Annotated in this window: 56 protein-coding genes (2 of these 56 only partly in view); 35 read left to right on the top strand and 21 right to left on the bottom strand. The window is 62.3% G+C overall.

The window, feature by feature from the left end; translation table 11 throughout:
• The 7 genes from ybeY to trmB form a co-directional block, all read left to right on the top strand.
• Positions 1–323, top strand: partial view of an rRNA maturation RNase YbeY gene (gene ybeY, locus NKH95_RS22990; RefSeq protein ID WP_023811413.1) — the 3' portion only. The gene continues 178 nt to the left of window position 1, outside the view; only the last 323 of its 501 coding nucleotides appear in the window; its start codon lies beyond the left edge, outside the window; it ends in the stop codon at positions 321–323.
• 28 nt (positions 324–351) lie between these two features.
• On the top strand, positions 352–1,464 hold the full coding sequence (locus NKH95_RS22995; RefSeq protein WP_023811412.1) for a hemolysin family protein: 1,113 nt from the start codon (positions 352–354) through the stop codon (positions 1,462–1,464).
• Positions 1,465–1,750: 286 nt separating this feature from the next.
• Positions 1,751–2,068, top strand: a complete 318-nt coding sequence (locus tag NKH95_RS23000; protein WP_245273216.1) for a VOC family protein — start codon at positions 1,751–1,753, stop codon at positions 2,066–2,068.
• A 101-nt stretch (positions 2,069–2,169) separates the two neighbouring features.
• The gene (gene lnt, locus NKH95_RS23005) at positions 2,170–3,762 is read left to right on the top strand and encodes an apolipoprotein N-acyltransferase (protein WP_128304329.1); all 1,593 of its coding nucleotides are present in this window, start codon (positions 2,170–2,172) and stop codon (positions 3,760–3,762) included.
• Between the two features lie 141 nt (positions 3,763–3,903).
• Positions 3,904–4,323 carry a helix-turn-helix domain-containing protein gene (locus NKH95_RS23010; protein WP_023811410.1) on the top strand — a complete coding sequence of 140 codons (420 nt, stop codon included), beginning with the start codon at positions 3,904–3,906 and terminating at the stop codon, positions 4,321–4,323.
• 168 nt (positions 4,324–4,491) lie between these two features.
• Complete coding sequence (metK, locus tag NKH95_RS23015; RefSeq protein ID WP_023811409.1) at positions 4,492–5,757, top strand: methionine adenosyltransferase; 1,266 nt, start codon at positions 4,492–4,494, stop codon at positions 5,755–5,757.
• A 23-nt stretch (positions 5,758–5,780) separates the two neighbouring features.
• Positions 5,781–6,482 carry a tRNA (guanine(46)-N(7))-methyltransferase TrmB gene (gene trmB / locus NKH95_RS23020; RefSeq protein ID WP_352893316.1) on the top strand — a complete coding sequence of 234 codons (702 nt, stop codon included), beginning with the start codon at positions 5,781–5,783 and terminating at the stop codon, positions 6,480–6,482.
• A 10-nt stretch (positions 6,483–6,492) separates the two neighbouring features.
• On the opposite strand, the gene NKH95_RS23025 is transcribed toward trmB, so the two are convergent.
• Positions 6,493–6,660, bottom strand: coding sequence for a hypothetical protein (locus tag NKH95_RS23025; protein WP_013527898.1), 168 nt, complete (start codon positions 6,658–6,660; stop codon positions 6,493–6,495).
• 297 nt (positions 6,661–6,957) lie between these two features.
• Here NKH95_RS23025 and rimP point away from each other — a divergent pair, with 297 nt between their 5' ends.
• From rimP to NKH95_RS23075, 10 genes are all read left to right on the top strand, one after another.
• A complete protein-coding gene (rimP, locus tag NKH95_RS23030; RefSeq protein ID WP_013527897.1) occupies positions 6,958–7,602 on the top strand; it encodes a ribosome maturation factor RimP in 645 nt (214 codons plus the stop codon).
• A 49-nt stretch (positions 7,603–7,651) separates the two neighbouring features.
• On the top strand, positions 7,652–9,247 hold the full coding sequence (gene nusA, locus NKH95_RS23035; protein WP_013527896.1) for a transcription termination factor NusA: 1,596 nt from the start codon (positions 7,652–7,654) through the stop codon (positions 9,245–9,247).
• 38 nt (positions 9,248–9,285) lie between these two features.
• A complete protein-coding gene (locus tag NKH95_RS23040; RefSeq protein ID WP_023811407.1) occupies positions 9,286–9,936 on the top strand; it encodes an RNA-binding protein in 651 nt (216 codons plus the stop codon).
• Positions 9,933–12,509, top strand: a complete 2,577-nt coding sequence (gene infB / locus NKH95_RS23045) for a translation initiation factor IF-2 (RefSeq protein ID WP_352439656.1) — start codon at positions 9,933–9,935, stop codon at positions 12,507–12,509. Before NKH95_RS23040 ends, infB begins: the two co-directional genes overlap by 4 nt.
• Positions 12,510–12,635: 126 nt before the next feature.
• Positions 12,636–13,076, top strand: a complete 441-nt coding sequence (rbfA, locus tag NKH95_RS23050) for a 30S ribosome-binding factor RbfA (RefSeq protein WP_352439655.1) — start codon at positions 12,636–12,638, stop codon at positions 13,074–13,076.
• A complete protein-coding gene (gene truB / locus NKH95_RS23055) occupies positions 13,076–14,083 on the top strand; it encodes a tRNA pseudouridine(55) synthase TruB (protein ID WP_352439654.1) in 1,008 nt (335 codons plus the stop codon). Before rbfA ends, truB begins: the two co-directional genes overlap by 1 nt.
• Before the next feature lie 44 nt (positions 14,084–14,127).
• Positions 14,128–15,222 (top strand): magnesium/cobalt transporter CorA, encoded by a 1,095-nt coding sequence (gene corA / locus NKH95_RS23060; RefSeq protein WP_023811403.1) that lies wholly within the window; start codon positions 14,128–14,130, stop codon positions 15,220–15,222.
• Between the two features lie 140 nt (positions 15,223–15,362).
• Positions 15,363–15,674 (top strand): 30S ribosomal protein S15, encoded by a 312-nt coding sequence (gene rpsO, locus NKH95_RS23065; RefSeq protein WP_269470859.1) that lies wholly within the window; start codon positions 15,363–15,365, stop codon positions 15,672–15,674.
• Between the two features lie 276 nt (positions 15,675–15,950).
• The gene (gene pnp / locus NKH95_RS23070) at positions 15,951–18,098 is read left to right on the top strand and encodes a polyribonucleotide nucleotidyltransferase (RefSeq protein ID WP_023811402.1); all 2,148 of its coding nucleotides are present in this window, start codon (positions 15,951–15,953) and stop codon (positions 18,096–18,098) included.
• A gap of 105 nt (positions 18,099–18,203) precedes the next feature.
• On the top strand, positions 18,204–19,217 hold the full coding sequence (locus NKH95_RS23075) for a class I SAM-dependent methyltransferase (RefSeq protein WP_352864056.1): 1,014 nt from the start codon (positions 18,204–18,206) through the stop codon (positions 19,215–19,217).
• A gap of 74 nt (positions 19,218–19,291) precedes the next feature.
• On the opposite strand, the gene NKH95_RS23080 is transcribed toward NKH95_RS23075, so the two are convergent.
• The 4 genes from NKH95_RS23080 to fabA form a co-directional block, all read right to left on the bottom strand.
• Positions 19,292–20,836 carry a putative bifunctional diguanylate cyclase/phosphodiesterase gene (locus NKH95_RS23080; protein WP_023811400.1) on the bottom strand — a complete coding sequence of 515 codons (1,545 nt, stop codon included), beginning with the start codon at positions 20,834–20,836 and terminating at the stop codon, positions 19,292–19,294.
• A gap of 206 nt (positions 20,837–21,042) precedes the next feature.
• The gene (gene fabI / locus NKH95_RS23085; RefSeq protein WP_023811399.1) at positions 21,043–21,855 is read right to left on the bottom strand and encodes an enoyl-ACP reductase FabI; all 813 of its coding nucleotides are present in this window, start codon (positions 21,853–21,855) and stop codon (positions 21,043–21,045) included.
• A 13-nt stretch (positions 21,856–21,868) separates the two neighbouring features.
• Positions 21,869–23,089 carry a beta-ketoacyl-ACP synthase I gene (fabB, locus tag NKH95_RS23090; protein WP_023811398.1) on the bottom strand — a complete coding sequence of 407 codons (1,221 nt, stop codon included), beginning with the start codon at positions 23,087–23,089 and terminating at the stop codon, positions 21,869–21,871.
• A gap of 50 nt (positions 23,090–23,139) precedes the next feature.
• Positions 23,140–23,655 (bottom strand): 3-hydroxyacyl-[acyl-carrier-protein] dehydratase FabA, encoded by a 516-nt coding sequence (fabA, locus tag NKH95_RS23095; RefSeq protein WP_013527885.1) that lies wholly within the window; start codon positions 23,653–23,655, stop codon positions 23,140–23,142.
• 242 nt (positions 23,656–23,897) lie between these two features.
• Here fabA and irrA point away from each other — a divergent pair, with 242 nt between their 5' ends.
• Positions 23,898–24,329 (top strand): iron response transcriptional regulator IrrA, encoded by a 432-nt coding sequence (gene irrA / locus NKH95_RS23100; protein ID WP_024503471.1) that lies wholly within the window; start codon positions 23,898–23,900, stop codon positions 24,327–24,329.
• Between the two features lie 59 nt (positions 24,330–24,388).
• Positions 24,389–24,517, top strand: a complete 129-nt coding sequence (locus tag NKH95_RS23105) for a DUF4260 family protein (RefSeq protein ID WP_245486205.1) — start codon at positions 24,389–24,391, stop codon at positions 24,515–24,517.
• A gap of 29 nt (positions 24,518–24,546) precedes the next feature.
• Here NKH95_RS23105 and NKH95_RS23110 read toward each other — a convergent pair whose 3' ends face one another.
• A complete protein-coding gene (locus NKH95_RS23110) occupies positions 24,547–24,984 on the bottom strand; it encodes a DUF302 domain-containing protein (protein ID WP_352439651.1) in 438 nt (145 codons plus the stop codon).
• A 4-nt stretch (positions 24,985–24,988) separates the two neighbouring features.
• Positions 24,989–25,528 carry a carboxymuconolactone decarboxylase family protein gene (locus tag NKH95_RS23115; protein ID WP_023811394.1) on the bottom strand — a complete coding sequence of 180 codons (540 nt, stop codon included), beginning with the start codon at positions 25,526–25,528 and terminating at the stop codon, positions 24,989–24,991.
• A gap of 116 nt (positions 25,529–25,644) precedes the next feature.
• Between NKH95_RS23115 and NKH95_RS23120 the strand changes: the two genes are divergently transcribed.
• On the top strand, positions 25,645–26,502 hold the full coding sequence (locus NKH95_RS23120) for a LysR family transcriptional regulator (protein WP_023811393.1): 858 nt from the start codon (positions 25,645–25,647) through the stop codon (positions 26,500–26,502).
• Between the two features lie 111 nt (positions 26,503–26,613).
• Here the strand turns inward: NKH95_RS23120 and NKH95_RS23125 are convergent, their stop codons facing one another.
• Complete coding sequence (locus tag NKH95_RS23125; protein ID WP_023811392.1) at positions 26,614–27,174, bottom strand: SH3 domain-containing protein; 561 nt, start codon at positions 27,172–27,174, stop codon at positions 26,614–26,616.
• 219 nt (positions 27,175–27,393) lie between these two features.
• Between NKH95_RS23125 and NKH95_RS23130 the strand changes: the two genes are divergently transcribed.
• Positions 27,394–28,395 carry a 2-hydroxyacid dehydrogenase gene (locus NKH95_RS23130; RefSeq protein WP_023811391.1) on the top strand — a complete coding sequence of 334 codons (1,002 nt, stop codon included), beginning with the start codon at positions 27,394–27,396 and terminating at the stop codon, positions 28,393–28,395.
• 33 nt (positions 28,396–28,428) lie between these two features.
• Here the strand turns inward: NKH95_RS23130 and NKH95_RS23135 are convergent, their stop codons facing one another.
• The 9 genes from NKH95_RS23135 to NKH95_RS23175 all read right to left on the bottom strand — a co-directional run bounded on the left by NKH95_RS23135 (position 28,429) and on the right by NKH95_RS23175 (position 38,343).
• Positions 28,429–28,917: a GNAT family N-acetyltransferase gene (locus NKH95_RS23135; protein WP_023811390.1), complete on the bottom strand. Its 489-nt coding sequence runs from the start codon at positions 28,915–28,917 to the stop codon at positions 28,429–28,431.
• Positions 28,918–28,921: 4 nt separating this feature from the next.
• Entirely contained in the window at positions 28,922–29,677 is a 756-nt protein-coding gene (locus NKH95_RS23140; RefSeq protein ID WP_023811389.1) for a molybdopterin-synthase adenylyltransferase MoeB, read from the bottom strand.
• A 31-nt stretch (positions 29,678–29,708) separates the two neighbouring features.
• Positions 29,709–30,854: a DNA replication/repair protein RecF gene (gene recF, locus NKH95_RS23145; RefSeq protein ID WP_023811388.1), complete on the bottom strand. Its 1,146-nt coding sequence runs from the start codon at positions 30,852–30,854 to the stop codon at positions 29,709–29,711.
• A 184-nt stretch (positions 30,855–31,038) separates the two neighbouring features.
• Complete coding sequence (dnaN, locus tag NKH95_RS23150) at positions 31,039–32,157, bottom strand: DNA polymerase III subunit beta (protein WP_023811387.1); 1,119 nt, start codon at positions 32,155–32,157, stop codon at positions 31,039–31,041.
• A gap of 304 nt (positions 32,158–32,461) precedes the next feature.
• Positions 32,462–33,937: a chromosomal replication initiator protein DnaA gene (dnaA, locus tag NKH95_RS23155; RefSeq protein ID WP_023811386.1), complete on the bottom strand. Its 1,476-nt coding sequence runs from the start codon at positions 33,935–33,937 to the stop codon at positions 32,462–32,464.
• Positions 33,938–34,861: 924 nt separating this feature from the next.
• Positions 34,862–35,128, bottom strand: coding sequence for a 30S ribosomal protein S20 (rpsT, locus tag NKH95_RS23160; protein WP_013533694.1), 267 nt, complete (start codon positions 35,126–35,128; stop codon positions 34,862–34,864).
• Between the two features lie 182 nt (positions 35,129–35,310).
• On the bottom strand, positions 35,311–36,084 hold the full coding sequence (locus tag NKH95_RS23165) for an enoyl-CoA hydratase (RefSeq protein WP_352439648.1): 774 nt from the start codon (positions 36,082–36,084) through the stop codon (positions 35,311–35,313).
• A gap of 134 nt (positions 36,085–36,218) precedes the next feature.
• The gene (mutM, locus tag NKH95_RS23170; protein ID WP_023811384.1) at positions 36,219–37,109 is read right to left on the bottom strand and encodes a bifunctional DNA-formamidopyrimidine glycosylase/DNA-(apurinic or apyrimidinic site) lyase; all 891 of its coding nucleotides are present in this window, start codon (positions 37,107–37,109) and stop codon (positions 36,219–36,221) included.
• A complete protein-coding gene (locus tag NKH95_RS23175; protein WP_023811383.1) occupies positions 37,102–38,343 on the bottom strand; it encodes a phosphopentomutase in 1,242 nt (413 codons plus the stop codon). Before NKH95_RS23175 ends, mutM begins: the two co-directional genes overlap by 8 nt.
• Positions 38,344–38,575: 232 nt before the next feature.
• Here NKH95_RS23175 and NKH95_RS23180 point away from each other — a divergent pair, with 232 nt between their 5' ends.
• Entirely contained in the window at positions 38,576–39,505 is a 930-nt protein-coding gene (locus tag NKH95_RS23180) for a phosphate/phosphite/phosphonate ABC transporter substrate-binding protein (protein WP_023811382.1), read from the top strand.
• A 30-nt stretch (positions 39,506–39,535) separates the two neighbouring features.
• On the opposite strand, the gene NKH95_RS23185 is transcribed toward NKH95_RS23180, so the two are convergent.
• From NKH95_RS23185 to NKH95_RS23195, 3 genes are all read right to left on the bottom strand, one after another.
• A complete protein-coding gene (locus NKH95_RS23185) occupies positions 39,536–40,153 on the bottom strand; it encodes a TadE/TadG family type IV pilus assembly protein (RefSeq protein WP_023811381.1) in 618 nt (205 codons plus the stop codon).
• Positions 40,154–40,190: 37 nt separating this feature from the next.
• On the bottom strand, positions 40,191–40,772 hold the full coding sequence (locus tag NKH95_RS23190; protein WP_023811380.1) for a TadE/TadG family type IV pilus assembly protein: 582 nt from the start codon (positions 40,770–40,772) through the stop codon (positions 40,191–40,193).
• Positions 40,773–40,909: 137 nt separating this feature from the next.
• Positions 40,910–41,332 (bottom strand): pilus assembly protein N-terminal domain-containing protein, encoded by a 423-nt coding sequence (locus NKH95_RS23195; protein ID WP_013533687.1) that lies wholly within the window; start codon positions 41,330–41,332, stop codon positions 40,910–40,912.
• A 323-nt stretch (positions 41,333–41,655) separates the two neighbouring features.
• Between NKH95_RS23195 and NKH95_RS23200 the strand changes: the two genes are divergently transcribed.
• The 9 genes from NKH95_RS23200 to NKH95_RS23240 all read left to right on the top strand — a co-directional run bounded on the left by NKH95_RS23200 (position 41,656) and on the right by NKH95_RS23240 (position 50,760).
• Complete coding sequence (locus NKH95_RS23200) at positions 41,656–41,838, top strand: Flp family type IVb pilin (protein WP_023811379.1); 183 nt, start codon at positions 41,656–41,658, stop codon at positions 41,836–41,838.
• 172 nt (positions 41,839–42,010) lie between these two features.
• Entirely contained in the window at positions 42,011–42,529 is a 519-nt protein-coding gene (locus NKH95_RS23205; RefSeq protein ID WP_023811378.1) for an A24 family peptidase, read from the top strand.
• 214 nt (positions 42,530–42,743) lie between these two features.
• Entirely contained in the window at positions 42,744–43,556 is an 813-nt protein-coding gene (cpaB, locus tag NKH95_RS23210; protein WP_023811377.1) for a Flp pilus assembly protein CpaB, read from the top strand.
• A complete protein-coding gene (locus tag NKH95_RS23215; protein WP_023811376.1) occupies positions 43,553–45,073 on the top strand; it encodes a type II and III secretion system protein family protein in 1,521 nt (506 codons plus the stop codon). Before cpaB ends, NKH95_RS23215 begins: the two co-directional genes overlap by 4 nt.
• 14 nt (positions 45,074–45,087) lie before the next feature.
• A complete protein-coding gene (locus NKH95_RS23220; protein ID WP_352439646.1) occupies positions 45,088–45,825 on the top strand; it encodes a CpaD family pilus assembly protein in 738 nt (245 codons plus the stop codon).
• A gap of 38 nt (positions 45,826–45,863) precedes the next feature.
• On the top strand, positions 45,864–47,153 hold the full coding sequence (locus NKH95_RS23225; RefSeq protein ID WP_032909185.1) for a CpaE/TadZ family protein: 1,290 nt from the start codon (positions 45,864–45,866) through the stop codon (positions 47,151–47,153).
• Positions 47,154–47,182: 29 nt separating this feature from the next.
• Complete coding sequence (locus tag NKH95_RS23230) at positions 47,183–48,685, top strand: TadA family conjugal transfer-associated ATPase (RefSeq protein WP_352439645.1); 1,503 nt, start codon at positions 47,183–47,185, stop codon at positions 48,683–48,685.
• A 29-nt stretch (positions 48,686–48,714) separates the two neighbouring features.
• Positions 48,715–49,728: a type II secretion system F family protein gene (locus NKH95_RS23235; RefSeq protein WP_352439644.1), complete on the top strand. Its 1,014-nt coding sequence runs from the start codon at positions 48,715–48,717 to the stop codon at positions 49,726–49,728.
• A 9-nt stretch (positions 49,729–49,737) separates the two neighbouring features.
• Entirely contained in the window at positions 49,738–50,760 is a 1,023-nt protein-coding gene (locus NKH95_RS23240) for a type II secretion system F family protein (protein ID WP_023811371.1), read from the top strand.
• Positions 50,761–50,844: 84 nt separating this feature from the next.
• Here the strand turns inward: NKH95_RS23240 and NKH95_RS23245 are convergent, their stop codons facing one another.
• The gene (locus NKH95_RS23245) at positions 50,845–51,666 is read right to left on the bottom strand and encodes a tetratricopeptide repeat protein (RefSeq protein ID WP_127295366.1); all 822 of its coding nucleotides are present in this window, start codon (positions 51,664–51,666) and stop codon (positions 50,845–50,847) included.
• A 116-nt stretch (positions 51,667–51,782) separates the two neighbouring features.
• Here NKH95_RS23245 and NKH95_RS23250 point away from each other — a divergent pair, with 116 nt between their 5' ends.
• The 4 genes from NKH95_RS23250 to NKH95_RS23265 form a co-directional block, all read left to right on the top strand.
• The gene (locus NKH95_RS23250) at positions 51,783–53,147 is read left to right on the top strand and encodes a leucyl aminopeptidase family protein (protein WP_352773384.1); all 1,365 of its coding nucleotides are present in this window, start codon (positions 51,783–51,785) and stop codon (positions 53,145–53,147) included.
• Positions 53,148–53,219: 72 nt separating this feature from the next.
• Positions 53,220–53,570, top strand: coding sequence for a MarR family winged helix-turn-helix transcriptional regulator (locus tag NKH95_RS23255; protein ID WP_013533675.1), 351 nt, complete (start codon positions 53,220–53,222; stop codon positions 53,568–53,570).
• Positions 53,571–53,600: 30 nt separating this feature from the next.
• Positions 53,601–54,461 carry a C40 family peptidase gene (locus tag NKH95_RS23260; protein WP_352554704.1) on the top strand — a complete coding sequence of 287 codons (861 nt, stop codon included), beginning with the start codon at positions 53,601–53,603 and terminating at the stop codon, positions 54,459–54,461.
• 67 nt (positions 54,462–54,528) lie between these two features.
• Positions 54,529–56,617 carry the 5' portion of a ligase-associated DNA damage response DEXH box helicase gene (locus tag NKH95_RS23265; RefSeq protein WP_352893321.1) on the top strand. Its footprint extends 461 nt past the window's final position, so 2,089 of the gene's 2,550 nt are visible here — the first part of the coding sequence; its start codon is at positions 54,529–54,531; its stop codon lies beyond the right edge, outside the window.

The raw sequence follows: 56,617 nt of genomic DNA on the forward strand, positions 1-56,617 counted from the left end.
ACGACGCCCATGTCCAGCTCCTCAATGCCGGCTGGCGCGGCAAGGACAAGCCGACCAACGTCTTGTCTTTCCCGGCTTTTCCGTTTGCGCAAGGCGGTCCGTTGCCGCCGATGCTGGGCGACATCGTGCTGGCCGCCGAAACGGTCGCCCATGAAGCGGCACTGGAAGACAAGCCGGTCGAGAACCATATCACCCATCTCGTCATCCACGGCCTGCTGCATTTGCTGGGCTACGATCACGAGACCGAGGCCGAGGCCGAGGCGATGGAAGCCGTCGAACGCGCGGCGCTTGCAAGGCTTGCCATTCCCGACCCCTACGCGTAACTACATCTGATCAATTGACCGGACGACGATGAACGACAAACCAGAGACTGCCGCCCGCCCCGACGCCGGCAGTGCGAACAAGGCTTCCGACACGTCGGAAGAGGGATCAAGTCCGAGTACCGTTACGTCTGGCGCTAGCAGTACCTCTGCTGCTGCCGGTGCTGGCAGCGCTGCCAGCGAGACGTTGCCTGCCGGTCCCTCACTGTTCGACCGCGTTCTGGGCCTGTTCAGGCAACGCAACGGAACCAGCCTGCGTGAGGAAATTGCCGGCGCGCTAGCCGAGACGACGAGCGATGCCGGCGCCTTCTCGCCCGGCGAACGCGCCATGCTCAACAACATCCTGCGGCTGCGCGAAGTGCGCGTCGAGGACGTCATGGTACCGCGCGCCGACATTCAGGGGGTCGAAATCACGACGACGCTCGGCGATCTCCTGGGCACTTTCGAACAATCCGGCCATTCGCGCATGCCGGTCTATTCCGAGACGCTCGATGATCCGCGCGGCATGGTCCATATCCGTGACGTGCTGGCCCACATCACCAAGATCGCGCGCGTCAAGAAGGGCCGCACGACCAGGAAAACCCCCGCTGCCACGGTTCTCGATCTTGCCCAGGTCGACCTCGCACGCACCATTGGCGACCTCAATCTGATCCGCCCGGTGCTGTTCGTGCCGCCGTCGATGCTTGCCTCCGACCTGATGGGCCGCATGCAGACGACGCGCACCCAGATGGCGCTGGTCATCGACGAATATGGCGGCACCGACGGCCTCGCCTCGCTGGAAGACATCGTCGAGATGGTGGTCGGCGACATCGAGGACGAGCATGACGACGACGAGCCGATGATCACCCAGAGCGGCGACGGCGTGTTCATCGTCGACGGCAAGGCCGAGATCGACGACGTCGCCAAGATGATCGGCGGGGATTTCGCCGCCGGTGAACATGGCGAATATGTCGACACGATCGGCGGCATGATTTTCAACACGCTTGGCCGTGTTCCGGCCCGCGGCGAGGTGGTGCAGGCCATACCCGGCTTCGAGTTCCACGTCCTCGACGCCGATCCGCGCCGCGTCAAGCGCGTGCGCATCGTGCAGAGCCAGAAGGGTGAGCGCCGCCGGCGCGCCACCGCGCGCACCGAACAGGCGTAAGCATGATGCCGAAAAGTTGCAGACTTTTTGGATGAACATCATGCGGCAAAACCAGGGCTTAAGCATGATGCCGAAAAGTTGCAGACTTTTCGAATGAACATCATGCGGCAAAACCAGAATCCAGGCGCTTAGGGATGGCGGTCGAGGACCCCTTCAAGCATCCAAGTCTGGGGTCCGGTGTTTTCTATAAGGACCCTCGTGCCGCGCTGGACTGGCTGGAAGCAGCCTTAGGCTTCGCGCGCAGCATGGTGGTCAGCGATGCCGAGGGAAACTCGTCCATGCAGAGATGCGATTCGGCGACAGCTACATCATCGTAGATTCCGAATGGAGCGATTATGTTGCCAGCCCGGCTTCGGTCTTGGGCAAGAACACGCAGTCGATCTATGTCAGGCTGAAGCGCGGCCTGGATGCGCATTGCGAGCAGGCGCGGGCGGTCGACGCTGATATAATCCAGGAGCCGGCGGATCAGTTCTACGGCGAGCGCCAGTATCGTGCACGCGACCCCGAAGGCCATGTCTGGACCTTCACGCAGACCATCCGTTCGGTTCCGCGCGAGGAGGCCGAGCGGCTGGGCGGCGTCCAAATCGAGGGTTGGCACCGGTAGGGCAGGCCGAAGCTGTGCATCTCAGCCAGCCCATCCGCCGTTTGGAGCGCGGAGCGCAGCCTGTTAAATCTTGTGTCCTGATTCGCGACTCGGAAGTATGCATGGAGCGCCTCACCGGCCGGATAATTCTGCTTTGGGGTTGGCGGCGTGCGCTCGTGGCGTTTCTCGCAGGCGCTTTTGCCGTGCTTGGGCAGGCGCCTTACGATTTCTTCGCCGCCTGTTTCGTCTCGTTTCCGCTGCTGGTCTGGCTGCTCGACGGCGCCACCGGCGAAGCTTCCGGCAGCCTGTTCCAGCGCCTGCGGCCGGCTTTCGCCGTCGGTTGGTGGTTCGGTTTCGGCTATTTCCTCGCCGGCCTCTGGTGGATCGGCTCGGCGCTGCTGGTCGAGGCCGACAGTTTTGCCTGGGCGCTTCCCTTCGCGGTGGTCGGCATTCCTTTCATGCTCGCCTTTTTCTACGGCTTTGCGGCAATCGTTGCCCGGCTGCTGTGGAGCAACGACATTGGCCGCATCGCCGCCCTTGCCTTCGGCTTCGGCCTGGCGGAATGGCTGCGCGATTTCCTGTTCACCGGTTTTCCCTGGAATGCCGTCGGCTACGCGGCCATGCCCGTGCCGCTGCTGATGCAGAGCGTCTCGGTGACGGGCATGATCGGCATGAACGCGCTCGCGGTGTTCGTCTTCGCATTGCCGGCACTGCTGGCGGCACGTCGGCATCTGCGCCTCGGCGCGGCACTGTTTGTCGTGCTCGCCGCCGCCCATGTCGGCTTCGGCTATGTCAGGCTTGCCGCTCCCGAACCGCCAGCTTCACGCAGCCTGGATGTCCGCATCGTCCAGCCGGCCGTTGACCTGTCGGAAAAATGGGATGCCTCGGTGCGCGACCGCATCTTCGCGGTCCTGATGGGGCTCTCGGCCAAGGCGCCGGACCCAGGCCATCAAAAGCCGCAACTGATCTTGTGGCCCGAAACCTCGGTGCCGTTCCTCTTCACCGAGCGTCCGGACGCATTGACGGCGCTGGGGGACATGCTCGGACCCGGCCAGATGCTGATTGCCGGCGTCGTTCGCGAGGAAGGCGGTTCGGCCGCGAATGCCGACAGCCGTTACTACAACTCCGTGGTGGCGATCGACGACAAGGGTGAAATCGCTGACGCCGTCGACAAGGTTCACCTGGTGCCGTTCGGCGAATACCTGCCTTTCGCCGATCTGCTCCAGCGTTTCGGCATCGAGCAACTGGTTGCCGGGCCGATGAGTTTCGCGGCCGGCAATGAGCGCCACGCCATCACGCTGCCCGATGGCATCCGTGCGCTGCCATTTATCTGTTATGAGGTGATCTTTCCCGATCTTGTGGCAGTTGACGCTGCGTCAGCGCAGCTTATTGTGAACGTTACCAACGATGCGTGGTTCGGCGACACGCCGGGTCCGTATCAGCATTTCAGGCAGGCCCAGATCCGTGCGGTGGAAAATGGATTGCCATTGGTGCGTGCTGCCAACAACGGCATCTCGGCCGTCGTCGATCCGCGTGGGCGCATCGTCGATGCGCTTGCGATCGACGCACGCGGCGCCATCGACGCCCACATACCGATTTCCGGACAGGCGCTCATATCTCCCGGCCAACGGCGCATTAACGGAATGCTGATCATGTTGCTGTTTGCCGTTGGGGCAGCGCTGTTGAACGTAAGGCAAAGGCTACGGGTGAATTGACAGCCCACACATTAGAAACTCATACTGTAAGTGCCTGAAAATTTCTCGAAGCCGGTGGATCGTTCTGTTGGGGCAGTTGCCTCCGGCTTTGTTTGGGCAGGAAAAAAATAGAGAAAGCCGAAAAAATTCGGCGAGGAAAAAATGACAGAAGACAACAAGAAGAAACCGAATCCGATCGACATCCATGTTGGCAGTCGCATCCGGCTTCGCCGCAACATGCTGGGAATGAGCCAGGAAAAGCTGGGAGAAAACCTCGGCATCACATTTCAACAGATTCAGAAATATGAAAAAGGCACCAACCGCGTCGGCGCCAGCCGATTGCAGGCGATAGCGTCCATACTCGGCGTGCCTGTCGCCTTCTTTTTCGAGGATGCGCCCGGCCAGGAGCCCGTGGCGGGCCGCGGATTTGCCGAGGACGCGTCGATGGCTTTCGCCGTCGAATTCTGCGGCAGTCCCGAAGGACTCCAGCTCAACCGGGCCTTTGTCAAGATCGCGGACGCCAAGGTGCGCCGCAGGATCATAGACCTGGTCAAGTCCCTCTCCACCGACGATCCCGACTGATCGGCAATCACGCCAGGACTGGCGGCGTCTTGCCGCCGGTGGCACAAGATAACTGCATCGACATCATGCCAGAACCGAAGCACCGCTTGACGAGCGGCGCTTCGCCCCGCTAACACGTGGCGCGCCAAAATCGGCAGCCTGCCGATCGTTTTTCAAGAGGGGACACCCGTGACGCGGCAGAACTACTTCTTTACCTCGGAATCCGTTGCCGAGGGCCATCCCGACAAAGTCTGTGACCGGATTTCCGACGAGATCGTCGATCTGGTGTATCGCGAAGCCAAGAAGACCGGCATGGACCCGTGGAAAGTCCGTGTCGCCTGCGAGACGCTGGCCACCACCAACCGTGTCGTGATCGCCGGCGAAGTGCGTGTTCCCGACACGTTGCTCAAGCGGGACAAGGCCGGCAATATTCTCAAGGATGCCGCCGGGCATTCGGTCGTCAATCCGGCCAAGTTCAAATCGGTCGCCCGCAAGGCGATCCGCGAAATCGGCTACGAGCAGGCCGGCTTTCATTGGAAAACGGCGAAGATCGAGGTTCTGCTGCACGGCCAGTCGCCTGACATCGGCCAGGGCGTCGACAATGCCTCCGACCGTCAGGGCGAAGAGGGTGCCGGCGACCAGGGCATCATGTTCGGTTACGCCTGTCGCGAGACGCCGGATCTGATGCCGGCGCCGATCTACTACAGCCACAAGATCCTCGAACTGCTGGCTGCCGCCCGTCACGAAGGCAGCGGTGAAGCCGGCAAGCTCGGGCCGGATGCCAAGAGCCAAGTCACCGTTCGCTATGTCGACGGCAAGGCCGCCGAGGCGACGCAGATCGTGCTGTCCACACAGCATCTCGATGCGAGCTGGGATTCGAAGAAGGTCCGCAAGGTCGTCGAACCCTATATCCGAGAGGCGCTGGGCGACCTCAAGATCGCCGACGATTGCATGTGGTACATCAATCCGACCGGCAAGTTCGTCATTGGCGGGCCGGACGGCGATGCCGGACTGACCGGCCGCAAGATCATCGTCGACACCTATGGTGGTGCCGCACCCCATGGCGGCGGCGCCTTCTCCGGCAAGGACACCACCAAGGTGGATCGTTCGGCGGCCTATGCGGCGCGCTACCTGGCCAAGAACGTCGTGGCGGCGAAACTCGCCGACCGCTGCACCATCCAGCTTTCCTACGCCATCGGCGTTGCTCAGCCGCTGTCGGTCTATGTCGACTTGCACGGTACCGGCAAGGTCGACGAGGCAAAGCTCGAGGACGCGTTGCGCACGGTGATGGATCTGTCGCCGTCGGGCATCCGCCGTCACCTCGATCTCAACAAACCGATCTACGCCAAGACGTCGTCCTACGGCCATTTCGGCCGCAAGGCCGGCCGTGATGGGTCTTTCTCCTGGGAAAAGACCGATCTCGCCAAGGCACTCAAGGACGCGGTCGCCGCCTGACAGCGGCACCGCAAAGTCCCGCCATGGATCCGAAGGACAGACCAAGCCGCGCGACCGAAGCCTTTTTCAATCGCCGGCGCGGCAAGACCATGCGCCCGCAGCAGGCGGCCGCGCTGGAAAGCGGCTTCGGCACATATCGGCTCGATCTGGCGGCCGAGCCGCCGGCTGATCTCAGCGCTTTGTTTGAGACGGATGTCCGCGCGGTTCGCCTCGAGATTGGCTTCGGCGGTGGCGAGCATCTCCTGCATCGTGCGACCGAGGCCCCAGCGATCGGCTTTATCGGCGTCGAGCCCTTCGTCAACGGCATGGCCAAGATGATGATGGCGGTGCGCGAGAAACCGCTCGGCAATTTGCGGGTTTATGACGACGACGCCACAAGGCTGCTCGACTGGCTGCCGCAAGCCTCGCTCGACGGCATCGATCTGCTCTATCCCGATCCCTGGCCGAAGAAGAAACACTGGAAGCGGCGCTTCGTCAGCCCGGTCAATCTCGAGCGGTTCGCGCGTGTGCTGAAGCCTGGTTCAAAATTCCGCTTTGCGTCCGACATCGACACCTATGTCAACTGGACCCTGCTGCATTGCCGCGCGCATGGCGCGTTCGCATGGCAGGCTTGCGAGGCGGCGGACTGGCACCGGCCCTATGAAGGCTGGCCGGGCACCCGTTACGAGGTCAAGGCCATTCGTGAGGGCCGGCGGCCGGCCTATCTTACCTTCATTCGGAAATAAGCTTGCAGTCTTAGAAGCGGCGGCCGATGCGATCGAAGGCGGCAGGCTCGACGCCGAGGTTGCGCAGGTCGTCGGCGCGCGGCCTGCGACCGGCTTCCACGGCCCGTGAAGCGGCCACGGCGCTGCCGAATACGGTGAAGAAGTCGCCTATTGCAGAAAATATCTTGCGATTGCTCATGATCATGTCCTTTCGCGCACGTGTGACCCACGGCCACATTTGTGCAGCGCAACATAGGTAGGTGCGTTTCGGCGCCAATCCCATGGGGGTCGCCGCATAGGCGCCATGCACCCCATGCAACGCTGGCGCGGGCCGCCTCGATGGCGGCGTTGCCCGACCAGCATAGCGGGCTTGAAACACAGGCCATGATCGTTTATATCAGCCTCAAATTCTTGGTCGGTATGACGAAGAGTGGGTCCACCCGGTCCCGCTCTTTTTTATTACCTGCCGATAACCTAGTAGAACGACAGGGCTTCAATGACTGCAACGGCAAGCGAGGGCGACGATCGCATCATTCGCGAAAGCGGCATCGATGCGCGCATCGCGCTGATCGTCCAGCCGGTCCTGCGTGGCATCGGCTTCCGCCTCGTGCGGGTGCATCTGTCGGGCCAGAACGGGCTGACGCTGCAGATCATGGCCGAACGCGAGGACGGCACCATGACCGTCGAGGATTGCGAAGAGGTCAGCCGCGCGGTGTCGCCGGCGCTCGACGTCGACGATCCGATCGAAAAGGCCTATCATCTTGAAGTCTCGTCGCCCGGCATCGACCGGCCGCTGGTCCGCAAATCGGATTTCACGACCTGGACGGGTCATCTGGTGAAGATGGAAACATCGATCGTCGTTGCCGACCGCAAGCGCTTCAAGGGCAAGATCGCCGAAGCCGGCGAAGACGATGTGCTGATCGAGCGCGACAAGGCCGCCTATGGCGAGGAGCCGACGGTGCGCGTCCCCTATGATGCGATTGCCGATGTGCGCTTGATCCTGACAGACGATCTTATCCGCGATGCCCTGTCGAAGGACAACAGGGCGCGCAAGGAAGCCAAGAAACGCCGCGGCGAACCGGACGACGACGAGTCGGGTGCGGAAGCGGACGCCACGGAAGAACACGAACAGGAACTATGATTGAGCTGCCGGGCGCAAAGGTCCGGCAAACAGGCTCGGGAGAAAAACGATGGTTGTAAGCGCCAACAGACTTGAATTGCTGCAGATCGCCGACGCGGTCGCGCGTGAAAAGTCGATCGACAAGTCGATCGTCATCGCCGCCATGGCCGATGCGATCCAGAAGGCGGCGCGCTCGCGTTACGGTCAGGAGACCAACATCCGCGCCGACATCAACCCGAACACCGGTGAGATGAAGCTGCAGCGGCTGATGGAAGTCGTCGAGAAGGTCGATGACTACGCCACGCAGATCGCCATTTCCTCGGCGCGCGAGCGCAATCCCGACGCTCAGCTCGGCGACTTCATCGCTGAACAGCTGCCGCCCATGGATTTCGGCCGCATCGCCGCCCAGTCGGCCAAGCAGGTCATCGTGCAGAAGGTCCGCGAGGCCGAACGCGACCGCCAGTATGACGAGTACAAGGACCGCATCGGCGAGATCGTCAACGGTACCGTCAAGCGCGTCGAATACGGCAACGTCATCGTCGATCTCGGCCGCGGCGAAGCGATCATCCGCCGCGATGAGCTGATCCCGCGCGAGAACTACAAATATGGCGACCGCGTCCGCGCCTATGTCTACGATGTGCGCCGCGAGCAGCGCGGCCCGCAGATCTTCCTGTCGCGTACTCATCCGCAGTTCATGGCCAAGCTGTTCACCATGGAAGTGCCGGAAATCTATGACGGCATCATCGAGATCAAGTCGGTCGCCCGCGACCCGGGTTCGCGCGCCAAGATCGCCGTCATCTCGCGCGACAGCTCGATCGATCCGGTCGGCGCCTGCGTCGGCATGCGCGGCAGCCGCGTCCAGGCCGTCGTCGGCGAATTGCAGGGCGAGAAGATCGACATCATTCCGTGGTCGCCTTCGGCGGCGTCCTTCATCGTCAACGCGCTGCAGCCGGCGGAAGTCGCCAAGGTCGTGCTCGACGAGGATGCCGAACGCATCGAAGTCGTGGTTCCCGACGACCAGCTGTCGCTGGCCATCGGCCGCCGCGGCCAGAACGTGCGCCTGGCTTCGCAGCTGACCGGTTGGGATATCGACATCCTGACCGAGGCCGAAGAATCCGAGCGCCGCCAGAAGGAATTCGTCGAGCGTTCGTCGCTGTTCATGGAAGCCCTCGACGTCGACGAGATGGTCGGCCAGGTGCTGGCCTCCGAAGGCTTCACCAGTGTCGAGGAAGTCGCTTATGTCGATTCCGGCGAGATCGCCTCTATCGACGGTTTCGACGAGGACACCGCTTCGGAAATCCAGACCCGCGCTCGCGAATATCTGGAGAAGATCGAGGCCGAGCACGACGACAAGCGCAAGGCGCTCGGCGTTTCGGACGAATTGCGCGAAATCCCCGGCGTCACCACCGCCATGATGGTGACGCTTGGCGAGGACGGCGTGAAGACGATCGAGGATTTCGCCGGCTATGCCGCCGACGACCTGACCGGCTGGAAGGAACGCAAGGACGGCGAGACAAAAGTCTATCCGGGCGTGCTCGCCAATCATGGCGTGACCCGCGCAGACGCCGAACAAATGGTTCTGGCCGCCCGCCTCAAGGCCGGCTGGATCACCGAAGACGAGCTTGCAGCCGAAGAAGTCTCGGCTGACGAAGCCGTTGGTGCGTGAGGTGAAACCGCATCGCACCGAACCCGCCCTTGGACGAGATGAACGATCGCACCTGCATCGTTACGCGCAAACAAGCCGAACCGGATGATCTGATCCGGTTTGTCGTCGGCCCGGATTCGGCCGTCGTTCCCGACATCAAGAGAAATCTGCCCGGCCGCGGTTGCTGGGTGAGCGCCGACCGCCTACATATCGACAAGGCTGCGGCGAAGAACCTCTTTGCCCGCGCCTTCAAGGCACAGGTGGTCGTGCCGCCCGATCTTGGCGGCATGATCGACGGGCTACTTTCCAGGCACGCTCTGGGCATGCTTGGTCTTGCCCGCAAGGCAGGCGCAATTTCGCTTGGTGCTACCAAGGTCGAAAGTGCTGTCCGCGGTGGATTGGCGCTTTTCGTGCTCCACGCGACCGAGGCGTCCGACGACGGCGTGCGCAAGATCAGCCAGGCGCGACGGGCGACAGTCCATCTCGGCGGGCCCGCCATCCTTGCCTACAAACTTTTCTCCGAGGCCGAGTTGAGCTTGGCATTGGGGGGTACAAATGTGATACATGCTGCCGTTCTCGCGGGAGACGCGGGCAGGGCGGTCCAGAAGCGCATGGTTGCGCTCGACCGGTATCGGGGCGGTTCCCCGGACGATCTGGCAATGCTTGCGGCTGTTGCTGACGAAGATGATGCCGCAGAGGATATGGAATGAGCGATACGAAATCGGGTGACGACAATACGCTGAGTGTGACGCCGAAGAAGACCTTGACGCTGAAGCGGCCCGGTATGGAACAGGGCACTGTGCGCCAGAACTTCTCGCACGGCCGCACCAAGCAGGTCGTCGTCGAAACCAAGAAGCGCAAATTCTCGATGCCCGGCGACAAGCCGGAGCCCGTTGCCGCCCCCGTCTTCACACCGAAGCCGGCGGTCGTGGCCGCGCCCGTCGTCGTGCCGGAAGCACCGAAGGCGCCGCCACCCCCGCCGCCACCGGCCCCCGTCGAGCGCAGCGGCATGGTGCTGAACGAACTTTCGCGCAGTGAAATGGAAGCACGCCGCAGGGCCCTCGAGGGCTCGAAAGTTCGCGAGGTCGAGGACCGCCAGCGCGCCGCCGAGGATGCCAAGCGTCGCGCCGAGGACGAAGAGCGCCGCAAGCGCGAACGCGATGAATCCGCACGCCGCCAGGCCGAGGAAGAGGCGCGGTTGCAGACCGAAGCCGAATCCCGCCGTCGGGCTGAGGAAGAGGCCCGTCGACGCGCGCCATTGGCTGCCGAACTGGCAACAGTCGATGATGAGGAAGTGGCCAAGCCGAAGCGTGTTGGTGCCGGCGCACCGGTGCGCCGTCCGGTCACGCCCGAAGTGGCGCGTCCGGCCAAGCCGACCAAGGCCGAGGAAGACCGCCGCCGCGGCAAGCTGACGCTGAATTCAGCATTGTCCGACGAAGACGCGCGAGCCCGGTCGCTGTCGTCGATGCGTCGCCGCCAGGAAAAATTCAAGCGCGCGATGCACAATGAGCCGCGCGAGAAAGTCATGCGCGAAGTGATCCTGCCAGAGACCATTACCATCCAGGAACTGGCGCAACGCATGTCCGAGCGCGCGGTCGACCTGGTCAAGTTCTTCATGAAGCAGGGCCAGATCCTGAAGCCGGGCGACGTCATCGACGCCGACACGGCCGAGCTGGTTGCTACCGAATTCGGCCACACGGTCCGCCGCGTCGCCGAGTCCGACATCGAGGAAGGCCTGTTCAACATCGCCGACAATGCCGAGGATCTGGTTTCGCGTCCGCCGGTCGTGACGATCATGGGTCACGTCGATCACGGCAAGACCTCGCTGCTCGACGCGATCCGCAACGCCAATGTCGTCTCCGGCGAAGCCGGCGGCATCACCCAGCACATCGGCGCCTACCAGGTCGAGAAGAACGGTCACAAGATCACCTTCATCGACACGCCCGGCCACGCCGCCTTCACGGCGATGCGTGCTCGTGGCGCCCAGGCGACCGACATCGCCATCCTGGTGGTTGCGGCCGATGACAGCGTCATGCCCCAGACGATCGAATCGATCAGCCATGCCAAGGCGGCCGGCGTTCCGATCATCGTGGCGATCAACAAGATCGACAAGCATGATGCCGATCCGCAGAAAGTGCGCTCCGAACTGCTGCGCCACGAGGTCTTCGTCGAATCCATGGGCGGTGAAGTTCTGGACGTCGAAGTGTCGGCGACCAAGGGCACCAATCTCGACAAATTGCTCGAGGCGATCCTGCTGCAGGCCGAAATTCTCGACCTGAAGGCCAATCCGGATCGTACCGCCGAGGGTGTCGTCATCGAAGCCCAGCTCGACAAGGGCCGTGGTCCCGTTGCCACCGTGCTGGTGCAGACCGGCACGCTGATGCCGGGCGACATCCTTGTTGCCGGCAACGAATGGGGCCGGGTGCGCGCGCTGGTCAACGACCGTGGCGTGCAGATCAAGGAAGCGCCGCCGGCGATGCCGGTGGAAGTGCTTGGCTTGCAGGGCACCCCGCAGGCCGGCGACCGCTTCGCCGTGGTCAACAACGAGGCCCGTGCCCGCGAGATCACCGAATACCGCCAGCGTCTGGCGCGCGAGAAGGCGGTTGCCAAGCATGCCGGCCAGCGCGGTTCGCTCGAGCAGATGATGTCGCAATTGCAGACAAGCGGGCTGAAGGAATTCCCGCTGGTCATCAAGGGCGACGTGCAGGGCTCGATCGAGGCGATCAACGCCGCGCTCGACAAGCTCGGCACCGACGAGGTGCGTGCGCGCATCGTCCATGCCGGCGCCGGCGCCATCACCGAAAGCGACGTGTCGCTGGCCGAGACTTCGGGTGCCGCGATCATCGGCTTCAACGTTCGCGCCAACGTCCAGGCACGTGCCGCTGCAGCGGCGGCTGGCATCGAGATTCGCTATTACTCGATCATCTACAACCTTGTGGATGACGTGAAGGCGGCTCTGTCGGGCCTGCTGTCGCCGGAGCGTCGCGAGACCTTCATCGGCAACGCGCAGATCCTCGAGATCTTCGACATCACCAAGGTCGGCAAGATCGCCGGCTGCCGTGTCACCGAAGGCAAGGTCGAGCGTGGTGCGGGCGTGCGCCTGATCCGCGACAACGTCGTCATCCACGAAGGCACGCTGAAGACGCTGAAGCGCTTCAAGGACGAAGTTTCGGAAGTCCCCGGCGGCCAGGAATGCGGCATGGCCTTCCAGAACTACGAGGACATGCGAGTCGGCGACGTCATCGAGTGCTTCCGCGTCGAGATGGTGACCCGGACACTCTGAGTTCGAGTGACTTGTCCATACCGGGCGGTGGCCGAGAGGCCGCCGCCCGAGGTCTATTGAGAACGACCCATATGAGACATGCGGCACGGTCCCATCGCGCGCCTCACGCTTTCAGGATAGAGAAAAATGCCCCGTCCAACCACATCCAGCCCATCCCAGCGCATGCTGCGCGTCGCCGAACAGGTGCGCCATGCGCTATCCGAAACCCTGCAGCGCGGCGAGATCATCGATCCGCTGATCGAGAACACCGTGGTGTCGGTCTCGGAAGTGCGCATGTCGCCCGATTTGAAGGTCGCTACCGCTTTCGTCTCGCCGCTCGGCGCCAAGGATACCGATGCGGTGGTCGAGGCGCTGAACAAGCATGCGAAATTCGTCCGTGGCCGTGTCTCCGGCGCGCTGCGGCAGATGAAGTTCATGCCGGAGTTCCGCTTCAAGCTCGACACCTCCTTCGACAATTTTGCCAGGATCAATGACCTGTTGAAGTCACCTGAAGTGGCGCGCGATCTGGGTCCTGAGGACCAGGAAAACGCGGATCAGGGCAAAGACGACAACAAGGACACCGAATAGTGGCGCGCCGCGGCAAGAAGAAGGGCCGGCCGATCTCGGGCTGGCTGATCCTGGACAAGCCGGTCGGCATGGGCTCGACCGAAGCCGTCTCCAAGATCAAATGGCTGTTCCAGGCCGAAAAGGCCGGCCATGCCGGCACGCTCGACCCGCTGGCGTCCGGTATGCTGCCGATCGCGCTTGGCGAGGCCACCAAGACCGTTCCCTACGTGCAGGACGGCGCAAAGATCTATCGCTTCACCGTTGCCTGGGGGCAGGAGCGCTCCACCGATGACCTCGAAGGTCCGGTGACGAAAGAGTCCGACCTGCGCCCGTCGCAAGCCCAAGTGCTCGCCCTGCTGCCGAAATACACTGGCGTCATCATGCAGACGCCGCCGCAATTCTCGGCCATCAAGATCGCGGGCGAGCGTGCCTATGATCTGGCCCGCGACGGCGCGACAGTCGACATACCCGCGCGCGAGATCGAGATCGGCCGTCTGGACGTTGTCGAGCATGGCGCCGACCATACCGTTTTCGAGGTCGAATGCGGCAAGGGCACCTATGTGCGCGCGCTGGCCCGCGACATGGGCCGCGACATCGGCTGTTTCGGCCACATTTCCGAATTGCGCCGGGTCGAGGTCGAGCCGTTCACGGCGGAGGATTTCGTCACCATTGCCGAACTGGAAGCCGCCCGTTTCGGTGTCCAGGACGAAGACAGCACGACGGACGTCACGGACGCAACGGAAGCCGCTGACACGACAGAGGCTGTCGACAAGGTGGAAGTACCAATCGACTTCGACGCCATCGATGCGCTTCTGGTCGATACATCGGCCGCCCTTGACTGCCTGCCGCAGATCGCCATCAGCGACGATGCGGCGACCAAGGTCCGCCTCGGCAATCCAGTCATCATCCGCGGCCGTGATGCACCGGTGGTAGCCGAGGAAGCCTGCGCCACGGCGCGCGGCAAGCTGGTCGCCATCGGTGCCATCGAGCAAGGCATGTTCAAGCCCAAGCGGGTCTTTGCCGGGTGACTCCTGTCGTCTAATGTCGAGGCGAGGACTCGCACGAGGGGCATATGGCAAAGGCTGAGACCGTGAAGACGCGGGCACCAGTGAAAACGCGGCGGCCGCCGGTCGGTGCGTCGCCCGGCACGCTGATCGCCGATCCCTCGGCGCGGCGCAGCGAACTCAGGCTGACGCTGATCTCGCCCGAAAAATTCAAGACTATCGAAAATGCCAGCATCGACGACCTCAACACCCATTGCGACAAGTGGCCGGTTATCTGGCTCGATTGTACCGGCCTCGCCAACATCCCGCTGATCGAGGAGATCGGCCGCATTTTCAGCCTGCATCCGCTGGCGCTGGAGGACGTCGTCAACACCGGCCAGCGGCCGAAGGTCGACTTTTTCGAGGATCATGCCTTCGTCGTCGTCAGGATGATCGACGACGTCGCCTCGCACCGCTATGAGCAGATCGCCGTCTTCTTCGGCAATAATTTCGTCGTCACCTTCCAGGAGCGTGAAGGCGATCCGTTCGATCCCGTGCGCAAGCGCATCGAAAGCTCAGCGCCCAACCGGTTGCGCGCCCGCGGTGCCGATTACCTCGCCTATGCGCTGATCGACGCCATCGTCGACAGCTACTTTCCGCCGATCGAGGCCGCCGGCGATACGGTCGACAGCATCGAGGACCAGATGCTGCATTCGCCGCACAAGCATCAGATGCGGCAGCTGCATGAATTGCGGCGCGACGCCAACGTGCTGAAAGGCGTGCTGTGGCCGATGCGCGATGCGCTGGCGACGCTGATCCGCAACGATGTGCCCTATGTGAAGGCCGAGACCAAGATCTTCCTCAACGACACGCTCGACCATGCGCTACGGTTGATCGAGCTGGTCGAAACCCAGCGCGACATGCTGACCGGCCTGATCGAGATGCACCTGTCGCTGAGCCAGGCGCGCACCAACGACGTCATCAGCTATCTCACCATCGTCTCGGTCATCTTCATGCCGCTCACCTTCCTGGTCGGCATCTGGGGCATGAATTTCGATCCGGAGTCTTCGCCCTGGAACATGCCGGAACTGAAGGCCTATTATGGCTATCCCTTGTCGCTGCTGTTCATGGCGCTTGTCGCGTTCGGGCTGATCGCCTTCTTCAAATGGAAGAAATGGCTTTGACAAGGCTAAAACCTGCCATTTTAGCCTGAAAAGCCGGCTTGTGAATTGGGCTGGTGTTTTCCGGGGAATTGCACTATATGCGCCGCAGCATAGCGCTATGACGTTTTGCTTGCACCGGCCCCTGCTGGACGACATCCCGGCTGAGGGCGACCCGTTTCCTCAAACAGATAAGGAAAAACACGATGTCGATTACTGCCGAGCGCAAACAGGAATTGATGGGTGAATTCGCAACCGCCAAGGGCGATACCGGGTCTCCGGAAGTCCAGGTGGCCATCCTTTCCGAGCGCATCAAGAACCTGACCGACCATTTCAAGGACCACAAGAAGGATAACCATTCCCGCCGTGGTCTGCTTGCTCTCGTCTCCCAGCGCCGCAGCCTGCTTGATTATCTCAAGCGCAAGGACGACGCGCGCTACCAGACGCTGATCGAGAAGCTCGGTCTGCGCCGTTGACGAATTGACCGGCGGGCTTTCGAAGGAGAGCCCGCCGGTCGCGCATTCTGCCAGTCGCATCGACTGGCCAGACCCGGTTTCGATCGTGCAGAGGGCACTCGAAACCGCCCATGGACGGTCATGGGGCAGGATTGCAGGACGCTCGCGCGCGCACCGCGCCGAAATCACCCGAGCTTCCCGTTGTCTTGCCCGTGGCTGCCCGAGAAAGGAAGCCAGGGAAAGGGCATCCGCGCACCGTGAAACGGCGCGGCCCTTTCCTCATATTAAGGACAAGACATGTTCAATCACCACAAAGTGGAAATCGAATGGGGCGGCCGTCCGCTCATCCTCGAAACCGGCAAGATCGCACGCCAGGCTGACGGCGCGGTGCTCGCCACCTACGGCGAGACCAAGGTTCTCGCCACCGTCGTTTCGATGAAGGAGCCGAAGCCCGGCCTCGATTTCTTCCCGCTGACCGTCAACTACCAGGAAAAGACCTACGCCGCCGGCAAGATCCCGGGTGGCTATTTCAAGCGTGAAGGCCGTCCGAGCGAGAAGGAAACGCTGGTTTCCCGCCTCATCGACCGCCCGATCCGCCCGCTCTTCGCCTCCGGCTACAAGAACGACACCCAGATCGTCGTCACCGTCGTCCAGCACGATCTCGAGAACGATCCGGACATCCTGTCGATCGTTGCCACTTCGGCCGCCCTGACGCTCTCCGGCGTTCCCTTCATGGGCCCGATCGGCGGCGCTCGCGTCGGCTATATCAACGGCGAATATGTGCTCAACCCGCATGTCGACGAGATGCAGGAATCGAAGCTCGATCTGATCGTCGCCGGCACCACAGATGCCGTGCTGATGGTCGAGTCCGAAGCCAAGGAACTCGGCGAAGAGCTGATGCTCGGCGCGGTCATGTTCGGCCACAAGGGCTTCCAGCCGGTTATCGACGCCATCATCAAGCTGGCCGAAGTTGCCGCCAAGGAGCCGCGCGACTTCACCGCGCCGGACTATTCCGCGCTTGAAGCCGAGATGCTGAAGATCGTCGGCGACGAACTCAGCAATGCCTACAAGAACGTCGACAAGCAGAAGCGTTACGCCGCCGTCGACGCCGTCAAGGCGAAGGTCAAGGCAGCGTTTGCCCCGGCCGAAGGTGAAGACGCCAAATACACTTCCGAGCAGATCGGCAGCGTGTTCAAGGAACTCCAGGCCAAGGTGGTTCGCTGGAACATCCTCGATACCGGTTCGCGCATCGATGGCCGCGACCTGAGCACGGTTCGCAAGATCGTCTCCGAAGTCGGCGTTCTGCCGCGCACCCACGGTTCGGCGCTGTTCACCCGCGGCGAGACCCAGGCGCTGGTCGTTGCCACGCTCGGCACCGGCGAGGACGAGCAGTATGTCGATTCGCTGACCGGCATGTACAAGGAGAAGTTCCTCCTTCACTACAACTTCCCTCCCTATTCCGTCGGTGAGACCGGCCGCATGGGTTCGCCGGGTCGTCGCGAAATCGGCCATGGCAAGCTCGCCTGGCGCGCCATTCGCCCGATGCTGCCGAGCGCTGACCAGTTCCCCTACACGCTGCGCGTCGTCTCGGAGATCACCGAGTCCAACGGTTCGTCGTCGATGGCCACTGTCTGCGGCACCTCGCTGGCGCTGATGGATGCCGGCGTGCCGCTGGCCAAGCCCGTCGCCGGTATCGCCATGGGCCTGATCAAGGAAGGCGAGCGTTTCGCCGTTCTCTCCGACATCCTCGGTGACGAAGATCACCTCGGCGATATGGACTTCAAGGTCGCCGGCACCGCCAGCGGCATCACCTCGCTGCAGATGGATATCAAGATCGAAGGCATCACCGAGGAGATCATGAAGATCGCGCTGGACCAGGCCAAGGATGGCCGCCAGCACATCCTCGGCGAGATGGCGCATGCTCTGACCGGCGCGCGTTCGGAACTGGGTGAGTTCGCACCGCGCATCGAAGTGATGCACATCCCGACCGACAAGATCCGTGACGTGATCGGCTCGGGCGGCAAGGTCATCCGCGAGATCGTCGAAAAGACCGGCGCCAAGATCAACATCGAGGACGACGGCACGGTCAAGATCGCTTCGTCCAACGCCAAGGAGATCGAGGCGGCGAAGAAGTGGATCCACACCATCGTCGCCGAGCCGGAAGTCGGCGAGATTTACGAAGGTACGGTCGTCAAGACCGCGGACTTCGGCGCTTTCGTCAACTTCTTCGGTCCGCGTGATGGCCTCGTCCACATCTCGCAGCTTGCCAACGACCGGGTCGCCAAGACCTCGGACGTGGTCAAGGAAGGCGATAAGGTCTGGGTCAAGCTGATGGGCTTCGACGAGCGCGGCAAGGTCCGCCTGTCGATGAAGGTCGTCGACCAGGCCACCGGCAAGGAACTCGCCCGCGACAAGAAGACCGAAGGCGAAGAAAACGCCGCCTGATTGGTCTGAGACCATGAATCGAAACGGGCGCGGCTTATGTCGCGCCCGTTTTCATTTTAGCTCCGTTTTCACTTTCAGATCGTCTAGACAGGTCGAGATCGAACAATGTCCGCCGAGCCGTTGAAGACGCTTTTCCATCCCTTTGAGGCCGAGGCTGTTGCTTTGCCGGTAAAGGGCGAGCGCGTGCTGTTTCTCGGCGCTGAGCCAGGATTTCGCCTGCCTGAAGGCTTCGAGGCGACGCTTCACCTCGTGCAAGGCTTCCGGCCGGATTTTCGTGCGTTGCAGGCCTCCGGCGTCACCGCGCAACCGGAAGGCGGCGGCTTCGATATGGCACTTGTGCTGGCCGGCCGGCATCGCGGCCTGAACGAGGTGCGCATCGCCGATGCGCTTGAGCGCGTGGCGCCTGGCGCCTTGGTCGTCATTGCCGGCGGCAAGGATGACGGCATTGCCAGCCTGCGCAAGCGCGTTGACGAACTTGTCCCCCTTGAGGGCCATCTGCCGAAATATCACGGCATCGCCTTCTGGTTACGCCGTCCCGCGGATCTCGCCGTCGCGGAAGAACTGCGCGCCGCCAATCCCGCTCTGCTGGTTGAAAACCGGTTCCGCACCGCGCCCGGCATGTTTTCCTTCGACCGGATCGATACCGGCTCCAAATTGCTGGTCGAGAACCTGCCCAATGATCTGCGGGGCAGCGTTGCCGATTTCTGCGCCGGCTGGGGGTATCTGGCTGCCGAGATCGCCGCCTGCTCCCCCGGCGTTCAGGCGCTCGACCTCTATGAGGCCGATTTCGCCTCGCTCGAAGCCGCAAAGCTCAATCTGGCAGGAGTCGGCCAGTCGATCGCCAGGAATTTCTTCTGGATCGATCTGTTGAAGGAACCAGTCGAGAAGCGCTACGACGCGATTGCGATGAACCCGCCCTTTCATCGCAGCCGGGCGGCCGAGCCGGAGATCGGCGCCGGCATGATCCGCGCGGCGGCCAAGGCCTTGAAGCCGGGTGGGCGGCTGCTCATGGTCGCCAACCGTCAGCTTCCCTATGAGCCGATCCTGGCGGCTGCCTTTTCGAGCCATGCCGAACTCGCCCGCGACGGCATGTTCAAGGTGCTTTCCGCTCGTCGTTGAAGCATGATCCCGAAAAGTGGATACCGGTTTTCGGAAAAGATGATGCTCAGACAGAAGCAGGCATCGCGTCGCACTCAATGCAGATTGGCGACGCGCCGGACCTCATCGGTGACATGCACGTCGCCGACCCTGATCTTGAGGGGGGCGGGCCTGCCGTAAAGATAGCCTTGCACCACCTCGCAGCCGGCCGCCCTGAGCAGCGTCGCCTGGCTTTCGGTCTCGACGCCTTCGGCAATGATGCTGACGCCGAGCGCGCGCGAAAGCCCGACGATGGTCGAGACGACAGCGCCGGAGCTGGAATCGGTGTCGAGGCGGCTGACGAAGGACCGGTCGATCTTCAGCTTGCCGAATGAGAAATCGATCAGGTAGCTCAAATTGGAATAGCCGGTACCGAAATCGTCGACGGCGACCGAGATGCCCATATCCGCAAGCTCCTTCAGGATGGCGGCGGCGCGGTCGCGGTCCTGCATCATCGCCGTCTCGGTCACTTCCAGCTCCAGCCGCGACGGCTTGATGCCGGTGCTCGTCATAGTGTCGCGCACGATGCCGACGAAGTCCTTGGTCATGAACTGGACGGGCGAGATGTTGACGGCGACGAAGCAATCATCGGGCAGATGCTGTGCGTCGCTGCAGGCTTTGCGCAGCACCCATTCGCCGATCGGGCCGATCATGCCGGTTTCCTCGGCGATCGGAATGAACTCCATCGGCGGGATCATGCCGCGTTCCGGATGCCGCCAGCGGATAAGCGCTTCATACCCGACGATGCGGCCGGTCGGGAGATCGAGCTGCGGCTGGTAATGAAGGTCGAAGTCACCACGCTCGAAGGCTATATGCAGTTCGGATTCGATCCATTGGCGATGGTCGGCGACCCTGCCCATTTCGGCATGGAAGACCGACCAGTTGCCGACGCCGCTGGCGCGCGCGTTCTGCAGCGCCAGATTGGAGCGGCGCAGGATGAGGACCGGATCGACGCCGTCCTTTGGCATCGCCACGATGCCGACCGACAGGCTGACCGATTGCAGGTGCGTACCGAGATCATAGGGCTCCATCATCTCGTCGATGAGCCTCTCGACGGTGCTTTCCAGCGATCCGGACACCTGATTGTCGGGCAGCAGGATCGCGAATTCACCGGCGCCGATGCGTCCGATCAGAGCGCGCGGCGGCACGCACGTCTTTAAGCGCTTGGTGAAGGCGCGGATCAACTCGTCGCCCTGGCTGTAGCCGATGGCGTCATTGATCTGCTTGAAGCGGTCAATGTCGATATCGATGAGGAACATCGGCTCGCCGGTCCGGCTGGTCGCGCATGCCGCCTCGGCAATCTTGCCGACCATCGCCGGGCGTGCCACCAGGCCGGTCAGCTTGTCGAAATGGGTTTCCGTGAAGACGAAATCCGCCGATTCATCGACGCCGGCGAAAAAGGACATCGCGGCGACCGAGGCCGCCAGTGCGCAAAGAGCGGCCATCACCGAGACCATCATATCCGCGGAGATGCCGGCAAAACCATCGCCGAGACCGAGCTTCAAGCCCCAGAGCCCGAGGACGAAACTGCCGAGACCCGAACTCGCTATGGTGAGCAGTCGGAACACCGGTGTTCGCTTCGGGTTGCTGACGGCGAGCATTGAAAGTTCCCCTGAGTACGGGGCTTTCTAGCGGATATCTCCTTAAAATGAGTTTCCGCGAATGAATCCAATTTTATTGGACCGAAAGTATTTCTTGAGCGGATCAATACGCCTGGCGCTGAAACGGATTCAGTTGGCGCGCTTTAAGCTTCGTGTCTTCAAATGTCGCCATTCCAAAACCGCCGCGCACCTTTGGGCGACAGGCGTTAGTCTCGTCCGCCGTCGGTCTGCTTCAATTCGTCGAGTGTCGGCATGGAAACGATGTGATAGCCGGAATCGACATAGTGGATCTCGCCGGTAACCCCGGAAGACAGATCCGACAACAGATAAAGTGCCGAGCCGCCGACCTCGTCGATGGTCACCGTGCGGCGCAGCGGCGAGTTTCGCTGCTGGTAGGAGAACATATGGCGCGCATCGGAAATACCGGCGCCGGCGAGCGTGCGCACGGGTCCAGCCGATATGCCGTTCACCCTGATGCCACGCGGACCGTAATCGTTGGCGAGGTAGCGGACACTCGCCTCCAGCCCTGCCTTGGCGACGCCCATGACATTGTAGTTCGGCATGACGCGGACGGAGCCCGCATAGGTCAGCGTGATCATCGATCCGCCGTCCTGCATCAAGGTGGCTGCATGGCGGGCGACCTCGGTGAAGGAGTAGCAAGAGATCACCATGGTACGGACGAAATTGTCCCGGCTGGTGTCGGCGTAGAGGCCTTTCAACTCGTTTTTGTCGGAAAAGCCGATGGCGTGGACGATGAAATCCAGCCCGCCCCATTCCTTGCCCAGGGTCTCGAATGTGGCGGCGACCGAAGCGCTGTCCTCGACGTCGCACGGCACCACCAGCGAGGCGCCGAGCTTGTCGGCCAGCGGCTTGACCCGGCGTCCGAAGGCATCGCCCTGATAGGTGAAGGCGAGTTCCGCCCCATGTTCGGACAATTTCCGGGCAATTCCCCAAGCGATCGAATGATCGTTGGCGACACCCATGACAAGCCCGCGCTTGCCCTTCATCAATCCGTCCATGGCCGGCAAATCCTTATGCGGAATAGCGCTGGAAAACGAGCGTGGCGTTGGTGCCGCCGAAGCCGAACGAATTGGACAAGACAGTATCGATCCTGGCGTCGTCGATGCGCTTTCGCACGATCGGCATGCCCTCGAATTCGGGGTCGAGGGTCTCGATATGGGCGCTTTCGCCGATGAAGCCGCCCTGCATCATCAGGATCGAATAGATGGATTCCTGCACGCCGGCCGCGCCCAGCGAATGGCCGGTCAGCGACTTCGTCGAGGTGATATACGGCATCTCTGGGCCGAACACCTCGCGGATCGCTCCCATTTCCTTGGAATCTCCCACCGGCGTCGAGGTGCCATGGGTGTTGATGTAGTCGACCGGTGTGGAAACCGTGGCCAGCGCCTGGCGCATGCAGCGGACCGCGCCCTCGCCTGAAGGAGCAACCATGTCGTAGCCATCCGACGTCGCGCCATAGCCGACGATCTCGGCATAGATCTTGGCGCCGCGCGCCTTGGCATGCTCAAGCTCTTCCAGCACCAGCACCCCGGCGCCGCCAGCGATGACGAAGCCGTCGCGATTGGCGTCATAGGCGCGGGAAGCGGTCGATGCCTTGTCGTTGAATTTCGACGACATCGCGCCCATGGCGTCGAACAGGTCCGACATCGTCCAGTCGAGATCCTCGTGGCCGCCGGCAAAGATGATGTCCTGCTTGCCCCACTGGATCAATTCGTAGCCATTGCCGATGCAGTGCGCCGAGGTCGAACAGGCCGACGAGATCGAGTAGTTGACGCCGTGGATCTTGAACCAGGTGGCAAGCGTTGCCGATGCGGTTGATGACATTGCCTTCGGCACCGCGAACGGACCGATGCGCTTGGGACTGCCATTCTTCAGCGTCGTTTCGGCAGCTTCGACGATGGTGCGGGTGGATGGTCCGCCCGATCCCATGACGATGCCGGTGCGCTCATTGGTGATGTCGCTCTCGCCGAGGCCCGCATCCGCGATCGCCTGATCCATGGCGACATGGTTCCAGGCAGCCCCCTGGCTCAGGAAGCGCATCGCACGGCGGTCGATCATGGCCGATGGATCGAGCGTCGGCGCTCCCCAGACCTGGCAACGGAAGCCGTGTTCGGCGAAGGAATCGGAGAAGCTGATGCCGGATTTGGCGTCATGCAGAGAGGTCTGCACCTCGTTGGCATTGTTGCCGATCGACGACACAACGCCGATGCCTGTGACTACGACACGTCTCATTCGCAACTCCTTCCAGGGATGCTGGCCAGAGAGCTGGCCAGGGATGCCGGTCAGCCAACCGCCGACTGCTTGGACAGACCGACTTTCAAATCCGTTGCCGCGTATATGGGTTCGCCATCCGCCTTCAGCCAGCCATCGGCGATGCCGAGCACCAGCCGGCCCCGCATCACGCGCTTGAAGTCGATGCCATATTCGACCTTCTTCACCGAGGGCGTGACCATGCCCTTGAATTTCACTTCACCGGTCGACAGCGCCATCCCCTTGCCGGGTTCGCCCAGCCAGCCAAGATAGAAGCCCGTCAATTGCCACATGGCGTCGAGGCCGAGGCACCCCGGCATGATCGGATTGCCGATGAAATGGCAGGCAAAGAACCACAGGTCCGGCTTGATGTCGAACTCCGCGCGGATGAAACCCTTCTCGAAGGCGCCGCCCGTCTCGCTGATCTCGGTGATGCGGTCGAACATCAGCATCGGCGGATAAGGAAGCTGGGCGTTGCCCGGTCCGAACAGTTCGCCGCGGGCGCAGGCCAGCAATTCGTCGTACTCGTAGCTGGATTTACCCGCCATCAATCTCATCCCATATCGTTCCGGGCTATCGGGTGCCCTTGTCGTTGGTTTCCTAACACAATCTGTTTCAGGCCGGAAACCGGCGTTTGCGCTTAGCCTGCTCGTCTGCCTGGGTCAATGCGCGCTATTGATCGCATTCGGACGACAGAATATATGTCCTGAGAGGTCCGGTTTCGGCAGACGTTCATTTTTTTGCCATTCTGGGCGTGTCTTGGGGCGGAACTGTGGGGTTCGACGAGAAGATGGACCTGGACGGCCGGAAGGAAAATGTCGCTGTGGACAAGCGGGTCCGTGAAGCCGGCCTGAGGCCGACGCGTCAGCGCATTGCGCTGGCCGATCTGCTTTTCGCCAAGGGCGACCGGCATCTGTCGGCCGAGGAACTGCACGAGGAGGCGGTAGCCGCCGGCGTGCCGGTGTCGCTGGCCACCGTCTACAATGCCCTTCACCAGTTTACCCAGGCGGGACTTTTGCGCATCCTCGCCGTCGAGGGCGCGAAAACCTATTTCGACACCAATACCTCCGACCACCACCATTTCTACATCGAAGGCGAAAACCGCATATTCGACATCGACAGCGGTCCGGTGACGGTTGCCAACCTGCCGGAGCCTCCGGAAGGGATGGAGATCGCCAATGTCGACATCGTGGTGAGGCTGCGCCCCAAACGCCGCGAATGACCGGCGAGGCCCCCTGACCGTGCCCGCGCTGTTGCTGCTCGCCGGGCACATGTGGGGCAATGCGATGGCGGTTGCTGATCTGGATCGCCCACATCGCCATCGACCGTGCGCTGGGCTATGGCCTGAAGCTGTCGACCGGCTTTCCGGACACCATCTCGGCCGCATCGGGACTAGATGACCACGCCTGATGCAGGCGGCCGGACCGCTCATGGCTCCGCTAGATATCGCCTCCCGACACCGGCATCGTGGAAACCGTCTCGAGCATTCGCTCCGTCGCGTCGAACAGTTCATGGGCGAGACCAAAAAGCCGGGGATATGGCGAGAACACCAAAATCGGGTTCAAGGCGCAGACCGTCACGCCGGCTGCTTGTTCGCTGACCACGAACTTGAACGGCGCTTCGGGCACGGCGCCAGGATCGGTCAGCAACAGGCGCGCCATGTATCGCGGGTGGAACCAAAGCAGTTGACGGAGCCGAATGGTGGAGATCCCGCCTTTCCTGAGCAGGGCCTGCGGATCGATCTCATGGATGATCCATAGCTCGGCAGCAGCGATGGCGTCGCGAAGCCGTTGCAGTGTCTCATCGAAACCATAGCTGGAGGAAACGACGATCTGGTGACGCGGAATGGTCGCCATCGAACTCGGATCGAGGGTCACGAGGTCAGTCATTGAGAAGCACTGTCCGTGGAAAGTCGAGTTCTGGCTGGGCGAAGTGATTGAGGATGTTGGAATAGAAGTTGAGTGCGACATGCGCGATCACCTCTGCCAGTTCCTCGTCGTCGAGCCCCGCGGCCCTGGCGGCGCCGAATGCCTGGTCGGTGACGGCTCCGCGGCTACGCGCCACATCCGCAGCCAACGCCAGCGTGGCCGCCACTCTGGCATCGCTTGAATCGCCCCTGCGATTTAGCTCCAATTCCGTATCGGAGATGCCGATCTTGGATCCGCGAAATGCGTGGGCCGAAACGCAGTATTCGCAGCGGTTCACCTCAGCAGTTATCAGGGCGATCTGCTCGCGCAATTTCGAACTGAGACGGCCGCTCTGCAGCGACTCGCGAAATTGCAGATAACCTTTGAGAGCGACCGGAGAGTTGGCCAGGACGCGATAGAGGTTCGGGACGCGTCCGAGCTGGCGTCGCGTTTCCGCCAGAAGCTTGCCGGCTTCCGTGTCGGAATCTTCGTTTATTGGCGATAGGCGAGACATCTAATCATTCTCCTTCCGGGTCAGCCGGCAACCGCCGTGCTTCGTCGGAATCCATATGACTCGACGAGGAGCATTTGGAAATGTCATAGTAGCTGTCTCTATGATATGAGTACGAAATGAAGCATCTTGCCATCGAACAGCTTCGCAGCTTCGTGCTTGTTGCCGACTGCGAGAGCTTCACCACCGCGGCCGATCTTCTCGGGACCACCCAGTCGGCGATCAGCCTGCGGGTCCGCAAGCTCGAGCAAGCGATGGAGCGGCGTCTCCTGGCGCGGACGCCGCGCGCGGTTTCGCTGACGCCCGAAGGCGCGCGGTTCCTTGCTTCGGCGCGGCAGGTCCTCGAGGCTCATGACCGGGCCGTGGCCACATTCGATGCTGGCACGCAAACCACCACGCTCCGGGCGGCCATCGGCGATCACGCCGCCGGTGCGCTTCTGGAGTCGGCGTTTGGGCGTCTGAGCCAGGTCTTTCCGGAATTGCTGCTGGAAGTGTCGGTGGGTCTCTCAGCTGAGATGCAGGCCCGCTACGACGCAGGCAAGGCCGATTTTGCCGTCGTGCGCATGGATATCAGCCGGCGCCAGGGCATCCCGCTCTACCGAGACCAGCTTGTCTGGTGTGCAAGGTCGCCTGACGTCTGGCGGTCGTCTGCCGCGTTGCCGCTGTTGGCATTGCCCGGATCCTGCACCGTCCGACTGGCAGCGGAACGCGCGCTCGATGGCAGCAATACCGCCTGGCGCCTCGCCTTCACCGGCGGTTCGGTGACTGCGTTGCAATCGGCCGCCAGCGCGGGCTTGGGAGTGGCGGCGATCGGGCAGAGCCAGGTACCGGCCGATTGCGTGATACTGAACCGGTCGCATGGATTGCCGGATTTGCCAGCCAGCCGGATTACGCTCCTGACACGGTTGAGCAACCCGCTGAGAGGCGCAATCGCTGCCGCATTCGCAACGGACGCGAGCGATCGGCGGCGTGAATGACAATGCTGCAATTGAGTTTGATGAAGCGGAGGCGCAAGCACCTTGTTGCCGTATCCGTGATTGCCGGCCTATTTCTGATCCCGAGTTCTTCCGAGCCTCGCGATGAAGTTGTCAGTCCTTGACCCGTTCGCCGGGATAGGCGCCCCAGACAACCGACTGGGCAAGCCAGCCGGTGTGGCCGTCGAACGTCATTTCGCACCACTGGCCGTCGCAGGATTTGATCGTACCCATGACGCCAGGTTCAATCATCGCGACCACTCTTGCGTCCTTGTCGGGACTGTTGAGAAGGTCGATCTGGGCGCCCTTGCCGCGCTGCCATGGTGCGACGATTGCCGTGCGTCGGCCGGAAAGCAGCGACTGGTTGATCCAGCCTTCCGAACCATCGGCATCGCGCACGCGGCGCCATGTGTCGAATTCCTGGATGATCTCCATCGGCAGGCCGGCCTTCATATACATCCAGTCGACCGAGTAGTTGGCCCCGGGACCGACGCGCGAGTTGACGCGGCCGGATTTCAGGCTGACGAAGCGCGGCAGCGGCAGGCCGCTCGGACCAAGCGTGACGACGCCCTGGGCAGGTGCTGCGGCACTCTGCGCGCCCGCAAGCGGAGAATAAAGCAGAGCGCCGAGAAATGCTGCGCTGAGGGTCAGGCGAAGCGACGCGAAACCAGACACTTTCATTCCTTTCGGCGCTTGCCCATCGGCCTCGGCGCCCCTTTTTCTTTGTCTTCGGCGGCACCGCTTGTTACAGGGAGTAATCGGCACCGCGACCGGCTTTCAGTTTCGCCGGTCTTGGTTAAAGAGGTCTCAACGAGATCGGGTTAGAAGCAATTCCAGCAAAAGTGTGAAGCGGTTTTGCGTTCGGAATTGCGGCAAGTACTCGAGAGGGAAACAATGGCAGGCAAAAAGAAGCCTCTCGTCGTCATCACGCGAAAGCTGCCCGACCCCGTCGAGACCCGCATGCGCGAGTTGTTCGACGCAAGGCTGAATGTCGAGGACCGGCCGATGACGCAGCCGGAACTGGTCGCGGCGGTCAAGGAGGCCGACGTGCTGGTGCCGACGGTAACCGACCAGATCGACGCCGCACTGATCGCCCAGGCCGGCGACAACCTCAAACTGATCGCGAATTTTGGCAATGGCGTCGACAAGATCGATGTCGCGGCCGCGGCCAAGAGGGGCATCACCGTCACCAACACGCCGAATGTCCTGACCGAGGACACCGCCGACATGACCATGGCGCTGATGCTGGCGGTGCCGCGGCGGCTGGCGGAAGGCGCCAATGTGCTCACCGGTGACAAGAAATGGGCCGGCTGGTCGCCGACCTGGATGCTGGGCCGGCGCATCTGGGGCAAGCGGCTCGGCATTGTCGGCATGGGCCGCATCGGCACCGCCGTCGCCAGGCGGGCCAAGGCCTTCGGACTGTCGATCCATTATCACAATCGCCACCGCGTGCTGCCGGCCGTGGAAGACGGGTTGGAGGCGACCTATTGGGAAAGCCTCGACCAGATGCTGGCCCGCATGGATATCATCTCGGTCAACTGTCCCTCGACGCCGGCAACCTTCCATCTGCTTTCGGCGCGGCGGCTGGCGCTGCTGCAGCCGACTGCCTATGTCGTCAACACCGCACGTGGCGACATCATCGACGAGGAAGCGCTGGTCAAGCTGATCCAGGACGGCAAGATCGCCGGCGCCGGGCTCGATGTCTACGAGCATGAGCCGGCCTTGAACAGCAAGCTGCTGAAGCTCGCCGCCAAGAACAAGGTCGTGCTTTTGCCGCATATGGGCTCGGCGACGCTCGAGGGCCGCATCGACATGGGTGAAAAGGTCATCATCAATATCCGCGCCTTCGTTGACGGCCACCGCCCACCAGACCGCGTGCTGCCGCTCAGGACCTGACGCTGTCGCGGCCCACAAACCGTAAGATAAACCTTACGGGATAGCTTTGCGCATGGTGATCGAGGTCGGCCTGGCATAGCCCTCGTGCGCCGTCCGTTCAGTTTCGCGAAAGCCGAGGCGAGCAAAGGCCGCATGATTCCCGGTCAGCTCGATCCGCGTCTGAAGCTCGATTGCCGCCTTGCCGCGGCTGCGGGCAAGGTCTTCGACCGCCTGCATCAGCCGCCGGCCAATGCCTTGTCCCTGGCAGTCCGGCGCGACCGCGAGCTTGCCGACATAGAACTCTGTCACCTTTTCAAGGGCAAAGACGCAGCCGACGATCCGATCGCCCTTGAGCGCCACGAAGCCGGTCTCCCACCGCGCCTTGTCCCGCAGAGTGTCGGTGGTCAAAAGGTGGGCCGAGGAGGGCGGGTCGATGACGCCGTCCATCGAGGCGAAAGCGCGCATGATCAATGCGAGCACATCGTCCCAGCGGTCGAAATCGGTCGGGATCCGCGTGATGGAGGCAGCTTCGATCCGGTCCAAGAATTCAGCTTCTCTTGTAGCGGATGGTGTCGAAGCGCGCCGCCAGCCCGTCATAGAGCAGCAGCCGGCCGACCAGCGGTTCGCCGACGCCGGTGATCAGCTTGATCGCCTCCATGGCCTGCAGCGTGCCGACGACGCCGGTCAGCGCGCCAAGCACGCCGGCTTCGGCGCAGGACGGCACCAGGCCCGGCGGCGGCGCCTCGGGAAACAGATCGCGATAGCCTGGATTGGGTTTGCCGTCCTTGCCGTCTTCGAATGGCTTCAGCACCGTTACCGAACCATCGAAGCGTCCGACGGCGGCATGCACCAGCGGCTTGCCTTCGCTCGCGCAGGCATCGGCCACGGCATAGCGCGTTTCGAAATTGTCGGAACCGTCGACGACGATGTCATAGCGGGCGACGAGGGCGGGCGCATTGTCCGTGGTCAGCCGGATTGCGTGCGCTTCAACAATTGTGTTGGGATTGATGCGAACGATTGCCGCCTTGGCGCTATCGGTTTTCAGCAGGCCGACAGTGTCGGTACCGTGAATGACCTGGCGCTGCAGATTGGACAGCGAAACGGTGTCGTCATCGACCACGCCTAGTGTGCCGACGCCGGCGGCGGCGAGATATTCAAGCACCGGCGCGCCCAGCCCGCCAGCGCCGATGACCAGCACCCGGGCCTGTTTCAGCCTTTGCTGGCCGGCTCCGCCGATCTCCGGCAGCACGATGTGGCGGGCATAGCGTTCGATCTCGTCTGCGGTCAGGGCGGCAGTGGTCATTGCCTGATCATACAGGGACTGAAAAACCTTGTCAGTGGTCTTCGGTTGGCCCAACCGTCCCATGGTCGACAGTCAGGAATTGCGCGCGTCCCTGGAGACTGGAAAACAGCGCAGCATCGGTTCCTGTCATGAACGCCTGGCAGTTCAGTTCCTCCAGGATGGAAAACAGCGCCGTGCGGCGCCGGCTGTCGAGATGCGCGGCGATCTCGTCGAGCAGCAGGATCGGCGTCATGCCCGACATTTCGCCGGTCAGCCTTGCATGCGACAGCACGATGCCGACCAGCAGCGCCTTTTGCTCGCCTGTCGAGCAAAGCTCGGCCGGCATCGCCTTGGGGCGGTGCCGAACCATCAGGTCCGAACGATGCGGGCCCTCGAGCGTGCGCCCGGCAGCGCGATCGCGGTCACGACCCTCGACAAGGGTTCGGCGGAAGCGCTCCTCGACATCGACTGCCGGCGCGGTCGCAATTTCGGCTTCCAGGTCTCCCGAAAGGCCAATATCGGCCTGCGGAAATGGCCCCGTGTCGGGCAGCCTGTCGATCATGGCGGTCAGAAGGCGCACCATCTCGGCTCGCGCGGCGGCGATCGCCACACCGGTTTCGGCCATCTGCGTCTCGATTGCGTCGAACCAGCGGTCGTCTCGAGAGCCTTCAGTAAGCAAGCGGTTACGGCCACGCATCGCCTTCTCGTAATCGATCGCACGTTGCCCGTGGCCGGGATCGATCGCCAGCACCAGCCGGTCGAGAAAGCGCCGGCGATCCGCGGCCGGCCCGGTGAACAACGCGTCCATGGCCGGCGTCAGCCACACCACGCGCAGCCATTCCAGCATGTCCTCGGCCGAACGCGCCGGAGCTCCGTTGATGCGCACCCGCCTGCCGCCTTCGCCGGCGGTGTCGCCGCCGGAAATGCCTGTTCCGATCTCGACTTGGCCGTCAGGTCCGTCGAGCCGGGCATGCAATGCAAAGCCGCCGTCGCCGCCCTCGCGTGCGACATCCGCGTAAGGGGCGCGGCGCAAGCCACGCCCCGGTGTCAAAAAGGAGATCGCTTCGAGGAGATTGGTCTTGCCGGCGCCGTTGTCGCCGGAAAAAACCACGGCACCTGGCGCCAGATCGATCGTCAGCGCCGCATAGTTGCGGAAATTAGTAAGTGTTAGCTTACTTATATGGTTCTGTCCCGGCAACCGCTATCCGCCTATAGAGCGCTCCATCGTTTCACGGAAACGCAGGACCGCTCTATCTCTTTGTTTTGACGCAACTCCGTACGGAAAACCGCTTCACACTTTTCCTGGAATTGCTCTAGGAGTTGCCGTAAATATCGCGCTTGCCGCCGGTCCACAACAGGACCGAAGTGCTGACACCGTGCCGCTACACCCGCATCGGCATCAGCACATAGAGTGCGGTCTCGTCGGCCATGTCGTGGATCAGCGTCGGCGAACCGGCGTCGGCCAGCATGAACTTGGCTTCCGTGCCGGTCAGTTGCGCGGCAACGTCGAGCAGGTACTTGGCGTTGAAGCCGATCTCGATCGGATCGGATGAATAGTCGGCGGACAGCTCTTCGGTGGCGCTGCCTGAATCGGGATTGTTGACCGCAAGCGTCACCTGACCCTCGCTGATCGACAGCTTCACCGCGCGGCCGCGTTCGGAAGAGATGGTCGAGACGCGATCGACGGCGGCGGCAAAACTCTGGCGGTCGATGATGAGCTTCTTGTCGTTGCCGGTCGGAATGACCCGCTGATAGTCGGGGAAGGTGCCGTCGATCAGCTTCGAGGTCAAAACCACGCTGCCGATGGTGAAGCGGATTTTGGTGTCCGACAGTTCGGTGGTGACCGCGACATCCGGATCGTCGACGAGCTTCTGCAGCTCGCTCACCGTCTTGCGCGGAATGATGATGCCCGGCATGCCTTCGGAACCCGCTGGCGCATCGATCTCGGCGCGCGCCAGGCGGTGGCCGTCGGTCGCCACCGAGCGCAGCTTCAGCTTGCCGCCGACCTCATGCGTGTGCAGGTAGATGCCGTTCAGGTAATAGCGCGTCTCCTCGGTGGAGATGGCGAATTGGGTCTTCTCGATCAGGCCTTTCAGGGCAACCGAGTCGAGACGGAAGATATGCGAGAAGGATCCGGCCGAGAGCTCCGGGAAGTCGGATTGCGGCAGACACTGAAGGCGGAAGCTCGAGCGGCCAGACGTCACCGTCATGGCGTTGCCGTCCTCGTCCGTCTTCAGCATCACCTCGGCGCCATCGGCAAGCTTGCGCACGATGTCGTAGAGCAGATGTGCCGGGACTGTCGTCGCCCCGCCGCGCTCCACCTTGGCGGGCGTCGCTTCGGTCACCTCGAGGTCGAGATCGGTCGCCTTCATTTCAAGGCTGGCGCCTTCGGCGCTGAGCAGCACGTTGGACAGGATCGGTATGGTGTTTCGCCGCTCGACCACACGATGGACGTGGTTGAGCGACTTCAGGAGATTTGACCGTTCCAGGATAACACGCATGACGAAACAGGCTCGCTTGAATGAATGACGGGTCACCAGTGGGCGGCGTCCCGCGAAAGGTCTGAACAGGCTCAGAATCTGCGTAAACTGACAGGAAAAAACCAGCAAACGCAAGCCCGCGCCACCGGTTCAGGCCGGCTAGGCGGGCTTTCTGGGGATAACGCGCCCGAAGTCCGCTAGCCAGTGTCGTAAAACCGAAATCCAGATCGCTCCCAGGCGGCGCCACGAGCCCGATCCAGGCCCAGCGCCGCACTGGCAAGCCATTGAATTCCGGTATTGTTCCGGCTCTGCCATCCCCGGAGGATCAGGCCTGGTCGTTGATCAACCGCCTCAGAAGCTCAAGTTCCTGCGCCAGCGTGTTGTCGTTGCCGGAAAGGTCCTCGATCTTGCGCACGGCATGCAGCACCGTGGTGTGATCGCGGCCGCCGAAACGCCGTCCGATCTCAGGCAGCGAGCGCGGCGTCATCACCTTCGACAGGTACATGGCGACCTGCCGCGGCTTGACGATGGTGCGCGTGCGCCGGTTGGACAGCAATTCGGTCTTCGACACATTGTAGTGACGCGCCACGATGCGCTGGATGTCCTCAATACGGACACGCTTCGGCTCGCCGGTGCGATAGATGTGGCCGAGGATTTCGTCGATCCGGTCGATGGTGATCTGCGGCTCGAAGGATTGACGGAACAAAAGCTGATTGAAGGCGCCTTCCAGCTCGCGTCCGCTGCCGGTCACGGTGCGGGCGACGTGATTGAGGATCTCCTCCGAAATGTCGAGCGACGCGTCGTCGCTCCTGGCCGTGGCAAGGCGCAATTTGAGCATGCCGAGGCGCATGGCGAAATCGGGCGCCGACATTTCAAGCGCGACACCGCCATTGAGGCGCGAACGGACCCGCGGTTCGAGCGATTCCAGTTCCGATGGCGGCCGGTCGGCGGCGACGACGACCTGCTTGGCGCTGTCGAGCAGCATGTTGATGAGGTGGCAGAATTCGTGCTGGATCGACTTGCCCTGCAGAAACTGCATGTCGTCGATGATGAGCAGGTCGATGTCGCGCAGCTGTTCCTTGAGCGTCAGCGCGTTGTTGTCGCGGATCGCGGTGGCAAAGCGCCACATGAAATACTCGGCCGTGAGATAGACGACGCGCGACTTGGGGTTCTGCTTCAGCGATTCCGCGGCGATGGCCTGCAGCAAATGTGTCTTGCCGAGCCCGACGGTTGCGTGAAGGAAAAGCGGATTGAAGCGCACCGCGCTCGATTGCGATTCCGCCACTGCCTTGGCGGCGGCGAAGGCCACCCGGTTCGACGGTCCCTCGATGAAGGAGCCGAACGTGTAGCGCGGATCGAGCGGTGATCCCAAAACGTTGTGGCGGAATTCGCTCTCGATCGGTGTGCCCGGACGCGGAGCCGGTGCGCGCTCCACCCGGCTGGGGCTGACTGTGCCGGCGGCAAGCGCCGTCTGCGTCTGCCGTGTCACCTTGCTGCGTGCTGGCGTTACCTCTGGCTCGGCCTGGCTGCGTCCCTGACGGGTTGCCGTGCGCACGACGATGTCGATCTTGAGGAGATCGGGATCCTCCTGCTTCCACAACTCGGAGATGAGGTCGAGATAGTGGCCGTTGATCCATGAGCGCAGGAAGGCAGTAGGCACCGAGATGCGGACGATGCCCTTGGAAGCCTCGGCGACCTTCATGCGGCCAAACCAGCTCGAATAGACTTCGGTTCCCAGGCGCGCCTTCAACTGGGCTTTGACCCGGTCGAATTTCTGTTCCGCGTCGCTGGACACCGCCATGTCGTTTGCTCCGATCAAAGTTCCAGGAAATGGGAGGTCGCCCGTAAGCTCCCTTTCGATGCCGCTCTGCATGATCTTTTCCTTGTTCTTCCGTACCTGTTTCCACCGGGGATGCGCCTCCTGCATCCGGTTCCGGCGACCTAAGTCTTTGCTACGATGTCCGCTGCCGCCGCCGGCAGATGAACGTCGCCCATTATCTGCGGGAACCGGTGCCGGCCCATGGAAGCCAGTCCGCGTTGGGTATGTCAGGGCAATACAACACCGTCCGGCGAAAGGAGCGCCGGCGCGCCGTCTACCTGCCATGTCTAGTTACGCCAGTCCCCTACCGTATCGAAAAAGACAAACCAAACCCGTCCGCGGACTTGATCCGCGTTGCAAATCCCGCCAATTTAAGCTGGCCGATTCAGGCTTGGGTTAAGAGCCAGAGCCCGTCCCTTTCGATAGATCGACACTACCGAAATCGCTGTGGATAGGGCAAGGCCACGTCTAACGGATTTTTAAGGAATCTGGTTACTGGAGGCGGGTTCGAGTGGCGTGCCGTGACGGCACATTTTAACAAAGCCATTGTGATTCAAACCCTTTTCCGGCGAATATGAAAAACCGGACGCTGAGAGAAATATTCTGAAATAATTCGCTTGACAGCGACTTGTCCCCGATCGGGTCGGCCCGGTGTGGACAAGCTGTGGATCACCATCAGTAAGTGTCTGAAAATTATAAGCTATTTCTGACAGTTAAGAATCATTAAGCTGGCCCTTTTCAAGCATGCCGATCAACAGCAGGCATGCATATGCCGGCAAACTATTCCCAATTGTGAAATCCGCCTAAGACGCCGTTTCCGGACATTCTTTTTAAGTGCTTGCCGGCAAACGAAAAAACCCGGCACAAACGGCCGGGTTCGAAGAACGTCAGTCTAGGCAAGTAATGTCAGGCCGACAGTACCTTGACCCGCTGAGCCAGTCGCGACACCTTGCGGGACGCCGTGTTCTTGTGAATCACGCCCTTGGTCGCGGCGCGCATCAATTCCGGCTCCGCGATCTTGAAGGCAGCCTGTGCGGCAGCCTTGTCGCCGGAGGCAAGCGCCTCTTCGACCTGGCGGATATAGGTGCGGACGCGCGAGCGGCGGTTCTTGTTGATCGCTGCGCGGCGGACGATCTTGCGCGTTGCCTTTTTGGCCGAGGATGTATTGGCCATGATGCCTCTCTTCTGATCTGGTCGGCGCATGCGGAATGCCGCAGGGCGCAAAAAACAAACGGGCAGCCACGGGGCCGCCTCGGTTGGTGCGGCTTATAGTTCAGCTTTTCCGGCGCGTCAACGCTGCCCGGTCTTCTTTTTGGCGGCCAACAGCCATCTTCTTCGCGGCCAAGGGATTGGCGTCAGCGGTTGGTGAAATTCGGCTTCCGCTTCTCGGCAAAGGCCGCCATGCCTTCCTTCTGATCGTCCAGTGCAAACAGCGAGTGAAACAGCCGGCGCTCGAACCGCAATCCCTCGGCAAGCGTCGTCTCGAAGGCGCGGTTGACAGCCTCCTTCGCCATCATCACCGATGGTAGTGAGAAAGCGGCGATCTTGGCTGCGGCCTTCAGCGCCTCCTCGACAAGCTCGCCGGCAGGCACGACCCGCGACACCAGACCAGAACGCTCGGCCTCGGCGGCATCCATCATCCGCCCGGTCAGGCACATGTCCATCGCTTTCGACTTGCCGACGAAGCGGGTCAGCCTTTGTGACCCGCCCATGCCTGGAATGACGCCGAGGCTGATCTCGGGCTGGCCGAATTTGGCCGTGTCGGCGGCGATAATGAAATCGCACATCATCGCCAGCTCGCAGCCGCCGCCGAGTGCATAGCCCGCCACCGCCGCGATAATAGGCTTTCGCGCCCGCGTCAGTTCCTCCCAGCCGACGAAGAAGTCTTGAGCGTAGGCGTCCGCGTAGGAGATGGACTGCATCTCCTTGATATCGGCGCCGGCGGCGAAAGCCTTTTCGGAACCCGTGATGACCATGGCGCCGATATCTGGATCGGCGCTGAACCCGTTCACGGCTGCCACCACTTCGGTCAGAATCTGCGAATTCAGCGCGTTGAGCGCCTGCGGCCTGTTCAGCGTGATCAGCCCAACCTTGCCGTGCGTCTCGGTGATGATCGTCTCATAGGCCATGGCTGCTTCTCCTTGCTCACGCTCGTCTAGAGCGGTTCATCGTTTCACGGAAACGCAGAACCGCTCCCATCTCCTTGTCTCGACGCAATTCTCGACGGAAAACCGTTTCACACTTTTCCTGGAATTGCTCAAACTCACCGCTGACATGTCCGGCAATAAAAGGTCGATCGGCCGCTCTGCACGATCCGTTCGATGTGGCCGCCGCAGCCGGGCTTGGAGCAGGCCTCGCCTTCGCGGTCGTAGACGGCGAAGGCGTGCTGGAAATAGCCCAGCGACCCATCGGTCTGCATATAGTCCCGCAGTGAGGAGCCGCCGGCTGCGATCGCATCCGATATCACCGAACGAATGGCTTGCGCGAGGTGTTCGCTTTGGGCTTGGGCTTTCTTTCCGGGCCTGGCGATCGTGCCCGCCTCGCGCAGCGGCGACAGGCCGGCACGCCACAACGCCTCCGACACATAGATGTTGCCGAGCCCGGCGATCAGCCTCTGGTCGAGAAGCGCTGCCTTCAGTGGTGATCGCCGCCCCTTCATCAATGAGGCGAGCAGCGCACCGTCCAATGTGTTGCCCGTAGGCTCGACGCCAAGTCCAGCCAGCATCGGGTGAACGTCCGGCAGTCCCTCCGCAAACAACATGAAGCCGAAGCGGCGCGGATCATTGAAGATCACGCGGGACCGGGCACCGGTTGGAGACTCGACATGGAAGACGACGTGGTCGTGATTGGAGCTTTTCGAGCGGTCGTGCCGGAAGATGCCGGGCATGTCGCTGCCATCGGCCGTCTCGACGCGGAATGAGCCCGACATGCCGAGATGGCAGATCAGCACGGGCCCGCCTTCCAGGTCCATCGTCAGATACTTGGCCCGGCGGCCGAGTGCCGTGATCGTCTTGCCGGTCAGCCGCTGCGCGAATTTCTCGGGAAATGGAAAGCGCAGATCCGGTCGGCGCGCCTCGACGCGGGCGATGGTGGCGCCTTCCAGAACCGGCTGAAGTCCGCGCCGGACGGTTTCGACTTCCGGCAATTCAGGCATGACCGCCGATCGCCGTATAGAAAGAAGTGCCGTAGCGTCCGGGCGCCAGCCCGAGATGCTCGGCCAGGGTCTCGCCAATGTCGGCGAATGTCGTTCTCAGTCCGATGTCGCCGCCCTTGAGACCCGGTCCAGTGCCGATCACCGGAATGCGCTCGCGCGTGTGATCGGTCCCGCCCCAGGTCGGGTCGTTGCCGTGGTCGGCCGTCAGGATGAGAAGATCGCCCTGCCGCAGCCTCGCAAATGCTTCCGGCAGCCGCAGGTCGAAGGCCTCGAGCGCGGCAGCATAGCCTGCGACATCGCGGCGGTGACCGAATTCGGTGTCGAAGTCGACGAAATTGGCGAAGACGAGGTCACCGTCGCCGGCATCATCGATCGCACCCAGCGCCTCGTCGAACATCGCCATGTTGCCTGCCGCCTTGCGCACTTGCGAAATTCCGCGATGGGCGAAGATGTCGCCGATCTTGCCGACGGCGATGACACGGCTGCCACGCGCCGTCAGCCGGTCGAGCAGGGTCGGTTCCGGCGGAGGCACGGCGTAGTCATGACGGTTGTATGTCCGCTCGAAAGTGGCGGTGGTTTCGCCGACGAACGGCCGCGCGATCACCCGTCCAATCCTCAGCGGGTCAACCAGCCTGCGCACCACCTGGCAGAATTCATAAAGCCGGTCGAGGCCGAAATGGACTTCATGCGCGGCGATTTGCAGGACCGAGTCGACCGACGTGTAGCAGATCGGCTTGCCGGTCCGGATGTGCTCCTCACCGAAGCGCTCGATGATCTCGGTGCCCGGCGCATGGCAATTGCCGAGAATGCCCGGCACCTTGCCTTCACGGATGATCGCCTCGGTCAGTTCGGCCGGAAAGGCCGGAACCGTATCCGGGAAATAGCCCCAGTCGAGGCGCACCGGCAGGCCGGCGATTTCCCAATGGCCGGATGGCGTATCCTTGCCGCTCGAAACCTCCTGTGCGGCGCCGTGAAAGGCAGTTGGGAGCATATCCGCCCCGCTGTTGGCAAATCCCAGTCCCGTCGCGGTTTCGGCAGCCTTGCCAAGCCCGAGTGAGGCCATATGAGGGACAAACAGCGGTCCACTACGAGACCCTTCGCGATCCGCACGGCCCTCCGCACAGGCCTCTGCGATGTGCGCGAATGTGTTGGCGCCGGCGTCACCGTAGCGGTCGGCGTCGGCCGCGCCGCCGATGCCGAAGGAATCCAGGACGAAGAGGAAAGCGCGCGCCATCAAGTTGTTGCCAGTTTGACCGACCAGACATAGGGTTCCGCGACTTCATTGGCAATTCGGAAACCAAACGGCAACGGGCAGGCGTGACAATCAGTGCATATCGCCCAAAAGTGCGCAGCGGTTTTGGGGGCAACGACTTGCCCAAAGCAAGCAGTGCGTCGCCCAAAAGTGCGCAGCGGTTTGGGAATGACGATCTGAGCATCGATCCGGGAAAACAGACGGCGGTTCTGTCATGAGGGTTGCGTTAAAGACATATGCCGCTCTGTTGCTGGGGCCGGGCGCGCTCGTCGGGCTCTGGTCCAACCCGGCGCATGCCGACTGGCGCGATGATATCGGCACGTTTCGCATAGGCATCGTTGCCGAGCCAGGTGCCGGCAACGCCGTTCCGGGGCTGGCTGTGTTGACCGACGCCTACACCAAAGCATTGGGCATGAAGGTCGAGTTTGTCGTTGCCCGCAATTATGCCGCGCTGATCGAGGCGCAGGCCGATTCCCGCATCGAATATGCGATCTATTCGGCCACCGCCTATGCAACGGCCTCGCAGCGCTGCTTATGTATCGAACCGCTTGTCGCTCCGGTCGATTCAGACGGCGCGATCGGCATCCGCTCCGTTCTGCTGACGCGGGACGGCAAGCTGCCCGACCTTGCGGCGATGGACCGCCATCGTATCGCCATGGCGCCTTCGGACAGCGTCGGCGGTTCTCTCCTGCCATTGGCGGCGTTGGCCGCGGAAGGCCGCAAGATCGCGGAAGATGCACCGTTTCTGGCCCGTGCCGATTCGGCCGCGGCGGCCGAGACGATGCTGGTCGACGGCAAGGCTGATGGCCTGTTTGGCTGGGTGACGGCCGCTGCCGACGGCCCGCGAGAACCGTCGGGCACGCAGGCCAGGTTGGAGGCGGCAGGGCTCTCGGTGACGGCGCTTCGTGTCGTGTGGACGTCGGGTCTGCTGAGATACGGCCCGCACGCGGTCCGCAGCGATCTCGACCCGGAAGCCAAGCGTCGACTTGCCGTGTTCCTCACCAACCTCAAGTCGACGACGCCCGATATCTACGCCCTCCTGGAATCGGGACATTCCGGCGGCTTCGCTCGCGTGGCGCCAAAAGACTACGAGATGGCCGCTGCTATCGTGCGCTTCGTTTCGGACCGTGAGCCGCAGCAGTAGCGGCCCTGCGCAGGGCCTAGCTGGTTCTGTTCAACAGTCGCTGCAAGGGATCGTCACGCTTCTGCGGGGGCGCAGATAATAGGTTTCGCCCATGGTTATGTTGCTGAAAGCCGAGGTCAGTCCAAGCTTCTGTTGACTGCTCGCGCTCCACGCGATGGCTGGCGTATAGCCGAGGTTGCTTTCGACGCGAATGAGAAACGTGTTGGCGACTCTGAGCGACGTCGGGATCGTTGTCTCGGTGGTGGCGCCGGCGCCACGGCTGGCGACGCCGGCGACCAATTTGCGTGACCAAACCACCAGTGCCCTCGTCGCATCGGGCGTAACCTGTATCGCCGTGATGGTGATGCTAGGGGGCGAGCGGTTGTAGGGCTGAAGGGTGACGCTGCCGATCTGCATGATGGCGTCGACATCCGCCTTGAGGACGCTTGTCTGCTGGGTGACGAGATCGGCCACCATGCTGCCGATACGGCTGACCTTCTTGCTGGTCTCGATGGCTTGCGACGCTTCCATTGTGAGGAAATACATGATCAGCAGAATTGGCATGATCAACGCGAATTCAACCGCCGCGATGCCACGGCGATCGGACCAGAATCGACTTGCTTTCCGCCAAACTCCCGTAATCATAAGATGTGCCCCCGCACGCATCATGCCCTTGCCCTTTTCTTATACTGCTCGTGCATTCCGCTCAGTTGTCGAACGGCTCGTTCTGCCAGGTCACCGATGCGAAATGCAGGGTCTTGTTGCCGCCCATCGACTGCGCCAGCAGATCGGTCATAACAGGCCACTTGTAGAAGACCCGAAGCATGTTCCTCGACTCCGCCGCACCCGCTGTCACTGAGAACGATTGGGTTGCGGTGCCTTTCGTCAGTACGACATCGCCGTTCTGGATCTTGAAGCCAGCCGTGGCCGCATCGGCGAACGACGTATATTGGCGAAGATCCACCAGCAGTTGATTGGGACAATCCTGGGAAACGATGATCTGCAGTTTCGTGCAGATCATGTCCCTCAAATTGGTTCCGGCAACGTCAGCCGCCCTCAACTGGCCGGTGCGCAGCTTGCGCGCCACATCGTCGGTGACGTTGGCCATCACCTCCTGGCCGGCAAACGAGATGCAGCTTTCCAGAATGGCAAAGACAAGCAGCGCGAAGGGGACTGAAAGGATCGCGAATTCGATTGCCGTGGCGCCGTGCCGGTCACGAAGGAAGCGGGCGAAAAACCTTCGGCGTCCCGCTCTGTGGTCGCCTGCGCAGCCGAATTCCGTGCTCATGTCCAATCCTGCCGATCTCTATGCGGTCTCGGAAGGAGCATTAGCGCAAACCGATTGAGGTCCGGTTTGGATGATCGTTAAAGTCGGCGCAGGCCTCTTAACCAGCCAATAACCGGAACGGCAGTCGGCAACGCCACCTATCGGCTGACGCTCATCTCCGCTTCCGAAGACTTCTCCGCTTCGCTCTTGTACGAGCTTTCGCAATAGGGTGTGCACGACATCGTCTGGATTTCGGCGCGCCGATAGATGCGCACGGACGAGGCGGCTTGCCGCACCACGGTAACCTGCTCGTCGACGATGGGGCTGCCGTCCGTATCGAGCACAACCAGATTGGTGACCCCAAAGCCTTTGCCGGTGAGCACGATCGTTGAAGCGTCCTGCACCGAAGCGTCGGCGATTGCCGGGTTGCCGACCACGATGGTGTCGGCGGGACGCGACAGTTTGACGATCTTGGCCTGGTTCATCGTGACCTCGATGCCGGCGCCGGCCATGGCGGGCGCGACGAAGCTCGAGACGGCAAGAAGCGCGGCAATCAGGATTGACGATCTCGGCTGGGCCATTGAGGCGCTCCACGCAGGCGGACTGATCAACGGAACATGAACGAGATTGGTGAACCAACGGTTAAGCATGCGGTGTCGCCAATGATGCGATGGCAGACAAGGACGCCCGCCGGGCGCTGTCCGGAAGTCCACAAACCCGGGGCGAGAAGGCTCAGTGGTATATTAGCCCCAGGTTAACCACGCAATATGTTCGAACCGGGAAAGGAATCGGTAAGGCTGTTTCTTAAGCCGATCGAAAGAGCTTCTCCCTAGATTGGCAGCATCCGATCAACCATCACAGAAGTTGACGGAAGTGCTGTAACACGTGGAGTAGGAGCTCTCGAATGTCTAATCTCATCGCACGTTTTGTGAAGGACGAATCCGGCGCGACCGCTATCGAATATGGTCTGATCGCCGCTCTCATCGCGCTCGCCATCATCACTGGCGCCGGCACGCTCGGCAATGCGCTCAATGCTAAGTTCACCAACATCGGAACCACCTTGAACGGCACGCCGAGCGGCAGCTGATCGGCCTTATCGCCGAGCATTTGGATTGCGTTCTGGAAAAGGGCCGCCACGTGGTGGCCCTTTTTCTATGCCGCCGCCAGTATAGGTCGTCTTTTCGTTCCTGGCCTCATCAATCGTTAATCGAACATACTTAGATTGAGCCCCGTGAAATCGGACAATAGGCATAGCGCCGATGCTTGAAGCCCTGATCTTCGTCGTCTTTCCGTTCTGCATGCTGTTTGCCGCGATCTCCGACATGCTGTCGATGACGATCGCCAATCGCGTGCCGGTGCTGCTCGTCGTCGTTTTCGCGCTGGTCGCGCCGCTGACGGGTATGGACTGGGCGGTCTATGGCGGACATTTCGCCGCCGGCGCCCTGGTCCTGGCTGTGACGTTCGGCCTGTTTGCAATGGGCGGCATGGGCGGCGGCGACGCCAAGCTTCTGGCCGCCAGCGCGATGTGGATGGGCCTCAATATCAATCTCGTCGAATATTTTGTCGCCTCGACAATCATCGGCGGCCTGCTGACGCTCGCCATCATCCTCTACCGGAAGTCGCTGCTTGCGGCCGTTACCGGCCAAAATCCGTTTCTGCGCCATTTCGCCGACGAGGCAAAAGGTGTCCCCTATGGCGTCGCGCTCGGCCTTGGCGGGTTGCTGACCTATCCGGATTCGCCTTTGATGGTATGGGCGCTTGCCAGGCTGGCGGCTTGAGCACGATCTTATTTTTATTGTCTGTCAGCATTGCCGAAACCCCGTTCTCAACAGGGCCGGCCCGGCCATTTTGGCCGTCCAGACCACATTCCGGCTAATTTATGTAAACCTTAAATTAATCACGATCGTAAGCATTACATTAACCTTGTTTTGACGATTGCCGCTGCAAAGTCCGGCTTGGCTACGTGGTTTGCCAGGGCAAGGGTTCGGACAAATGCCAGCATCGCGATTGATAATTCTGAGCGTGGCGGTGGCTGCGGCGGGTGGCGCTGGCTATGTCGCGAAGAACATGGTGGCACCGCCGCCCCAGGTCGTCGTCGATTCCGGTCCCCAGGCCCCGGCAGTGGCACTCCAGGATGTGCTTGTGCTTTCAGGCGACGTTCCGATGGGCAGCCCGATCCAAAACAACATCGCCTGGCAATCCTGGCCCGCCGACGGCGTCAACGCGAATTTCATCACCCGCACCGCCGAGCCCGAGGCACTGGACAAGCTGAAGAGTTCCGTTGCCCGTGTGGCGATGTATGCCGGAGAACCGCTGCGGCGGTCCAAGCTGATCGGCGAGGGGCAGAGCTTCATGTCGTCGATCCTGCCTTCCGGCATGCGGGCGGTCGCCACGGCCATCTCGGCCGATACGTCGGCCGGCGGCTTCATTCTTCCCAACGATTTCGTCGACGTCATCATGACCCGCAGGGCCGATGCCGCCAGCGGCGCCGCCGGCTTCAACACCGAGACCATCCTCAAGAACATCCGCGTCCTGGCCATCGACCAGACCATTCAGGAGGACGAGGAAGGCAAGAAGACCAGGGTAGGTCAGACTGCAACGCTGGAACTGACGCCCAAGCAGGCGGAGATCATCACCGTCGCCCAACAGATGGCGGATCGCCTGACCCTGGCGCTGCGGGCAGTCGCGGACACGCAGGAAAAGAATCTGGGTGAGGCCGACTATCTCGTTTCCGGCAATGGCCGCAGGGGAACGGTGAGGCTGATCAAGTCGGGCGAAGTTTCCGAAGTGGGAGCAAGGAAATGAGGCTAAGCGGTAAACTGCCGGCAATTGTAGCCGCGGCGTTCGGCCTGCTGCTCGTCGGATCGAATTTGCAAGGCAGCGTCGTCGAGGCAAAGAACGCGCAGGTCACGGCATCGACGGCCACCCAGCGCGTCAAGCTCGGCCTCAACAAGTCTGTGGTCATCGACCTGCCGAGCGATGCCTACGACATTCTCGTTGCCAACCCGGCAGTTGCCGATGCGGTGACCCGCACCGCGCGGCGCATCTATCTGTTCGGCAAGGCGGTCGGCGAGACGAACATTTTTGTCTTCGGCCCGAATGGCGAGCAGATCGTCAGCCTGGACCTGGCTGTCGAACGCGATGTTGCCGGCCTTGAGGATTATATCAGGCGCTTCCTGCCGACGTCCACCATCAAGGTGGAACTGCTCAACGACAACGTCGTCCTGACCGGAACGGTCGACACGCCGCTGGACGCAAAACGCGCGGTCGACCTGGCGACGATCTTCGTTTCGGGTGGTGAAGCGACGACGGGACAATATTCGCAGACGGCGGCCGGCGGTTCGGCCCAGAGCGGTGTCGACATCAACAACCCGGACCAGGAGCGCCGCACCAGCAAGATCGTCAACCTGCTGCAGATCATTGGCGACGACCAGGTCACGCTGAAGGTCACGGTCGCCGAAGTCAGCCGTTCGGTGATGAAGCAACTTGGCGTCAACATGGTCGGCAGCGGTGGCAGCAACGGCATCAGCTACGGCTCGATCAGCGACAACTTCACCGGCCTTGGCAAGCAGCTGTCGAATTCGGGCTTCCAGATCGGCGCGTCGGGGCTGCAGGCCTATATCAACGCCATGGAGCAGTCCGGGGTCATGAAGACCTTGGCCGAGCCGACCCTGACCGCCGTATCAGGCGAGAAGGCGACCTTCAAGGTCGGCGGTGAATACAATATGGTGAGCAGCGTCTCCCAGAACGTATCCTCCGACAACCAGACTGGCCTGAAAACCTACACCCTCGACAAGATCGAGTACGGCATCGGCCTGGAATTCCAGCCGGTGGTGTTGTCTCCCGGCCGCATAAGCCTGAAGGTCAGGACGTCGGTTTCCGAGCCGACAACCGAGGGATCCGTATCGCTCTCCTCGGGCGTGACCAGTCCCGGAATGAATGCCCTGTCGCTGCGCAAGCGTCTTGCCGATACGACGGTGGAACTGCCCTCAGGCGGCTCCATGATGATCGCCGGCCTGGTTCGCGACGATGTCAGGCAAGCCGTCAATGGGTTGCCCGGACTGACAAAGATACCGGTGCTCGGCGCGCTCTTCCGCAGCAGGGACTTCGTGCGCAACGAGACCGAGCTCGTGATCATCATCACGCCCTATCTGGTGAAGCCGGTAGCACGCAACGACCTTGCCAAGCCGGACGACAATTTCAACGCCGCCAGCGATGGCGCCGGCATGTTCCTTGGCCGCGTCAATCGCGTCTACGGCACCATGCAGACAGACAAGCCCAACGGCCGCTACCACGGCGTTGTCGGCTTCATCTACAAGTGAGCGGGGAAGCGGACATGTCTCAGTCAGCATTGAAGGCAAGCACCATCGCGGCAGCGATGCGCTTTGGCCGCTCGCGGGTCTGCCGGGGAGCCGTTCCTGTCCTGGCGGTTGCGGTGGCGGCTCTGCTGGCCGGCTGCGCCCAGCGCGACAGCATCACGGTCGGCGCCATTCCGGACGATTACCGCACCAACCATCCGATCGTGATCGCCGAGAAGAATCAAAAGATCGACCTCCCGGTTGGTGCCGGTGACCGCGGCATGACCGGCTCTCAGCGCGATACACTTCTTGGCTTCCTCGATGGCTATGACAGAAGTGCCGCCCCGACGCTGACGATCCAGGTCCCGAGCGGATCGGCCAACGAGGTCGCCGCGACCGCGGCGGCCCGTGATTTCGCCCGGCTCGCGATCGCCAGCGGCGTCAAGCGCAACCGGCTTGTCGTCACCTCTTACCAGGCCGCCTCGAGCGAGATATCCTCGCCGGTCCGCGTCGCTTATGTTGCGGTGAGGGCGCAGACCGACAAATGCGGACGCTGGCCAGCCGACCTCGTCGATACGTCGGAGAATAAGCACTATGCCGACTTCGGCTGCTCCTATCAGAACAATCTTGCCGCCCAGATGGCCAACCCGGCCGATCTGCTCGGCCCGCGCAAGCCGTCCACAATCGATGCTGAAAATCGCGGCGCGGTGATCGATGTCTACCGTGCAAGAGGCATTTCGGATGAGTTCCTGGGCAATTCGGAAGTAGACTACTAAGCCGCCAGTCTCGGATAGAACAGGCCACGGGAAAGAGCATGACGATGAGCAACCTTGCCTACGACGCCCCGGTGGATGGCAGCGATACCTCGCAGCAGGACATCGCCGCGATGCAGGCGTTGCGGCCGATCCCGCGCATCTCGATCCAGGCATTCTGCGAGACCGAGGGTGTCGCCAACCCGGTCGAGCGCGCCGGCGAGGACCGCCGCATGACGAAGGCGCATCTCAAGGTCCATATGGGCGGCGTCCCCACCGCCATCGAATTCTACCAATCGGCGCCGACGCCCAACCTGATCCTGCTGGAATCGCGCAGCGAGCCCAAGCAATTGCTGGAACAACTCGCCCAGCTTTCGGAATATTGCGATCCGACGTCGAAGGTGGTGGTGATCGGCCACTACAATGATGTCGGCCTTTACCGCGAGCTCATCCGCAACGGCATTTCCGAATATGTGATCGCGCCGGTCTCGATGGCCGACATCGTCAGCGTGGTGTCGTCGATTTTTATCGATCCGGAAGCCGAGCCGCTCGGCCGCTCGATCGCCTTCGTCGGCGCCAAGGGCGGTGTCGGCTCCTCGACGATCGCCCACAATGTGGCTTGGGCGATGTCCTCCCTGTTCAAATCCGAAGTGGTCGTCGCCGATCTCGATCTGGCTTTCGGCACCGCCAACATGAATTTCGACCAGGATCCGGCGCAAGGCATCGCCGAGGCGGTGTTTTCACCGGAACGCATCGATGAAGTCTATCTCGACCGGCTGCTGACCCAGTGCGCCGAGCATCTGTCGCTGCTGGCAGCACCTTCGACGCTCGAACGGGTCTATGATTTCGATCCCGAGGCCTTCGTTCAGCTCATCGACACCGCCCAGCGCAGCGTGCCGCTTCTGGTGCTAGACGTCCCCCATGCCTGGACGGGCTGGACCAAGAACACCCTGGTCAAGGCCGACGAGATCGTCATCACCGCGACACCGGAACTTGCCAATCTGCGCAACACCAAGAACCTCGTCGATATGCTCAAGCGGCTTCGTCCCAATGATCCGCCGCCCAAGCTGATCATCAACCAGGCCGGCGTGCCGAAGCGCCCGGAGATTTCGCCGTCCGACTTCGCCGAGCCGCTCGGCTTGTCGCCAATGTCGGTCATTGCTTTTGATCCGTTGCTGTTCGGCAATGCCGCCAACAACGGACGCATGCTTGGCGAAATGGATGCCAAGAACCCGGTCGTCGCGATGATCAACGAAATGGCGCATGTGCTGACCGGGCGCAGCGAAATCAAGATCAAGAAGAAGGCCGGGCTCGGCAGCCTGCTCGGCAAGCTCTCGCGCAACAAGAAGTGACGCTTCAGCAGTGGAATCGGTAGTCGATCATGTTTGGTAAAAGAGGCAGCGACGACGGCAACCGGTTCACGCCGGAATTTCGCCAGCCAGCACCGGCGCCCGTTGCGCCGCCGGCTGCAGGTTCCATGGACACGGCGGTTCTGACCCGGCCCGCGGCGGCGCCAAGCGCGCCTGTCGCACCGCCGGCGCGCCGTGCGGTCGAGGCACCGCCATTGGCGCCTGAGCCGAAGCGGGCACAGCGCGAAAAGAGCGAAACTTATTACGATACCAAGAGCCAGGTCTTCTCCGCGCTCATCGACACCATCGATCTGTCGCAGCTTTCCAAGCTTGATCCTGAAAGCGCGCGCGAGGAAATCCGCGATATCGTCAACGACATCATCGCGATCAAGAACTTCGCAATGACGATCGCCGAGCAGGAAGAGCTGCTCGAGGACATCTGCAACGACGTGCTCGGTTATGGGCCGCTCGAGCCGCTGCTCGCCCGCGACGACATCGCAGACATCATGGTCAACGGCTCCAGGAACGTCTACATCGAAGTCAACGGCAAGGTCGAACAGACCGGCATCCGCTTTCGTGACAACCAGCAGCTCCTCAACATCTGCCAGCGCATCGTCAGCCAGGTTGGCCGCCGCGTCGACGAATCCAGCCCGATCTGCGACGCGCGCCTTCCCGACGGCTCCCGCGTCAACGTCATCGCGCCGCCACTCTCCATCGATGGCGCCACGCTCACCATCCGCAAATTCAAGAAGGACAAGCTGACGCTCGATCAATTGGTCAAGTTCGGCGCCATCTCGCCGCAGGGCGCCGAAGTCCTCAAGATCATCAGCCGTGTTCGCTGCAACATCGTGATCTCGGGCGGCACCGGTTCGGGCAAGACGACGCTGCTCAATTGCTTGACCAACTATATCGACCGCGAGGAGCGCGTCATCACCTGCGAAGACTCGGCCGAGCTGCAATTGCAGCAGCCGCATGTGGTACGCCTCGAAACCCGCCCGCCCAATCTGGAGGGCGAGGGTGAGGTGACGATGCGTGACCTGGTCAAGAACTGTCTGCGCATGCGGCCCGAGCGCATCATCGTCGGCGAAGTGCGTGGACCCGAAGTGTTCGATCTGCTGCAGGCGATGAACACCGGCCATGACGGCTCGATGGGCACGATCCACTCGAACAGCCCGCGCGAATGCCTGAACCGTATCGAATCCATGATTGCCATGGGCGGTTATTCGCTGCCGCAAAAGACAGTGCGCGAAATCGTCGTCGGCTCCATCGACGTGATCATCCAGGCGGCGCGCTTGCGCGACGGATCGCGCCGCATCACCCACATCACCGAGGTGATCGGGATGGAAGGCGACGTCATCATCACGCAGGACATCGTCCTCTACAACATCAAGGGCGAGGACGCCAACGGCCGGCTGCTGGGTGAGCACGTATCGACCGGCATCGGCCGTCCGCATTTCTGGGAGCGTGCACGCTATTACGGCGAGGAGCAGCGTCTCGCCATTGCGCTCGAGGCGATGGAGAAACGCGCTGACTGACGTATGCTGGGGTGTAAGGGTTCGGGCCAATGTTTGGAATTGACGGCACAGTACTGGCGTTTGTCGTGCTCGCCGGCTTCAGCGCCGGCGCCGTCGCCTATGCATTTCTGTTCACCCGGATCAGCAACGAGAAACAGGCCGGCAAGCGGCTCGAAACGATCAGGACCGCCGAGACGGATCGCTCCGTCGTCAAGGCCTCGCGCGACCGCGTGGCGGAAGCCACCAAGCGGCGCAAATCGGTTCAGGATTCTCTCAACGAACTCGACGCCAAGCAGAAAACCAAGGACAGCCGCGTCAAGAAACCGCCGCTGAAAGCCCAGCTTCGTCAGGCCGGCCTCAAGACCACCATCGAGCGTTTCTATATATATTCCGCAATATGCGGCATCGTTTTGACGATGGTCGCCTTTGTGGCCGGAGCCCCGCTGATCGCCTTGCCGGGCGTGCTGTTGGCCGGGGGGCTGGGCCTGCCGCGCTGGTTCGTCACGTTTCGTCGCGCCCGCCGGGTCAAGGCATTCCTCAACGAATTTCCAAACGCGCTCGACATCATCGTGCGCGCGGTCAAATCCGGCCTGCCGCTGAACGACGCCGTGCGCTTGATCGCCAACGAATCGCCCGAACCCGTGAAGACCGAGTTTCGCCGCATCGTCGATTCACAGCAGATGGGCCTCTCTATCCCCGACGCGACCTTGCGCATGCCCGAAACCATGCCTTGCACCGAGGCAAGCTTCTTCGGCATCGTTATCCAGATTCAATCGCAGGCCGGCGGCAATCTCTCCGAGGCGCTGGGCAATCTTTCGCGCGTGCTTCGCGATCGCAAGAAGATGAAAGCCAAGGTCGCGGCGCTGTCGATGGAAGCGAAGGCGTCCGCCGCGATCATCGGTGCGCTGCCCTTCATCGTCGCCTTTCTCGTCTACCTGTCGAGCCCGGCCTACCTGATGCCGCTCTTCAACACCAGCGTCGGAAACCTGATCCTTGGTTGCTCTGCGGTCTGGATGTCGATCGGCATCCTGGTGATGCGCAAGATGATGAACTTCGAAGTCTAGGATGCTGGCATGACCGAGCAAGTCATCAAGACCCTGACGGATCCGAGCTTCCTGATCGCGATGCTGGTCGCGATAGCGGTGTTTGCGACCGTCCTCACCTTGCTGCCGGCGTTTGGCGGAAACCAGCTCAAGTCACGCATGAAATCCGTTGCGCTGGAACGCGACGAACTGCGTGCGCAACAGCGCGCCCGGCTTGCGGTCGAGGCCGACCGCCGTCGCAAGGGCTTGCGCGAGGAACAGTCGATCGGCATGCGCAACATTGTCGACCGGCTGGATCTGAGACGCGCGCTCGCCGATGAGAGCACATTGCAGAAACTCAAGGTGGCCGGTTTTCGTGGACAGAATCCGCTGACGCGGTTCCTTTTCTTCCGTCTCGTGCTTCCTTTTGTCGGTTTCGCGCTGGCCGCAATCTACATCTTCGTGCTCGGAGGGCTGCCCGACAAGCCACTGGTCATCAGGCTGTTCGTCTGCGTCCTCGTTGCTTACGGCGGCTTCTACGCACCGGTCATCTACGTCAACAACCGCGCCACCAAGCGCAAGCAGTCGATCCAGATGGCATGGCCGGATGGGCTCGATCTGATGCTGATCTGCGTCGAATCGGGCATGTCGGTGGAAGCGGCACTGCGCAAGGTCGCCGACGAGATCGGTGCGCAATCGGTGGCGCTGGCGGAAGAATTCATCCTCACCAACGCCGAGCTTTCCTATCTGCCGGAGCGCAAGCAGGCCTACGAGAACCTGGCAAGCCGCACCGGCCTGGATTCGGTCAAGTCGGTGTCGCAGGCGCTCGTCCAGGCCGAGCGTTACGGCACGCCGGTGGCGCATGCACTGCGCGTGCTTGCCGCCGAAAGCCGCGACATGCGCATGAATGCGGCCGAGAAGAAGGCGGCCGCCCTGCCGCCAAAACTTACCGTGCCGATGATCCTGTTTTTCCTGCCGGTGCTCTTCGCCATCATTTTGGGTCCCGCCGGCATTCAGGTCAGCCAACGCGGTATCTTCGGCGATCATGCGGCGCCGGCAACAAACGCCCAGTAGCGGCGAGGTAAATTCCTGCATTCCCTCAAACGAAGAAGCCGCGCATGCAGCGCGGCTTCTTCGTTGGGCATCGGGATTGTGGTCTCAGTTGGTCGCGGATTTCGGCTTGTCCTGGTCCTTGAGCTGGCTCCAGGCATTCTGCTGGGCCAACATCTGCCTGAGATAGGCGACGTTTGCCTGCGCCTGTTCGGGCGAGAGCTCCTGCGAGGCGATCTTCTCGGCCTCGTCGAACCGGCCTTGCAGGCCGACGACCAGTGCCAGGTTCTGGCGGACGCGGCTGTCCGCATTCGGCTGCTGCGCGGCCGAGCGCATATAGGTTTCGGCGGTGCGCAGGTCACCTTCCAGCACATACGACATGCCAAGATTGGAGAGCACGGAAGGCTCGTTCGGCTTGAGGTCGAGCGCCTTGCGGTAAAGCTGGCGTGCATCGTCCTTCTGGCCAGTCTGGTCGAGAATGGCCGCTTCGGCCGACACCAGCTTCCAGTCGGGATATTCCGGTGTTTGAGCGCGGCGCACGGCGTCGAGCGCCGCCTCGAACTGGCCATTGGCGGCCAGCGCCTTGCCATAGGAGGCAAGCACGTCACGATCCTTGGGGAAAGCGATGGCGAGCTTGCGCATCACGGCGAGCGACTGATCGGCGTCGCCATCCATCTGCAATGCCGCCGCATAATTCGTCGCGATCCGCTTGTCGTTGGGGTTCTTCGCGTAGGATTGGCCGAGTGCGCCGGTGGCATTGTGCAGTTCCCCGGCCGACATGCTTTCCAGCGGTTTGCCGCCGGTGCGTGCGATAGAGCCGGTGGAGAGCTTGTCGGTTCCGCAACCGGCGACGCCCGCCGCCAGCGCCAGCACAAGGGCCGTGATGATGAGCCGTTTTCCCCTGGCATCGATCCTGCGGTTGGTCGGCATGGCCACCTAAGCCTCCATTCATGCGCGGCCATTGCGTGGCCGTCTTCCCTCCCGCAGAAATATTCTGTTAACCCTAACGGACGGTTAAGAATGGCGACTCACACGGAGAACATCGCATGCCTGTCGAACTCGTCGGGAAGACATTGCCGGGCGCGCTGCCGGTCCATCTGATCGCCAGGGACGGTCTGGACGCGGCCGGCCTTGCGCCGGCCGCTGTCGCCTGGGCCAGGGCCAACGGCTTTTCCGGCGAGGCAGGCAGGACGCTGGTCGTGCCCGGCGAAAACGGGGCGCTCGGCGGCGCCTTGTTCGGCGTCGGCGATGGCGAGGGCGCGCTCGCCCTCGGCGCACTGTCGAAGGCCTTGCCGGAAGGCGACTGGCATTTCGCCTCGGCGCCGGTCGAGCCCGAACTCGCGGCCACCGCACTGGTGCTCGGCGGCTATGTCTTCACCCGTTACGGCAAGAAGTCAGGCAGGGCGCTGCGCTTCGGCCTGCCGGCAGGCGTCGATGCCGGGCGCGTTCGCCGCATTGCCGATGGCGTCTTCCTGACACGCGATCTGGTCAACACGCCGACCAGCGATATGGGCCCGGAAGATTTGGAGGAGGCGGTGCGGACCCTGGCTGCCAGGCACAAGGCCGAAGTCTCGGTGGTCAAGGGTGACGATCTCCTCGACCGGAATTTCCCGATGATCCATGCTGTCGGCCGTGCGTCGGCCGGCGCGCCGCGCCTGATCGATATGCAGTGGGGGCAGCAAGGGGCGCCGAAGGTAACGCTGGTCGGCAAGGGCGTCTGCTTCGACACGGGCGGTCTCGACATCAAGCCATCGTCCGGCATGCTGCTGATGAAAAAGGACATGGGCGGTGCCGCCAATGTCCTTGGCCTTGCCTCGATGATCATGGCTGCCGGGCTGAATGTGCGGCTGCGCGTGCTCATTCCCGCGGTCGAAAATTCGATTGCCGGCAACGCCTTCCGGCCCGGGGACGTGCTTGCGAGCCGCAAGGGCATCACTGTCGAGATCGGCAACACGGATGCCGAGGGGCGGCTGGTGCTGGCCGACGCGCTGGCGCTGGCCGACGAGGAGGAGCCGCAGCTTCTGATCGACATGGCGACGCTGACCGGGGCTGCCCGTGTCGCGCTCGGCCCCGATCTGCCGCCGTTCTACACCGGCGACGAAATGCTGGCATCCGATCTTGCGGCGGCTTCCGTCGCGGTCGAGGATCCGCTGTGGCGCATGCCGCTGTGGCAGCCATACGATGCAAAATTGTCGTCGAAGATCGCCGACATCAACAATGTCACCCCGGATGGTTTCGCCGGCTCGATCACCGCGGCGCTGTTCCTCAAGCGCTTCGTCGAAAAAACCGCGGGCTGGGCGCATTTCGACATCTTCGCCTGGAACCCGGCTGACCGTCCGCATGGCCCCGCCGGCGGTGAGGCACAAGGCATCCGCGCGCTGGAGCGGATCATCGCGAAACGCTACGGCTGACGGTTGCAGGCGAGAGACGGCAATCGCTTTGACTGAAACGGAACCGAAACAATTTGCCGTCATGCTGGCGCGATGTCGATTGCGATGCGCCCGAGCCAGGCCTTGCGACTGTGGCAGCAGGTGATGCTGTCGCAGGTGCGCGACGACGCGCCCGATCTGACCATGCGCCAGACGGCAATCCTGTTCACCATCTATCTCGATCCGCCGCCGCACACCGTGCGCGGGCTCGCCGCGCGCCTCAATGTCACCAAGCCCGTGATCACCCGCGCGCTCGACACGATGGGCGCTTTGAAACTCGTCTCGCGCCATCGCGACGAACTCGACAAGCGCAATGTTCTGATCAGGCGCACGGTCGAGGGCGCGCTCTTTGTTGAGCGCTTCGGCGATGGTATCATCGCCAAGGCGCTCGAACTGCCGATGTGAGCGAATTACCTTTTCAACAGAGTGCTCGATTTGACTGCCAGGGATGCCCGCCTTCACGCTTTTCGCTCCGACCTTGCCGATGCACGGCTGAAGGGCGAGGTCGCCGCCGAGCGCTTCGTCGCCGGCCGGCCGGCGCGGGTCACCGCCTCAGTGGCCGATATGCGCAAGGCGCCGCGGCCGGACGCCGGGGTCAACACGCAACTTTTGTTCGGCGACGATGTCCTGGTCTTCGATGTCGCTGAAGGCTGGGCCTGGGTTCAGGCCGAACGCGACGGCTATGTCGGCTACGTCGCCGACACGATGCTGGGCAAACGGGACCATGCGCCGACGCACATCGTCTGCGTGCCGCGCACCTTCCTCTACCCCGGGCCGGATCTGCGCTTTCCAATCGCCGGACAATTGTCGATGGGATCGACGGTGACAGTGACGGAGGCCGCCGAGACGCGCGGTACGCACTATGCGGTCCTGCCTTCCGGCGAGGCGCTGATCGCAGGTCACCTGCGGCCGCTCAGGGAAGCTGCCTCCGACTATGTCGCGGTTGCCGAGGCGTTTCTCGGCACGCCCTATCTCTGGGGTGGCACTTCCGGTTTCGGCATCGACTGTTCGGGGCTGGTGCAACTGGCGATGCGCATGGCCGGCAGCGACGTGCTGCGCGATTCCGACATGCAGGCGGCGACACTTGGCGGGCCGCTGGAACCGGCACCTGATTTCTCCGGGTTGCGACGTGGCGATCTGGTGTTCTGGAAGGGCCATGTCGCCGTCATGACCGATGCCGACACGATGATCCACGCCAACGGCCACACCATGCTGGTGTCGCACGAGGGACTGAAAGACGCCGTCGCGCGCATCGGCTATCTCTATGGCAGCCCGACAGGGTTTCGGCGGCCTTAGGGAAGAACGATCCCCTTTTGTTCCGATTCTTCTTGGCGATTAGCCGCCGTCGCGCTACCTCTGGCGGGTGACAGAGCAGCCGCGCCTTGCCGAACAGAATGCCGCCGTGGCCCTGCCCGAACCATTCATCAGATGGTTTGGCGAGAAAGGCTGGTCGCCGCGCGCCCATCAGATCGAACTTCTGGCAAAAGCCCAGGCCGGGCAATCAGTCCTGCTGATTGCGCCGACCGGTGCCGGCAAGACGCTGGCCGGGTTCCTGCCTTCGCTCACCGAACTGGCCAACCGGCCCAAGAGAAAGCCGGGCCAGGCGCGCCGCGGTATCCACACGCTCTACATCTCACCGCTGAAGGCACTGGCCGTTGACATCGAGCGCAATCTCGGCAAGCCGGTGGAGGAAATCGGCCTGCCCGTCACCATCGAGACGCGCACCGGAGATACGCCGGCGCACAAGCGCCAGCGCCAGAAGCTGGTGCCGCCCGATATCCTGCTGACCACGCCCGAGCAACTGGCGCTGCTGATAGCGGCAGGCGATGCAAAACGTTTCTTCGAGGATCTGCGCTACGTCGTGCTCGACGAACTGCACTCGCTGGTGACGTCGAAACGCGGGCATCTGCTGGCGCTCGGTCTGGCGCGGTTGCGCAGCTTTGTCCCCGGTCTGCAGACGATCGGCCTGTCGGCGACTGTGGCCGAACCGGACGAGTTGCGGCGCTGGCTGGTCAGCCAGAATCCGCCCAAGGGTTCGACAGGCCATGACATGGCCGAACTGATCGTCGTCACCGGGGGCGCGAAACCGGAGATTTCCATCCTCGATTCCGAAGAGCGAGTGCCATGGGCGGGACATTCGGCGCGTTACGCCACGCCGGAAATCTATCGCGAGATCAAGCGCCACAAGACGACCCTGCTGTTCGTCAACACGCGCAGCCAGGCGGAGCTGCTGTTCCAGGAATTGTGGCGGGTCAACGAGGATACGTTGCCGATCGCGCTGCATCACGGTTCGCTCGACGTCGCCCAGCGCCGGCGCGTCGAAAAGGCGATGGGAGAAAACGCGCTGCGTGCCATCGTCGCCACCTCGACGCTCGACCTCGGCATCGACTGGGGCGATGTCGATCTGGTCGTGCATGTCGGCGCGCCGAAGGGGGCGAGCCGGCTGGCGCAACGCATCGGCCGCGCCAACCACCGCATGGATGAGCCGTCCAAGGCGATCCTCATCCCGGCCAACCGCTTTGAGGTGCTGGAATGCCGGGCCGCCCTCGATGCCAACTATCTAGGCGCGCAGGACACGCCTCCCTTGATCGATGGCGGGCTCGATGTACTGGCCCAGCATGTGCTCGGTTGCGCCTGCGGCGCGCCGTTCCGTGCCGATGATCTGTTCGAGGAAGTGCGAACGGCAGCACCCTATGTCAGCCTCGACCGGCCGACTTTCGACCGCGTCATCGACTTCGTCGCCACCGGCGGCTATGCGCTCAAGAATTACGAACGCTACGCCCGCATACGCCTGAACAAGGATGGGTTCTGGCGGGTGTCCAATCCTCGTATTGCCCAGCAATACAGGTTGAATGTCGGCACCATCATCGAGGTGCCGGCGCTTAACGTGCGCTATGTGCAAGCAGGCAGCAAGGGCGCGGCTTCGCGTGGCGGCCGGGTTCTCGGCAAGATCGAGGAGGCCTTCCTCGAAACGTTGACGCATGGCGACACCTTCATGTTCGCCGGCAAGGTGCTGCGCTTCGAAGGCATCCGCGAGAATGAATGCTTCGTGTCGAACGCGCCCGACAGCGATGCCAAGGTGCCTTACTATGGCGGCGGCAAGTTCCCGCTTTCGACCTATCTCGCCGAACAGGTCCGCATCATGCTGGACGACCCGCAGCGATGGAAGAAGCTGCCCGAGCAGGTCGCCGACTGGCTGCGATTCCAGGCCGACAAATCGGTGCTGCCCAAACGCGATGACCTGCTGATCGAGACCTTTCCGCGCGGCAACCGCCACTATCTGGTGGCTTACCCGTTCGAGGGCAGGCTGGCGCACCAGACGCTCGGCATGCTGCTCACCCGCCGCCTCGACAGAGCAGGAGCCAGGCCGCTCGGCTTCGTCGCCACCGATTATGCCTTGGCGATATGGTCACTGGGCGACATGGGCGCGATGTTCAAAGCCAGGAAGCCTT

It is taken from the genome of Mesorhizobium sp. M0848 (assembly GCF_040319805.1).
Taxonomy (GTDB): Bacteria; Pseudomonadota; Alphaproteobacteria; order Rhizobiales; family Rhizobiaceae; genus Mesorhizobium.

Excerpts from the sequence above, each read along its gene's own strand:
- NKH95_RS22995 (WP_023811412.1), top strand. The coding sequence starts at position 352 with ATGAACGACAAACCAGAGACTGCCGCCCGCCCCGACGCCGGCAGTGCG.
- NKH95_RS23000 (WP_245273216.1), top strand. The coding sequence starts at position 1,751 with ATGCGATTCGGCGACAGCTACATCATCGTAGATTCCGAATGGAGCGAT.
- lnt (WP_128304329.1), top strand. The coding sequence starts at position 2,170 with ATGGAGCGCCTCACCGGCCGGATAATTCTGCTTTGGGGTTGGCGGCGT.
- NKH95_RS23010 (WP_023811410.1), top strand. The coding sequence starts at position 3,904 with ATGACAGAAGACAACAAGAAGAAACCGAATCCGATCGACATCCATGTT.
- trmB (WP_352893316.1), top strand. The coding sequence starts at position 5,781 with ATGGATCCGAAGGACAGACCAAGCCGCGCGACCGAAGCCTTTTTCAAT.
- NKH95_RS23025 (WP_013527898.1), bottom strand. The coding sequence starts at position 6,660 with ATGAGCAATCGCAAGATATTTTCTGCAATAGGCGACTTCTTCACCGTA.
- rimP (WP_013527897.1), top strand. The coding sequence starts at position 6,958 with ATGACTGCAACGGCAAGCGAGGGCGACGATCGCATCATTCGCGAAAGC.
- nusA (WP_013527896.1), top strand. The coding sequence starts at position 7,652 with ATGGTTGTAAGCGCCAACAGACTTGAATTGCTGCAGATCGCCGACGCG.
- NKH95_RS23040 (WP_023811407.1), top strand. The coding sequence starts at position 9,286 with ATGAACGATCGCACCTGCATCGTTACGCGCAAACAAGCCGAACCGGAT.
- infB (WP_352439656.1), top strand. The coding sequence starts at position 9,933 with ATGAGCGATACGAAATCGGGTGACGACAATACGCTGAGTGTGACGCCG.
- rbfA (WP_352439655.1), top strand. The coding sequence starts at position 12,636 with ATGCCCCGTCCAACCACATCCAGCCCATCCCAGCGCATGCTGCGCGTC.
- corA (WP_023811403.1), top strand. The coding sequence starts at position 14,128 with ATGGCAAAGGCTGAGACCGTGAAGACGCGGGCACCAGTGAAAACGCGG.
- pnp (WP_023811402.1), top strand. The coding sequence starts at position 15,951 with ATGTTCAATCACCACAAAGTGGAAATCGAATGGGGCGGCCGTCCGCTC.
- NKH95_RS23075 (WP_352864056.1), top strand. The coding sequence starts at position 18,204 with ATGTCCGCCGAGCCGTTGAAGACGCTTTTCCATCCCTTTGAGGCCGAG.
- NKH95_RS23080 (WP_023811400.1), bottom strand. The coding sequence starts at position 20,836 with ATGCTCGCCGTCAGCAACCCGAAGCGAACACCGGTGTTCCGACTGCTC.
- fabI (WP_023811399.1), bottom strand. The coding sequence starts at position 21,855 with ATGGACGGATTGATGAAGGGCAAGCGCGGGCTTGTCATGGGTGTCGCC.
- fabB (WP_023811398.1), bottom strand. The coding sequence starts at position 23,089 with ATGAGACGTGTCGTAGTCACAGGCATCGGCGTTGTGTCGTCGATCGGC.
- fabA (WP_013527885.1), bottom strand. The coding sequence starts at position 23,655 with ATGGCGGGTAAATCCAGCTACGAGTACGACGAATTGCTGGCCTGCGCC.
- irrA (WP_024503471.1), top strand. The coding sequence starts at position 23,898 with ATGGACCTGGACGGCCGGAAGGAAAATGTCGCTGTGGACAAGCGGGTC.
- NKH95_RS23105 (WP_245486205.1), top strand. The coding sequence starts at position 24,389 with ATGCGATGGCGGTTGCTGATCTGGATCGCCCACATCGCCATCGACCGT.
- NKH95_RS23115 (WP_023811394.1), bottom strand. The coding sequence starts at position 25,528 with ATGTCTCGCCTATCGCCAATAAACGAAGATTCCGACACGGAAGCCGGC.
- NKH95_RS23120 (WP_023811393.1), top strand. The coding sequence starts at position 25,645 with ATGAAGCATCTTGCCATCGAACAGCTTCGCAGCTTCGTGCTTGTTGCC.
- NKH95_RS23130 (WP_023811391.1), top strand. The coding sequence starts at position 27,394 with ATGGCAGGCAAAAAGAAGCCTCTCGTCGTCATCACGCGAAAGCTGCCC.
- NKH95_RS23140 (WP_023811389.1), bottom strand. The coding sequence starts at position 29,677 with ATGACCACTGCCGCCCTGACCGCAGACGAGATCGAACGCTATGCCCGC.
- dnaN (WP_023811387.1), bottom strand. The coding sequence starts at position 32,157 with ATGCGTGTTATCCTGGAACGGTCAAATCTCCTGAAGTCGCTCAACCAC.
- dnaA (WP_023811386.1), bottom strand. The coding sequence starts at position 33,937 with ATGGCGGTGTCCAGCGACGCGGAACAGAAATTCGACCGGGTCAAAGCC.
- rpsT (WP_013533694.1), bottom strand. The coding sequence starts at position 35,128 with ATGGCCAATACATCCTCGGCCAAAAAGGCAACGCGCAAGATCGTCCGC.
- NKH95_RS23165 (WP_352439648.1), bottom strand. The coding sequence starts at position 36,084 with ATGGCCTATGAGACGATCATCACCGAGACGCACGGCAAGGTTGGGCTG.
- mutM (WP_023811384.1), bottom strand. The coding sequence starts at position 37,109 with ATGCCTGAATTGCCGGAAGTCGAAACCGTCCGGCGCGGACTTCAGCCG.
- NKH95_RS23175 (WP_023811383.1), bottom strand. The coding sequence starts at position 38,343 with ATGGCGCGCGCTTTCCTCTTCGTCCTGGATTCCTTCGGCATCGGCGGC.
- NKH95_RS23180 (WP_023811382.1), top strand. The coding sequence starts at position 38,576 with ATGAGGGTTGCGTTAAAGACATATGCCGCTCTGTTGCTGGGGCCGGGC.
- NKH95_RS23185 (WP_023811381.1), bottom strand. The coding sequence starts at position 40,153 with ATGATGCGTGCGGGGGCACATCTTATGATTACGGGAGTTTGGCGGAAA.
- NKH95_RS23190 (WP_023811380.1), bottom strand. The coding sequence starts at position 40,772 with ATGAGCACGGAATTCGGCTGCGCAGGCGACCACAGAGCGGGACGCCGA.
- NKH95_RS23195 (WP_013533687.1), bottom strand. The coding sequence starts at position 41,332 with ATGGCCCAGCCGAGATCGTCAATCCTGATTGCCGCGCTTCTTGCCGTC.
- NKH95_RS23200 (WP_023811379.1), top strand. The coding sequence starts at position 41,656 with ATGTCTAATCTCATCGCACGTTTTGTGAAGGACGAATCCGGCGCGACC.
- NKH95_RS23205 (WP_023811378.1), top strand. The coding sequence starts at position 42,011 with ATGCTTGAAGCCCTGATCTTCGTCGTCTTTCCGTTCTGCATGCTGTTT.
- cpaB (WP_023811377.1), top strand. The coding sequence starts at position 42,744 with ATGCCAGCATCGCGATTGATAATTCTGAGCGTGGCGGTGGCTGCGGCG.
- NKH95_RS23215 (WP_023811376.1), top strand. The coding sequence starts at position 43,553 with ATGAGGCTAAGCGGTAAACTGCCGGCAATTGTAGCCGCGGCGTTCGGC.
- NKH95_RS23220 (WP_352439646.1), top strand. The coding sequence starts at position 45,088 with ATGTCTCAGTCAGCATTGAAGGCAAGCACCATCGCGGCAGCGATGCGC.
- NKH95_RS23225 (WP_032909185.1), top strand. The coding sequence starts at position 45,864 with ATGACGATGAGCAACCTTGCCTACGACGCCCCGGTGGATGGCAGCGAT.
- NKH95_RS23230 (WP_352439645.1), top strand. The coding sequence starts at position 47,183 with ATGTTTGGTAAAAGAGGCAGCGACGACGGCAACCGGTTCACGCCGGAA.
- NKH95_RS23235 (WP_352439644.1), top strand. The coding sequence starts at position 48,715 with ATGTTTGGAATTGACGGCACAGTACTGGCGTTTGTCGTGCTCGCCGGC.
- NKH95_RS23240 (WP_023811371.1), top strand. The coding sequence starts at position 49,738 with ATGACCGAGCAAGTCATCAAGACCCTGACGGATCCGAGCTTCCTGATC.
- NKH95_RS23245 (WP_127295366.1), bottom strand. The coding sequence starts at position 51,666 with ATGCCGACCAACCGCAGGATCGATGCCAGGGGAAAACGGCTCATCATC.
- NKH95_RS23250 (WP_352773384.1), top strand. The coding sequence starts at position 51,783 with ATGCCTGTCGAACTCGTCGGGAAGACATTGCCGGGCGCGCTGCCGGTC.
- NKH95_RS23255 (WP_013533675.1), top strand. The coding sequence starts at position 53,220 with ATGTCGATTGCGATGCGCCCGAGCCAGGCCTTGCGACTGTGGCAGCAG.